Here is a 56837-nt window from a genome sequence, read left to right as displayed (position 1 = left end):
AGTTCCACGACGGTGATGTCCGACGGTGCGCCTATACGCACCGGCGGACCCCACGCCCCAGCTCCCCGGGTGACGTACAACTGGGTATCGCCGTACCGCTCCAGACCGGCGACCGTGGGATTCACAAGCCCTGCAAGGTAATTGCCCGGCCAGATCTGACCCCCGTGAGTATGGCCGGACAGCTGCAGATCGACACCGTGCGCTACCGCGTCATCGATGAGCACGGGCTGGTGTGCCAGCAAGACGGCGGTCCGCGAGCGGTCCCGGTCGCCGAGTGCCTTGCCGAAGTCGGGGCCATGCCCGGTACGTTCGCCTTGCAGGTCGTTCACGCCCGCCAGATCGAATCCGGGCAACTCCGTGCGGGCGTTCGCAAGCAGGTGCATCCCGAGCTCCTGAACGTGGTCGATCCACTGTTCGGCACCGGAGAAGTACTCATGGTTGCCGGTGACGAAGAACGTACCGTGGCGCGCGTGCAAGTCGGCCAGCGGCTCGACGGCGGACCGCAGGTGCTCGACACTGCCGTCCACCAGATCACCGACGACGGCGATGAGGTCCGGCTGAGTGTCGTTGACGGTGTGGACCACCCGCTCGGCGAAGCCGCGGCCAAGGATCGGGCCGAGATGGAGATCGCTGACCACCGCGATGCGGAACCCGTCCGCTCGGCGCGGCAGTTTCGCCAGAGGCACGGCCACGTGCTTGACGCTCGGTCCGTTGAGAACGCTGTAGGTCCCTGAGCCGACTGTCGTCGCCGCGACGGCCACGGCCGCCCCGCCCACGACGCGAGAGACGAAGACCCGGCGCGGCACCCGATCGACCGGGGCCTCAGGTTGCGACTGAACAGCATTGTCGGTCAACGCATGCGGCTCGGATGTGGAGTCCGCGAACACGACGGCGGCGACCGGTTCGGGCACCGATTTCTCGCCGAACCGCCGCAGTACGAGCCGCACCAGCTCGCCGACGAACAGCGCGAACAGTAGGTAGACGAACAGCGCGCCCCACAGGTAACCGGGCCAGGCGATGATGCGAACGAACGGCAATGGCGCCGAGACCAATTCGGCCACCACCGTGCCGACCAGCAGCAGCGGGCACGCCACCACGACGGCGGTGCCGACGCGCCGCGCGCGGGATCCGGCGGTGGTCGTATCCCGCACGAGACGCCGCCACACATACCAGTGCAGCACGCCGAACAACGCCAGGACGACGAGGCACAACGCCAGGACGACGATCCCGACCAGAACGATCACAACGACCACGGCTGCACTCTCTGTCAAACAATCCGGTTCCGCGGCACCAACTTACGTCACCGCATCGACAGTGCGTGCCGCGTCCGGTTCACTCCCGGCTCATGTCGTCCGCTCGATGACGCCACGCACGAAGGCGGCCTGACCCGCGTGCTGCAGATCGTCGGAGATCACACTGACCAGCCGTACGCCGAGCGTCACCGGCGGATCCCATCGGATGTCCACGATCCGTTCGAGGTCACTGTCGCCCAACTTCCGGACGAAGCGCAGCGTCTGCTCGTGCACCGCGTCGTAGTAGCCGACGAGCAGCTCGGCCGGGGCGCGAATGACAGCGACGTCGGCGGAACGGTCACCGTATCCGGTCGCCCTCGCATCGATAGACAGAGCGAACCGGTCGTACCAGCGCCGCGCCGTCCACACCTGCTCGACGTCGGCGACTTCGGAGATGTGGTCGTCTTGCACCCGGGTCAGATGCCAGATGAGCCACGCGATCGAGTTGGCGCCCTTGTCGATCCGGTGCGCCAGCTCGTCTTCGCCGAGCCCGTCCACCGCTTCGTGCACCACCTCCCGAATCCGTTCGAAAGCATCGGTCAGCACATCGGCACTCGTCATCGTTGTCGGCTCCTACATCGATGTCTGGTGCCGTCGACCGTACCCACCCACACGCCGACGCGCCGGAACATTCAGCCAACGCGGGACTCGATTCCCTTCGGCGCGATTCGAATCGACGGTCCGAGCATCGAATTCCCGTACGATTGCGCCATATTGAACGAGCCGTTATTTAACGGTACGATATAAACTGGCGAGGTTGGTTCTCTTGCCTCCTGAGGGAATTGATGTCGACCAGACCAGCCAGTTGGTCACCGACTGGACAGTACGTACCGAAGTGAGGAAGTACCGATGATCCAAGACGTCGACGCCGGACGTGCCCGGCGAGTGATCGCCCGAGTGGCGCTGGCTTCCGCGATCGCGCTGACGCCCGTCGCGGTCACGGCGGCACCCGCGCTGGCGCAGGGGCCCACGGTCGCGGTCGAGCAGACGAACCAGGGTGAGGAGATCCACGGCGGCTGGGGCCACGGCGGGCGGCACCGCCACGGCGGCTGGGATCGCGGGGGCTGGGGCGGCTACGGGGGCTGGGGCGGTTACGGCGCCTGGGGCAACCCCTTCGGCTACTGGGGCAGCCCGTTCGGCATCTGGCCGGGCCTCGGGTTCTTCCTGCCCGGCACCGGAAGCGCGTTCTGACCACGACGACGCACAGCTCAGGCGACAGGTGATTTCCGGCTCCGCGCACGCCGGTCCAGACAACCAGCACAGCGGAGCCGGAAATCCCTGGCGCCCAAGGAAATCAGTTTTCGGCAACGCCGACAGGCTCGCGCGCGGGCCGCATCGGTGAATCCGGCCGCGGGACCGGTCGCGACACTCCGCGCGTGCCGCGCAGGACAACCCTGATCGCATGTATTCCCGGCCCAGAACGATCCTCGTCGGGATCCAGCTCCCTCCGCCGACCGACGAGCACCACTCCCGCCCCTACCAGCACCGCCGCATAGGCGACGACGTAACCGTTCATCAGGATCGGCGCGATCGGCCACCACGGCGGATACAAGAACAGCCCGACACTCACGTAGGTCTCGCTCCACTGATAGGTCCACGCACCGATCGAGACGTACAGGGTGGCCGCACCGATCCACCACCCAGGACGGGTCAGCGCCTTATGTACGAGGTGGACCAGCAAGGGCACGAACCACACCCAGTGATGCCCCCAGGAGAACGGCGAGATCGCGCAGGCGGTGAGGCCGGCGAGCACGATCGCGAGCAGCCGTTCCCCGCGTGCGTGCAGCCGCGCCGCCACCACCAGGCTGGTTGCGGCCACAGCGCCCGCCACCGGCAGCCACAGCCACATCGGCGCGGGATGACCGGTCAGATGCGCGATGGCGCCGCGGAGGGATTGATTGGCGGGGTGGGTGTCCAGCGCGATGCGATCGGACTGGAGGAACGTCGAACTCCAGTATTGCCATGAGTCGGCGGGCAGGATGGCCCACGCGAGGCCTACCGACGCCACGAAGGTCGCCGACGCCGTCAGCGCCGCGCGCCACTGCCGCAACGCGATGAAATGCGCGACGAAATACAGCGGAACGAGCTTGATACCCGCGGCCACGCCGACACCGAGCCCGCGCAGCCCGCCGCGATCGCCGCGCGCGCAGTCCCACAGCACCAGCAGCATGAGGACCAAGTTGATCTGCCCGTAGTACAGCGTGGTGCGGACCGGCTCGATGAACGCACAGGTGATCGCCAGCAACGCGCAGGCGAAGGTCGACCGCACATCGAGCCGATACCCGAGGATGCGCCAGCTCAGCCGGATACAGCCGAACAAGACGACCAGATTTACCGCCAGCCACGTGTTGGTGACCCACCCCCACGGCAGCAGATCTATGGGGATGAAGACGAGGGTGGAGAACGGCGTGTAGGTGTAGAGCAACCCGAACACGCTGGGTTCGGTGTAGAGCGGATACCCGTGTAGGACGCGCCATGCGCCGTCGCGGTAGACGTGTGCGTCGAGACCGCCGACCAGAATGCCCGCCTTGTCGAGCCACGGATCGACCGTGGTGAAGACCAGCATCAGCGCGACAAGGGCGCTCCCCACCAAGACGTAAAGCGCTGGGCCCATCCGCGGAACCTCCAGCGACCGCGAATTGCGCACCCAAGCCTCATCGTTGATCGAGCTGTGTATTCGATATCACATCTGTTGCCGTGCAGCGGTTTTGCCGACGCTCAACCTACCCAACCACGTCACGGCGAGCATGCCCCGAAGATTTGGGTCGTTTCGTCGGGTTTCACCCGCTTCTCCCATGGTTATGCCCGGTCGCACAGATATCGAAACCTGCGCGCTCACGAGGAATCCGGTGGAGACCCCGACCCTGGGCACATGTCCCGGTACAGCACCTGCCACGCCCGCATCGTGGCCTGAACGCCGATGGCCTGCCTTCACGGACGGGGGCGAGCGTCGGCCGGGAATCCGCACCACGCCGGCAGCCTCGAATTGTGATGTGCACAAGGAGCACACGAGGAAATCGATCGCCGTGGCGCCAAGGCCTCAGTGCGGCGCACCGCGATACAGACTTCCAGCTTCGACACAGCACATGTCGTCGAACACTACCTCGCGGAATACCTTCCAGTAGTTTTCATTGAGGTACGCATCGAATAGGCTGACATGCCGGATAAACAGCACACCATCCGCTATTCGATTAACTCATTGGATGAGTCCGTCGAAGTGCAGACGGAATTCGCACGCGACATCACTGGCGACGCACCAACGTTTTCCGTCGAATTCGCAGAACGATTGCTTCGGGAAAGGCTGGTTCTGTGGCCGATCCGCGCTGATTCGCTATCAGGATGACGAACGTCGTGAGTCGCGGTCGCGAGGCTGCCGGTAGAGCAGAGCGAGTGCGTCGAACCGGGTTGGCGGCAGATCGGCGAGTATCGCGCGTGCGCGGCCGGTGCTGCATGTCAATGACGATGTGACGCGGAAGCATTGTGGTCGTCGCGACCCGGTGGCGTGGACGGTGCTCGATGCGCGGATGTCCGAGTCTGGATAAGGCAGCCGATCAGCGTCGTGCGCCGCCCCAGCGTGTCAGTCACGTGCCGACAGCCGTCGCCCTGTGAGCTTCCCCGCCAGAGCCACCGAACCGATCCGGCGGGGCCAGGAGGCCGGGGACGCGGCCCACCGCACTATGTGTATTCACTTATCGTGTTCGATGAGTTTGTGGCGCGCTAGGGCTGGCCAAGGTGTTCTGTCCTGCAGTTAGGCAGTTCACTCTTCATCGACGTTGCCACGACCTCCCGGGAGCAGCTTCGCGAAACTTGTCGCCTTGCGAGGTATTGACGTCCCCTCCAGAATGTGTGCACACTATCGCCATCTCGGATCCTCTGGCGGAAGAACCCATCCCGGGCCGCCAGAGAGGTCCGTGAAGCTGCCCCCGAACTCCCCTGACGCTGAATGTCGCCCCATTGCCCTGGCTCGCCGGGCGTCGCACAGCCCCCACCGCACCGCCCCACCGGCCGTGCACCCTTCCGTGTCCGCTCGGCGCCTCCACAGCGCCTCGTCGCAGCCGCCCGGCGCTTCGTCCCGCGCAATCGGAACAGAGGTCACGCGGCCCGTATCCCCAGGAGTTCACATGTCACACATCCCCGCAAAACCTGATCAATCCAGCGGGCTGACCACGCTCCGCCCGTCCGACCAGCCCGGACAGCTGACTGTGGCCGTGTTCGCCGGGGCCGGCTCGGTGCACCTGTACCACGCCCTCGACTCCGGGTACTTCGACCAGGCGGGCCTGGAGGTGAAGCTGATCGAGGTCTGCCGCCTCAGCACCTCGGAACTCCTGGCCTCTGGCGCCCGGGGCATCGAAGCGGCCCTGGCCCGGCACGGTTGGCCCCCGGCCATCGCCAGGGCCGCCGTCCCCGGCCTCCTAGGGCCCGCCGGTCTGTCAACCTCACCCGAGGTGGCCCTGCCCGGCTTGGAGGTGGTGGCCGACCTGCGCCGACGATTCGATCCTGCCTGGCGGCCCTCCTGCTCGCTCGGATCCCTGATGGGACCGGGGCAGGGGTCCTGACGACGGTCCCCCAGCCATCACGGATGCAGCATTCGACGTGCGAACAGGCTATATCCGCACGGCCACCCGAAGTTCGGTCGAAAGACGCCCTTCGCGGCGTCAGGCGTCCCAGTCCTGCGGTCCCACAGTCAATGCCACGCGCCCCACGTTGTTGTCGTCCTCCATGTAGCGGTGGGCGTCGGCGGCACGGGCGACGGGAAACGTGCGGTCGACGACGGCACGGAACCCGTGCTCCACCTGGGTCCACAGGGTTGCGACCGAGGCCGGGTTCCCGGTGCGTACGCCGATGATGCGGTGGCAGCTCGAGTACAGGCGAAGCAGATCGACCTGGACCTTGCCTCCCAGGAATGCACCGGAGGTGACCACGGTGCCGCCGCGGGCGAGGGAGGTGAGGGTGGCGTCCCACACGGTGGGGTCGCCGAGGTTGTCGACGGCGATGTCGACGCCATGGCCGTCGGTGGCCTCGCGCACCCGCTCGACGAAGTCAGGGGCGGTGGTGTCGAGTACGACGTCGGCGCCCGCCACGGCCAGCGCCTTGCGCTTCTCCGGTGAGCGGGAGGTAGCGATGATCCTCGCACCGAGGTACTGGGCGAGCGCGGCCGTGGTGGAGCCGAGCGCGGAGGCCGCGCCTTGGACGAGCACCCAGTGCCCGCGGTGGAGCCCCGCCTGAGCCAGCTGGTTGGCGGCCACCGGTCCGACGAGGGCCAGGGAGGCCGCCATGGCGGGTGGAATGTCGCCGGGGATCCGATGGACGTTGCGGGCGGGCGCCGCGCAGAACTGCGCGTAGGCGCCGGGACGGTGCGTGCCTATCAGGGAGAGACCGGCGCAGGCTTCTTCGCGGCCCTCCGCGCAGTGGGCACAGCTGCCGCACGCGACCGCGGGATACACAGCCACTCGGTCTCCGACCCGGACGGACTCCACCCCGTCTCCCAAGGCGGCAACGACGCCGGAGTGGTCTGCGCCGAGGACATGAGGCAGCTGGAAGTGGGCGTAGGGGTGGTGGCCCGCACGCGCCGTGAGGTCCAGCAACCGACCGATGCCGACTGCCGCGATCTGCACCAGGACTTCGCCGTGGCCGGGGCGAGGAGTGTCGATCGTAGCCTCTTCCAGGACGTCGGGCGGTCCGAAGCGGCGGAACACCATGGCGCGCATGGAGGCCGGCACGGGCATCGGCTCGGGCCAGCTATTCGTCGAAGCGGGCGCAGTGCCGTTCATGACGCGACCACCTTGTTCTCCAGGCGGCCGATCCGCTCGATCTCGACGACGACCTCGTCCCCGGCGGCGAGGAACTCCCCCCGCGGCACACCGCAGCCGGCCGGTGTTCCGGTGAGGATGACATCCCCTGGTTCAAGCCGGGTGAGGCGGCTGGCCGCAGCGATCACTTCGGGTATCGGCACCATCATCTGTGCTGTCGAGGAGTCCTGTTTCAGCACGCCGTTGACGCTGAGTCGGATGCGCAGATTCTGCGGGTCGGGGATCTGCCAGGCCGGCACGAGTCCGGGGCCGAGCGGGCAGAAGCCGTCCTGTCCCTTGTGGCCGAGCCAATCGTAAGCGAACGGTTCTGCTACCGGCATCGCCGAGGTGAGGCGGTCGCGAGCGGAGATGTCGTTCGCCGCCAGGTAGCCGGCTACGTGGTCGAGTGCCTGCGCGGGTGCGATGTCGCGACCGGCACGGCCGATGACGACGGCGAGTTCGGCCTCCCAGTCGACACGGGCGCCTGCGTAGCGGGGCAGCGCTACCGGGTCTCCCGGTCCCGTCACGGTCGTCGTCGGCGGTTTGAGGAAGAAGAACGGCTCGCCCAGCGCGTCAGGGCGCTCGATGCCCATCTCGGCGATGTGGTCCCAGTAGTTGGCGCCCGCGCAGAGCACCTTGCCCGGATACGTGAGCGGGGGAGCGATCCGGGCACCGACGACGGCTTCCGACACTGCCGGGGTCCAGTCGCGCAGCAGTGGCGCGAGTGAGTCCCAGTGGCCCAGCGCGCCCATCAGCGTGAGATCGGCGGTCTCCAGCGGTCCTTGAAGCACGGTGCCGTTGACGCTTATGCCGACGGTGACCTTCTCCGAGTCGTCGACCCGGTACTGCACCAGCGACCATTCAGGCGATTTCATGGCTCCTCCAATGAGCGGCTCTCTGAGGCAGCTGAACCATAGTGCATACACTTTTCGGTGGCAAGGGTAGGCTGCGACGGGTGTATCGATCGACGACCGGAGGCGGAGACCAATGACTCGGACAGGACCGCAGGAGTGACGGGGCCTTCTGTGGACGACACGGTCGACGGCATGCCGCGACCCATCATCTCGAATCCCAGGCGCACGAGCGTCGAGATCCATGATCATCTGCGTCGGCTCATCCTGGAGGGTCTGCTGCCGCCGGGCACGGAGCTGAAACAGGCCGAACTGGCCCGCGCCTTCGACGTCAGCCGCACCCCACTGCGCGAGGCGTTCCGGATGCTCCAGGAAGAGGGGCTGATCGACGCCGACATCAATCACCGCGGCCGGGTGACCTCCCTGGATGCCGCCGACCTCGACTGTCTCTACGCCGCGCGGATCTGCCTGGAAGGGATGGGGGTGCGCGTGACTGCCGGGCGCCTGACCCGCCAGGAAGTGCAGGAGGCGTCCGCTCAGCTGCACGACATGGACCGCGCGGAGCGGGGCGCGGATCTCGCGGCCTGGCACGAGGCTCACCGCGCTTTCCACCTGCTCCTGGTCGCGCGGTGCACGCCCGCCGTCCTGCGCACCATCGCCTCCTACGCCGAGCGAAGTGAGCGCTATGTCCGGACGGCGCAGGAGCGGCACCAGGATGAATCCGCGCAGCGCCGCCAGGAGCACTACGACCTGTTCGCCGCCGTAGTGGCCGGCGAGCCGCACCGGGCCACCCGGCTCATCGCGCGGCACCTGGCCCGTACTGCGCACTCGGTGATCGAGGACATAGCCCCAGGGCAGGAAGCACGCGATGTCCAGGAGGCGATGGACATGATCTGCGGTCCCGAACCCGAAAAGGCCGGAAATGGCCCCCCCTGAAGGCTGGACGTCCAACCAGCAAAGGTGTACACACTTAGGAAGGCGGAGTCCGCTGTCTACGACGCGGAGCCCCCAGAACCATGAGGAGTGCACATGTTGCGTGTCAAAGGTCTTCTGCACTACGGACTCCAAGTGCCGTCGCTGGATGCGGGTGAGAGCTTCTACAGCGCGTTCGGGCTGGAGACGGCGGAGCGTGGTAGCGCGGTGGTGATCCGTTGCGACGGCCGGGAGCAGGACCAGACGGTTCTGATGGAGGGGCCGGTCAAGCGGCTGCACCACGTGGCCTTCGCCGTCGAGCCCGGCTCCCTGCCCGAGTGGCAGCGCCACCTGGAAAGCCTCGGCCTGAAGCTGCTCGACTCGCCCGCCGACATTCCCGGCGGGCTGTGGCTGCGCGATCACGAGGGCAACCTGCTCAACCTCCGTGACGAGGGGATCGCCCCTTGGCGGGACTTCGGCACCACGGACGCACAGGATGCCAACCTCGGCGACCGTATTCGCCGTGTCGACCAGGCGCGCTGGCGGAACGCGAACGAGATACCCCACCCCCAGCGCCTCGGCCACATGCTGATCTTCAGCACCGATCTGGACGCCTCCGAAGCCTTCTACGCCCGCACCCTCGGGCTACGCCTGTCCGACCGCATCCGCGGGATCGCGACCTTCATGAACTCCGGGCCTGGTGACCACCACGTCTTCGGCTTCGTCCCTGGAACGCACCCTGGCCTGCACCACTCCAGCTGGATGGTGGCCGATATCGACCAGATCGCCATAGGTGCGCGGAACATGGCCGCCGCGGGCTACTCCAAGGGCTGGGGCCTGGGCCGCCACACCCTCGGCTCGAACCTCTTCCACTACATCCAGGACCCCTGGGGCAGCTGGATCGAGTATTCCGGCGACATGGACCGCATCACAGAGAACTGGACGCCGAACGACTGGGACTGCCCGGCCGCCGTGTGGAGCCCCGACATGCCGGCCGACTTCATCACCAACCAGGAACAGAAACTCGCCTGACGTCGTCGGCCTGTTGGGAGACGAGGGCGAACCAGGCGACCAGCCCGGGCGAGTGTTCGTCCAGCCCGCTCGGTCGTTCAGGCTGGTGGCTTGGCAGATGTCCAGCGCCCGAATACGGCAGCGGCGGTGCATCGAAAAGGCTGCCCCCGAATGCCGCCGCGGTGAGCAGCACACTCTTCACCCCACGGCAGTGGCACAGATAGCTGGTTTTCGGAAGTGGCGACACCGGGATCCGGCGCATGCTGGGGCCTCCTGATCGAACCTGGACTTGGAGGAAACAGTGGCTCTCGGCATGTGCGCGATCATCGGGGCGTTCTTTCTGGCGATGGGCGCCTATGCGCTGATCGCGCCGACCGCGCTGATCCGGCCGTTCGGCATTCAGCTCACCGCACCGAGCGCACGCTATGAGGTGCGCGCCGTCTACGGCGGCTTCGGCCTCGCGATGGCGGCCGTGCTCGCCGTAGCGGCACTCGATGTGGGATCACTGCGCGCCGGGATCATGGTCGCCGTCGGCGCTGCGCTCGCGGGCATGGCGGTGGGGCGGCTGCTGTCCGCGGCACTCGACGAACAAACGGCCTTCTACCCCAATTGGTTCTATTGCGCGGTGGAGGCGATAGCGGCCACCGCGCTGTTCCTCACGGCGTAGCGGTGGAGGCGGCATGCCCGCTCGCGACGAGAAGGCCGTCGGCCTCGTACCGTACCTGCCCCTTCCGTAGACCTAGCACTTGTAGCCGCACAACATCGAGATCACACGAGCCCAGCCAAGGCATGGTCCGATCACGCTCTCGGCGACCGGACCGCCCTCCGGCTAGTGGGACACGGAATCGGCTGCCGCGCTGAACTTTGCGAGCCTATTCAACGCAAGGTAGCCAGCCGACACCAGCACCGCCCACACCACGCCGACCACGATCGCCGTGCGCCCGCTCTCGGTGAAGAACAGCAGCACGACCACCAGACCGAGGAAGGCCAGCGCCAGCACGGTGGTGTAGGGCGCGGCGGGAAGTCGGTAGTCGCTCGCGGGGAGCTCACCGCGAGCGACCTTTGCGCGGTAGAGCAGGTGGCAAACCAGGATGATGCCCCAGACGAAGATGATGCCGATGGTCGACACCGAGGTGATGTAGGCGAACGCCTTGTCCGGGGAGATGATGTTGACGATCACGCCGATCACCATCGCAGCCGCCGACGCGGTGATCCCGGCGTAAGGCACCGCGTTCACGCTCAGCTTGTTCAGCCGGGCGGGCGCCTCGCCGTGCAGCGACAGAGTGCGCAGCATGCGGCCGGTCGAGTAGATCCCCGAGTTGCAGGACGACAGCGCCGCGGTGAGCAGGACGAAGTTGATGATGCCCGCCGCACCGGGAATGCCGATCTGCTCGAACACCTCCACGAACGGACTCTTGCCCGCGTGGAAGGTGCGCCAGCTGGACACCGACATGATCACCACGAGCGCACCGACGTAGAACAAGCCGATGCGCATCGGCAGCGTGTTGATCGCCTTGCGCAAGGTCTTGCGCGGTTCCCGGGCCTCCCCCGCCGTCACGCCGACCAACTCGACACCGACATAGGCGAACAGCACGATCTGCAGCACCAGCAGCGACTGTCCGATGCCGTTGGGGAACACGCCGCCCTCGGCCCACAGATTGGTGACGGTCGGGTCGGCGGCATGGCCGAAACCGAACAGCAGCACGCCGATGCCGAGCAAGATCATGCCGACGATCGCGGTGACCTTGATGGTGGAAAACCAGAATTCGCCCTCACCGAACAGCCGCACCGAGATCAGGTTCGCGCCGAACATCACCGCGAGCACGACCAGCGCGGTGATCCACGGTTCGATATCGAACCAATACTGCACATACTTGCCCGCGACGGTGATCTCGGCCATGCAGGTGGCGACCCACACGGCCCAATACGACCAGCCGGTCACGAATCCGGCGAAGCGGCCGAGGAATTCGTGCGCGTACTCGGCGAAGCTGCCCGAGACGGGGCGATAGGTCAGCAGCTCTCCGAGCGCCCGCATGATCACGAAGATGGCGACGCCCGCGGCCAGATAGGCCAAGATCAGGCCGGGTCCGGCCTGCTCGATCGCGCCTCCCGCACCGTAGAACAGGCCGGTGCCGATCGCGCCACCGATGGCGATCATCTGGATGGTGCGCGGGCTCAGCCCGCGGGCGTAGCCTTCCGAGTCGCCGGTGTCCGCCGGGCTCAGCGGCCCCGCCTCCTGGGCCTGACGGTCGGAGGCTGTCATAGTGCGGTCCTTCCCCTCTAGTCACAGCGGCACCGGGATCGTCGCTCGCTGCGCCGACCGCATAGCGTCGGATCATCGCCTGTTCGGCATCGATCAGCTCGTCACGCTACCGGCCCGCGGCGCCTCGCGCCCGCCGCTCCGGACCGACCGCTCGCCCCTTCGAAGCCTTTCCGCCCAACCGCCCGACATGCCATCATCGGTGTCAGCACTGATGATGGCGGCGAGGACGGGCTACAGCGAATGACCGGCACACTGGCGTGAACCATGCGACTCGAGCGCCGTCGATGACCGAACAGCCCACCAGGTGGCCGCGACTACGCCGCTACGCCCTCCGTACGGCTGTCACGTTCGTCGCGGTAGTCGCCGTCCTGATCGGCGCGGCGTTCGCGGCGACGACGGTGCTGCACATCCCCTCGCCACCGACACTGCTGCGGCTGATGACGACGCCACCTTCGAGCCAGGGCGAACTGTTCCCGAGCCGGACCGTGGCCGCCTCCCCCACCCCGCGCCCCCTGCCCGTCGCGACCGCGCCGCTGCCGGCCACGGTTCCGTGGCGCGGATCGCGAATTTCGGTCGCACAATTCCTCGACACCACGCACACCAACTCGTTCCTGGTTCTGCGCGGCGGTGCGCTGACCCACGAGTGGTACCGCGACGGCATCGAGGCGACTACACGCCATTCCTCATGGTCGGTGGCGAAGTCGGTCGTGTCACTGCTGACCGGCCGGGCCATCGACGCGGGGAAACTGCGCGAGGACGACCGGCTGGTGGACATCCTGCCCGAGCTGGCTACCGGCGGCGAATACGACACCGTCACCATCCGAGACCTGTTGGACATGACTTCCGGCGTCGACGTCGCGGAGAACTACAACAAGTACATGCCACTGACCGGGACCGCCCGGATGTATCTCACCGAAGATCTGGCCGGCTTCGTCCACTCACACCGCGGCCTCCGGTTCATCCCGGGGAGCGCGGGCGAGTATCGCAGTGTGGACACCCAACTGCTGGGCATGGCGCTGGCCAAGGTCGAGAGGCTACCGCTGGGCGAATTGTTGCAGCGCGACATCTGGGGTCCGATCGGCGCGCAGGACGACGCGCTGTGGAACCTCGACCACGCCGGCGGACAGGAGAAGGCGTTCTGCTGCCTCAACGCCACCGCCCGCGATTTCGCCAAGATCGGCAGGTTGGTGCTGGACGGGGGGCGGGCCGGCGACGCGCAGATCGTGCCGCCCGCATGGCTCGACCGCATCCGCATTCCGGCGCCGCACCAGGTCGGCGACTGGCGCTACGGGGCGCAGTGGTGGCACCCCACAGGCGGAAACGACCAGGAAATCTCAGCAGTCGGGGTGTATGGGCAGTACATCTACATAGACCCGCCGAGCGGCACGGTCATCGTGAAACTCAGTGATCACGGGACCACCCAGGACGAGCAGGAGACTGTCGACGTGTTCCGTGCGATCGCACGGCGCTGAGGCGGCACCCGAAATACGCCGGGCTCGGCGAGCGTTGGGACTGGCGATCGCACCTTGGAGGAGACCCATGATCGACGTCCCGCTGTCCGTACTGGATCTCGCGCCGGTGCAATCCGGCCGCACCGTCGGCGAGGGACTCGATGCGACCACCGAATTGGCGCGCCGCACCGAGGGGTTGGGCTATCACCGCTTCTGGGTCGCCGAACACCACAACATGCCGGGCATCGCCAGCTCGGCGCCGAGCGTACTGCTCGCCCACCTGGCGGCCGCCACCTCGACCATCCGGATGGGTTCCGGCGGGGTGATGCTGCCCAACCACGCGCCGCTGGTGGTCGCCGAACAGTTCGGCACCCTACACGCGCTGCATCCCGGACGGGTCGACCTGGGCATCGGGCGGGCGCCGGGCACCGACCAGGCGACCGCCCGTGCGCTGCGCCGGACCGAGGACGGATTGTCGGTGGAGTCGTTCCCCCAGGAACTGGCGGCGTTACTCGGCTACTTCCGCGGCTCCGATCCCGGTGGCATCGCCGCGACGCCGGGCCGTGGCGAGGAGCCGGAGGTCTGGCTGCTCGGCTCCAGCGGCTACAGCGCCCAGGTCGCCGCGGTGCTCGGCCTGCCGTTCGCCTTCGCCCACCACATCAGCCCGGCCAACACCGAGTCCGCGCTGGCGCTCTACCGCGAGTACTTCCGGCCGTCGGCACACCTGGAACGCCCGTACGCGATGGTCGCGGTGGCCGCGATCTGCGCCGACACCGACGAGCGCGCCGAAACCCTCGCCGTGCCCCGCGACCTCGCCTTCCTGAACCTGGTGAGCGGCAGGCCGCAGGCGCTGGCGAACCCGGAGCAGGCGGCCGCGTTCCGGCCTTCCGAGCGCGAGCGCGCATTCATCGAGCAGCGCAGGGCCGGACAATTGCTCGGATCGCCGGAGACCGTGCGCGCTCAGCTGGAAGACCTGCTGCGGCGCACCGAGGCAGACGAGTTGATGATCAACACGCTGGTCTACGACATCGACGACCGCGTCCGCTCTTTCGAATTGATCAAGGAGAAGGTCGCGGCCTGACCACCTCACCTCAGTCGGATAGCGGCGCACCGAGCGAGGCTCGTGCAGCACCCGCAAGGCCGGGTTCCCTTGGGCGGGTTCGACCAGTTCTGAGTCGCGGTAGCGCTGCTGCACGGCTCGCGTCGGGGTCAGCGCGGTCTGCGTCGTAGTCGTCATCCTCCCGCGGCGCTCGGCTCGCCGTCCGCAGCCTGAGCCGAAACGCAGGTAGCCTGAGTAAGGTAATCCTAATAACGCCGACAATTGGAGGTTCCCTATGGCACGACCCCGCACCACCCTCACGGTGCAACGCACCGAATGGCTGACCCCGCACCTGATCCGCGTCCACCTCGGCGGGCCTGGTTTCGCCACGTTCCGGCCCAGCGAGTTCACCGACTCCTACGTGAAGTTCATCTTCCCGCGTGACGGGAGCGAGGTGGTGCGCACTTACACCGTCCGCTCAGTGGATCAGACCGCCGGGGAGATCGCCGCGGACTTCGTCTTCCACGGCGCGGAGGGAATCGCGGGACCGTGGGCGGCCTCGGTACAGCCGGGCGAGACCATCGACCTCTACGGCCCCGGCGGCGCCTACACCCCGCGCTCGGACGCCGACTGGCACCTGTTGGCCGGCGACGAGGCAGCGCTGCCCGCCATCGCGACCGCGCTGGAGGCGATGGACACCGACGCGACCGGGCTCGCGTTCGTCGAGGTCGCGGGCCCCGACGACGAGCTGCCGCTGAAGAAGCCGGACGGCGTCGAGCTCACCTGGCTGCACCGCGGCGTCCGCCCGCCGGGCGAACTGCTCGCACAGACCGTCCGCCAGGCGCCGTGGGCGCCGGGGCAGGTCCAGGTCTTCATCCACGGCGAGGCGCAGACCGTCATGCACGAGCTGCGCCGCTACGTGCGCCGAGAACGCGGCGTGCCCGCCGAATGGGCCGCGTCGATCTCCGGCTATTGGCGCCTCGGTCGCACCGAGGAGGGCTTCCGGCAGTGGAAGGCCGAACTCGACACGACAGAGGCCGCGGTGGCCGCCTCGGCCAACAGCTGAGCTGCGCGACCCGCGGCGCCGGGGGTGGTATCCACCTGAAGGCATTGCTGCCCAAGGTTATTCAACGATCAATCCTTCCAGCCGCTCGACGCAAGGATGGCATCCCAGGTGAGCGAGGGTAGTTCGGGGTGGCGTTGACGCACGAGCTCACCGGCCAAGCTCCCGGGTGACGCCTTGCGCCGATCAGCCAGCGCCTGAGCTTCGATGACGTCGGCCAGGGCACGGCTGCCACCGAGTCGTGGAAGGCACCGTGCACCAGCTCGCCGTACCCGGGCGGCAGGTCGGTCGGCGTGCCAGCGACCTCGATGCCGATACCGTCCACGGCGGTCCAGGTCTCCGGCGGTCGGCGCCTGCGGTATACCGGCGAGTCGGTGAAAACCCGAGGTGTGGGCGGCGATCGCGTCCCAGATCATGTCCACCTCCTGTCGGTGACACCGTTGTCCTCCACGAACTGTGCGACGAAGTCGGCGCCGTCGAACTCGAATCTCTGGTCGCCGCGCGCGATGTCGGCCAGGCCGATGTCGTGCAGTGCGCAGATGAGATACCTGGGCTCCTCGTCGTAGTCGAACGTCATCGCTCGCCTCCATGAGCCCGGTCTCGGGCCCACCCGGCAGGTCGGCAAGGACACGTCTCCCACAGATCCGGACAGGCCGGATGCCGGCTCGCCCTCGGCGGCGATGATCAGGGCCTCGCGGCGGCGAGCCACCGGAGGGCAGTAGTGGCCCTCCGGCGGCTCGCCGGATATCCGAGACGAACTAGTGCTACTGCTGGGGCACGCGCAACGCGTCCTCCACGAACTTCGTGGTGTACGTCTCGGACAGGTCGATGCGATCGCGCACGGGCTGCACGTTCTTCGAGTACTTGCCGAGAATATCCAAAACGTTTTGCGCGCCTTCGCGTTTCATCAGCCCATCGCCGTTGAACATGCCGATCGAGTCGCGGATCGACTGGACGTAGAGGTCCTTGCCCGCGCTGGCATACTGCGACGGCATCTTCGCCGCGATCTCCTCCGGCGTGTGCGCCTTGATCCACTGCAATGTCTGCACGAACGCCGCGGCGAGCTTTCGCACGATGTCCGGATGGGCATCGATCGTCGCGCAGTTCATGTACAGCGAGGACGCCGGATACAACCCGCCGAGCGCCGCCCTGGTGCCTGCTTCGGTGCGCATGTCGACCAGGACTCGCGCCTCGCCGGAGTTCACCATCTGTGCGACGGTCGGGTCGGTGGTCATGCCCGCGTCGATGCCGTCGTGATTCATGCCTGCGATGAAGGTCTGGCCGGCGCCGACTTTCACCCGCGTGTAGTCGGCGGTGGACATGCCCTCCTGACCTGTCAGCGCCTGGGTGAGGAAGTCGGTCGAGGAACCGAGCGATGTCACGCCCAGATTCTTGCCGCGCAGATCGGCAGGCGAGGTGATGGACGCCGCGTCCGCCGCCGACACCAACTCGACCTCACCCGGTACGTCGGACAACTGCACCACCGAGCGGATGCACTGATCCTTGGCCTGCAGATCGATGGTGTGGTCGTAGAACCCGACCACGGCCTGCACGTCGCCGGTGAGCAGCGCGGTTTCCGCGGTGGCGCCGGACTGCTCGCCGAGCAGCTTCACGTCGATGTCGTTGCGTTCGAAAAAGCCGAGCTGCTGGGTGAGCATGGCGGGCAGATAGATCACCTTCTCCAGCCCGCCGACCATGATGGAGATCTGCGGTCGGCCGTCGGACATCGGAATACTTCGGGAATCCCGGCATCCCGTGGCCAGCAGCAGTGCCGCGACCGCGACGACGACAAACGTCAGATGCTTGCGGTGGCTCATGGTCAGATCCCGTGGTTCGAGGTCGCCTGCGACGGACGCCATTTCAGCAGCCGATTCTCCGCCATGCCGATCGCCCACTCGGCGATCAGCGCGATCACCGTGATGATGATCATGCCTGCGTAGATGCCCGCCGAGTCGAAGGTGCCCTGGGCGTTGCTGATCAGCAGGCCCAAACCCTTGCTGGCTCCCGCGTATTCGCCCACGACCGCGCCGATCAGGGCGAAGCCGAAGGCGGTGTGCAGGCTGGACAGAATCCAGGTGGTGGCACTCGGCAATACGATGGACACCAGCACCTGCCGACGGCTCGCACCGAGGATGCGGGCGTTGTTGATGACATTGCCGTCCACCTCGCGTGCACCGGTGAACGCGTTGAAGAACACCGCGAAGAACACCAGCACCACGACGGTCGCGACCTTCGAGCTCAACCCGAGACCGAACCAGATGATGAACAGCGACGCGAGCACGATGCGCGGAACCGCATTGAGCGCCTTGATGAACGGCGCGAGTACGTCGGCCCAGTACCGGCTGCGGCCTAGTAGCACACCGAGCACGATGCCCGCCACCGTGCCGATCGCGAAGCCGAGCACCGCCTCCTGCACGGTGGTGTAGATCTGCAGCCAGACCGAGCCGAACTGGGTTCCGTCAGTAAACCATTCGACCAGACGCGCCCAGATCAGCGAGGGCTTGGAGTAGAAGAACGGATCGATCCATACCGACGCGGTGAGCTCCCACGCCCCGAGCCACAGCGCCACCAGCACAGCGCGTAGGCCCCAGGTCCGGACGCGGGCACGCCGGGCACTGGTGCGCACCCTGGCGAGGATCTGCTCCTCGGTCTCGTTCTCCACCACCGGCGTGGCGGCGCCGTTCTTGTCCAGCACGTCATGCGACACGGGAGGCTCCCTTCGCTCGAGCCGCCTCGACCTGGTCGCGCAGCGTTTCCCAGATTTCTTTGTAGATGTCGCGGAACTCGGTGGTGAGCCGCACGTCCTCGACACTGCGCGGCCGCTCGAGCCCCACGGTGAAGTCGCCGCAGATGGTGGCCGGGCTCGCGGTCATGACGACAACCCGGTCGGCGAGCACGATCGCCTCCTCCAGGTCGTGGGTGACGAAGATAACCGCGGCGCGGTGTCCATTGCGGCGTTCGCGGGCCCCTCCGTGGTTACGCAGGCTGCCGCCTTCGGGCCCGTCGCTCACGCCGGCGCCCGCCCAGACCCGCAGAAGTTCGTCCTGCATGAGCTGGCGGGTCTGCACATCCAGCGCGCTGAACGGCTCGTCCATCAGCAGGATTTCCGGTCCGTTGACCAGTGTCTGCGCCAGCGCGACGCGCTTACGCATGCCGCCGGACAGCTGGTGCGGGTAGTAGCCCTCGAACCCCGCCAAGCCCACCTTGCGCACCCACGCCGACGCCTTCGCCCGCGCCTCGGATTTCGACGCGCCACACAGGCGCGGGCCGAGCGCTACGTTGTCCAACACGCTCTTCCACGGCAGCACCGCGTCCTGCTGGAACATGTAGCCGATGCCGTCGGGGATGCCGTGCACGACCTTGCCATGCACCAGTGTCTGTCCGGCCGAGGCCGGTTCCAGGCCGGACACCAGGGAGAGCGTGGTGGACTTGCCGCACCCGGTGGGGCCGACGACGGCGACGAATTCGCCGGGGCGCACCTTCAGGTTCAGGTTACGCACAGCGGTGTGGATGCCGCCGCCGCTGCCGGGGAAGCGCTTCGTCGCGCTCCGCAGCTCGATCAGTGGTTCAATCATTGCTTCCTACTCCTGCGAGATCGGGATAGGGCGAACGTACGTGTCCCGAGTCACACCTCGGAGCTTGTGCGCACAACCGCCACAAACACGGGATTCGCAGGTTTTGCGCATTCTGCTCACGGTGCGGGGAGTGGTCTGACAACTTCGCCCGCCCTCAGACCGCGCCGGGTCGAGCGGAGCCGAGACAGCCGCATAACAGGCGCAGCCGGACGAAGTCCGCCCTCAGACCGCGCCGGGTCGAGCGGAGGCGAGACAGCCGCATAACAGGCGCAGCCGGACGAAGTCCGCCCTCAGACCGCGCCGGGTCGAGCGGAGGCGAGACAGCCGCCTATGCTGCGGCCATGGCCACTGAGCGCGTACGGGCCGTGCGGTTGCGAACCCAGGTTCTGCTTTTGCAGATCGTGGTCGTCACGCTGACGCTCGGGGTCGCGTTCGCGGTGTTCGGCTACCTCACCGAGCAGCGGCTGCGCGACGCATACGGGCAGCGTGCGCTGGCCATCGCCCGCACCGTCGCGGCCGACCCGGTGGTGCGCGGCGAGGTGAGCGGGTACGCGCCTGGTGTGGTTACCGCCGACCCGGAACTGCACAGGGAGCTCGCCGCGGGGCCGCTGGAGCGGATCGCGGTCGACGCGACGCAGCGGAACGAGGCACTGTTCGTGGTGATCACCGACGATGCGGGCATCCGCCTCGCGCATCCGGACCAGAACCGGCTCACCGAGCACGTCAGCACCGACCCGTCCGAAGCGCTCGCGGGCCGGGAGGTGATCGACGAGGAACGCGGCACGCTCGGCGACTCGGTGCGGGCGAAAGTTCCTGTGCTGGAACCAGATTCGTTGCGTGTCGTGGGCGCGGTGAGTGTCGGCATCGCTACCGACGCGGTGCACGATCAGCTGCTGGACGATCTGCGCACCGCGGGCATGCTGGTCGGTGCCGCGCTGCTGGTCGGCATCGCCGGTTCGATCCTGCTCGCCCGGCGCTGGCGCGGGCTGACGCTCGGGCTCGAGCCCGGCGAACTCGCCGAACTCGTGCGCGGTCAAGCCGCGGTGCTGCACGGCATCGGCCGCGGGGTGCTCGCCGTGGATTCGTCCTGGCGTACGACGTTCGTCAACGACGAGGCGCGCAGGCTGCTCGGCATCGGACCGGACATCGGGCGACCGGTGGACGAGGTCGGCTTGACCCCTCGCGTCTTGGAAGTGTTTCACGGCCTGGACGAACAACCCGCCTCCGCGACGGTCGGTTCGCATATAGTCATCGTCTCCGCGCGGCGGGTCAGCCGCGACGGGCGCGATCTCGGCGCGGTGCTCACCGTGCGCGACCGCACCGACGTGGAGTCGCTGACCAGGCAACTCGACGCTGTGCAGTCGATGAGCACGGTGCTGCGCGCGCAGCGGCACGAATTCTCCAACAAGATGCATTTGATCAGCGGCCTGCTGCACAGCGGACGCGTCGAGGAGGCGTCGCGATCGATCGACGAGTTGATCGGCGCGGGACCGCTCGGCGCCGCGACACCGGGAATCGACGCCATTCACGACGCCTACCTCCAGGCGTTCCTGGCCGCCAAGGCCGCGCACGCCAGGGAGAGCGGCGTCGAACTCGTGCTCGGTCCGAACACCTGGGTGGAGGGCAGCCTCGCCGACCCCGTGGACGTGACGACGGTCCTGGGCAACCTACTCGACAACGCGATAGAGGCAGTCCGCGCCTCCGGCCGTTCACTGCCGCAGGTGGAAGTCGAATTGGTGCAAGAGGATTCGACATTGCACATCACCGTCGCCGACAGCGGTGACGGTGTCGCGCCCGAGCTGGTCGATTCACTCTTCACCGAGGGGACTTCGACCAGGGAGGACCACGGCGTCCCTGGCGGACGGGGGGTCGGCCTGGCCCTGATCCGCCAGATCGCGCGTGCCCACGGCGGCGACGTGCGTCTGTCCAGCGCTGGTGGCGGCGAACCACCGCTCACCGGCGCCGAATTCATCGCCCGCATGCCCGGAGTGCTTGTCGACAGCGAGGTGCCATGGCCGCAGCAGATCTGAATGTTCTCGTCGTCGACGATGACTTCCGGGTCGCGAATCTGCATGCCGGAATAGTCGACTCCATCGCCGGTTTCACCATAGCGGGTACCGCCAACACCCTCGCGACCGCGCGGGAACGCGTCGCAGCAGAGCCGATCGATCTCGCGCTGGTCGACGTCTACCTCCCGGACGGTTCCGGCATCGACTTCGTCCGCGAGATCTTGTGCGACGCCATGATTCTCACCGCGTCCGCCGAGAGCGACACCGTGCGGGCGGCCATCGCCTCGGGCGCGCTGGCCTACCTCGTGAAGCCGTTCCCGCATACCGAGCTGGCCGCCCGGCTGGCCGCGTACGCCCGCTACCGCCGCATCCTTGCCGTACCGCAGGTCGACAACGCTCGGGTGTCGGCCGCGCTCCATGCCCTGCGGCCTGCGGCAGCCGCCAGTACCCCCGCCGTGGTCGGCTCCCCCACCAAAGACCTCGTCCTGCAATCGATTGTCGAGGCGGGTGCACCCTTGTCCGCGGGCGAGGTCGCCACCGCCATCGGCATCTCGCGCGCCACCGCGCAGCGCTATCTGGCCACCCTCGTCACCAGCGGCGCGGTGCGCATGGGCCTGCGCTACGGCAGCACCGGCCGCCCCGAACAGGAGTACTCCGCCGCGCCCCAGCGGTGAGTCACCACGCACCGTTCACCAGCGATCGACGACCGACGGGAACCGCCGTGCGCACGGCTCGTCCGGGGTGTGCACCGCGCTCACCACGTCGCTGATCAGCCGATATAGGTGCGGGTGCAGCGCTGGACCATTGACACGGGGGCCCCGCGACACTTGCCCCTTCGATACTGATGATGACGGCCGACAGCGTGGCGCACGGATCGAAGTTTCCGGCGAACCCGCCCCGGATCGGCGGCCCACCGCGTCCTCGTCGCCGGAGCCGCATTTCGAACAGTCTGCGCCCGAGCGGTCTGCGCTGCCGAACCGGTGTTGTCAGGGCGAAGAAGCCGCCATATCTCGACGGGCGCGGCGGATCCTGGCGCGGTAGCGTCAGCGCATGCGCAGCCTCGAAGTCGCCATTATCGGGTATGGCTTGGCCGGGTCGATTTTCCATGCCCCATTCATCGCCGCCGAGCCTCGGATGCGGGTGGCTGCTGTGGTCACGTCGTCGGCGGAGCGTGCCGCACAGGCGCGGCGCGAACACCCGGGCGTGCGTGTCGTGTCGCACGCCGACGATCTGTTCACCGAACCAGCGGGGCTCGACCTCGTCGTGGTCGCCACGCCCAACCGCTCGCACGCGCCGTTGGCCGCGCAGGCGCTCGACGCGGGACTGCCGGTGGTGGTCGACAAGCCGTTCGCAGTCTCGGTGACCGACGCGGAGTCCGTGGTCGCGCAAGCCGAGCAGTCCGGCCTCGCGCTGTCGGTCTTCCAGAACCGGCGCTGGGATGGTGACTTCCAGACCGTGCGCGAACTCGTCGAGACCGGAAAGCTCGGCCGGGTACGACGGTTCGAGTCGCGGTTCGAACGCTGGCGGCCGGTGCCGAAGGGCGGCTGGCGGGAGATCGGCTCCGACGAGGACGGCGCGGGTATCCTCCTCGATCTCGGCAGTCATCTGGTCGACCAAGCCGTGACGCTGTTCGGACCGGTGCTCTCGGTGTACTGCGAACTGGACCAGCGGCGCGAGGGCGTGCGCAGCGACGACGATGCCTTCGTCGCGCTCACCCATACTTCCGGCGTGCGCTCGCACCTGTGGATGAGCGCCGTGGCGCCCCAACTCGGTCCGCGTTTCCGAGTTCTGGGCTCCGAGTCCGGGTTCGTAAGCTATGGACTCGACCCGCAGGAGGAGGCACTGCGGTCCGGCCGCCGTCCCGGCGACGGCGCCCCATGGGGCACAGTCGAACCCGAGCACTGGGGGCTGCTGGGCGCCGAACCGGACACCGTGCCGATACCGACCGCTCCGGGCGACTACCTCGCGTTCTACTCCGCGATGGCCGCGGCGCTGCTCGACGGCGCGCCCGTACCGGTCGACCCGCGCGACGCCGTCACCACGCTGCGTCTGCTGGCCAAGGCGCGGGAATCGGCGGACACGGGTGTGACCGTGACCGCCTGATCTGGTCACCTCCACTGCTACTCGATAACGTCGGCACCTGGTGTCGACGGCATCGCGTCGACCACTCGGTGGAGAGGACATCCGAATGGGTTCAACGATTTTCGCGGTACTTCTACCGCTGGCCCTCGCCTTGGTGATGTTCGGGCTCGGATTGACGCTGACACCGGATGATTTCGCGCGGGTGCTGCGGTTTCCGAAGGCCGCGGTGATCGCGCTGGTGTGCCAGATGGTCGTGTTGCCCGCGATCTGCCTCGGCTTGATCTACCTGTTCGGCCTGGACGGCGCGCTGGCGGTCGGCATGATGCTGCTCGCCGCGTCGCCGGGCGGACCATCGGCCAACCTGTTCAGCCATATCGCCGGGGGCAATGTGGCGCTGAACATCACGCTCACCGCGATCAATTCGGTGCTCGCGGTGCTCACCATGCCGCTGGTCGTCGCCCTGTCCTACACGTTGTTCCTGGACGACGAGGGATCACTCGGGCTGCGACCGGACAAGTTCGCCCAGGTCTTCGCCATCGTGCTGGTGCCGGTCGCGATCGGGATGTGGGTGCACCGGCGGTTCACGTCGTGGTCGGAGCGGATGCGCGGCACCGTGAAGATTTTGTCCATCGTGGTGCTCGCGCTGGTGGTTGCCGCCGCGGTGGGCAAGAACTTCGACACGCTCACCGAGAACATCGGCACGCTGGCCTCGATCTGTTTGCTGTTCGCGGTCGCGAGTCTGACCATCGGCTACTTCACACCCCGGTTGTTCGAGGTGGATGCCGACCAGGCGATCGCCTCGGCGATGGAGATCGGCGTCCACAACGGGGCGATCGCGATCGCCGTCGCCGCATCGGTACTCGGCAACGACACCATGGCCGTGCCGGGAGCGGTGTACGGCGTGCTGATGAACATCCCCGCGGCCATCGCGGCATATCTGCTGGCCAGGCGGGCGCGCCGGCGCCTGCCCACGCCGGTGCCGAGCGAGGCGGGCTAGCCGCAGGTCAGCGGCGACTACGGGCGATTCGGACACGAACCGGCCCGGTGAGTAGCCTTTCGGAAGTTCGACCCCATTCGAAGGGAGCCAGCTGCGCGATGCAACCGCTCGGTGCGAACGATCCGACGTGGATCGGGGACTACCGGCTGCTCGGCCTGCTCGGCGCGGGCGGCATGGGCCGGGTCTATCTGGGGCGGAACGCGGGCGGGCGCACGGTCGCGGTCAAGGTCATCCGCCCGGACATGATCGATGCCGAATTCCGCGAGCGCTTCCGACGCGAGGTCACCGCGGCACGCCGGGTCGGCGGACGGTTCACCGCGCCGGTGCTCGATGCCGACGTGGACGCCGATCCGCCGTGGCTGGCCACGGGTTATGTGGCCGGGTTCTCGCTGGCCGACGCGGTCGACAAATACGGTCCGTTCACCGAGACCTCGATACTCGTGCTGGCGCACGGGCTGGTCGAGGCACTGGTGGCGGTGCATGGGGCAGGCGTGGTGCACCGCGACCTCAAACCCTCGAATGTTCTCCTCGCCCTCGACGGTCCCCAGGTGATCGATTTCGGCATCGCCCGCGCTGTCGATGACAGCGCGCTCACCACCACCGGAAAGGTCATCGGCTCACCGGGATTCATGTGTCCGGAGCAGGTGACCGGCGATCCGGTGGGCCCGCCGGCAGACATCTTCGCGCTTGGCGGGGTGTTGGTGTTCGCCGCGACGGGCCACGGGCCGTTCGGCGTCGGCGAAACCGTGCAGCTGCTCTGGCGGGTGGTGTACGAGAAGCCGCAGCTCGACGACGTACCGGAACGGCTGCGGCCGCTGCTGGCAGCTTGCCTGACCAAGGATGTCACGGCACGCCCGACCCTGGACCAGCTGCTCGCCGAGCTGACGGCACTAGGAATTCCCGATCGGGGCGGCTGGCTCCCGGCCCCTGCGCTCGAGGAGGTCAGCAGGCGCGCGGTAGAGCTGCTCGACCTGGACTCCGGCCCTGTCGACCGGTCGAAGCCCCCGAAACCCGGGCCGCCGGATCCCGCGCGAACCGCCGATACCGTGGTCCGCTCGACGCCACCACCGCACCAGCAGCAGTATCCGCGGGGTAGCGACTCCGGACGGTCGGCGCCGACGCAGGGATGGCGCGGAGGGTCTGCCACACCACGCCGCCCCGCCCGCGCCGTGTTGATCGCGGGGGCGCTCGTAGTCGGCATCGCGGTCGCGGCTGCCTCGTTCGTGGTCGGCGCCCAGCTGCGGAACAAGGACTCGAACGGCTCCGACGCGATGACCGATGGCCGCTCCCCGTCGGCCGTAGCGGATTCCGCGGGCACCCGGACGGTCAGCGGTTCTCCCTCCTCGAAGGTGCCAAAAGCCTTAGTCGGCGAATGGAGAGGGGTTGCCCGCGACAACTTCGCGTCGTTCGACATCGTGCTGACCATCCGGGACGGAAAAGTCGGCGAAGAAGTCGCGGCGTCGTCGAACACCGGCAAGGTGTCCGGTAGCCGCTGTGAACGCGCCGAAACCCTGACCAGCGCAACCAAGACCGAGATCGCCTTGGTCGCGCGGCTTTCCGGCGGCGCGGCCGACTGCCTGGATAACGGGTCCGCCTCCACCGTCAAGCTGCTGCCGGACGGTTCGGTGTCTTACAGCACCTCCGGCTTCATCGGCAACATCGAAGGCGTGCTGCGCAAGGGTTAGTGCGCCGGCGCCCATCCCCGAGAACCTCGTACGCAGGCGGGTAGCGCCACACGCGATGCTCCAGCGCGAGTGAGAACCAGAGCCGGGGCGCATGCACGCTGGAGACCGGGCTTGCCTCCCCCTCATGGAGCGTGCCGTCGCTGGCATGAGGAGGGGAGCTGGGACGACTCAATCCACCCGAGGCGGCCTACTCAGGCCGTTTCGTGCCGACGACGCCGTCGTGGCTGGTGGTCGCCGCCCGGAAGGCACGCCGTGAGCGCGGCTGTCCGATGGCGGTTAAGGTGCGGCGGTGGATAGAGCCGAATTTGTCGAGCGCGGTGCCTCCATCGCCGACCGTCTGACGACAACCCAAGCACAGCCGCCGTGGTGGCTGGTCGCCGCCGCCGCGGTGGCCGCGCTCGTGCTGGTGGGGTACACCCCGATCTGGCGGTTGACTCGCAATATCGTCACCCTCGCGCACGAAGGTGGTCACGCCCTGGTCGCGCTGCTGACCGGCCGCAGGCTCAACAGCATCAGATTGCATTCGGACACTTCGGGTCTCACGGTGTCGAGCGGAAAACCGTACGGCCTCGGGATGATCCTTACCACGATGGCGGGCTATCCGGCACCGCCGCTGCTCGGTTTAGGGTTCGCGGCGCTACTCGGCGCGAGCCGGATCACGTTGATGCTCTGGACCGCCATAGCGCTGCTCGCCGCGCTGCTGATCAAGATCAGGAACATCTATGGCGGCATTACCGTGCTCGGTCTCGGAGCGGTCGTCTTCGTCGTGTCGTGGTTCGGAACCGACACGCTGCAAGCCGGTTTCGCCTATCTGGGCGCCTGGTTCCTGCTGTTCGCCGGGGCGCGACCGGTGGTCGAACTCCAGCGCGGGCGCTCCCGGCAGCAGCGATCCCGGCACCACGACGTCGACTCCGACGCCGACCAGCTCGCCCGGCTCACCCATCTGCCCGGCCTGCTGTGGGTGGTGGTGTTCGTCGCGATCGCGGTGGGAGCGCTGCTGCTCGGGGCGGGGCTGCTCGTCTCCGACATCGCCGAACTCTGCCTTCCGCAGTTGTCCTCCGGCGCCTGCCCCACGCGCTGACCGACGCGGCTACCGCCTTCATCCCGCTCGGTGGCGTCATAGCCACCGCGACCAGCCTCCGGGTCATGATCGGATTCGCCGCCGTGACACTGCTCGCCAGCTGCCTAATGCTTCCATGGCGACCGTATGGTCTGTAAGTGCCGCTATCCCAGCGCTGCTACCGCATCCGTGACCAGATCCTCTGGTGTGCGGGTTGCGTCGATCGTGACGCCGTTCTCGTCGGCGGCCAACGGCTCCAACGCCGCCAGCTGCGAATCGAGCAGGCTCGGCGGCATGAAGTGCCCGCGGCGCCCGGTCATGCGGCGCGCGAGTTCAGTTCGCGGCGCGGCCAGATGCACGAAGAACGCCTCGAAAACCCCCGCCCGCAACTGGTCGCGGTAGCCGCGTTTGAGCGCCGAGCAGCTGACCACGCCGCCCTGCTCGGTGTGCTCAGCCAGCCAAGCGGCCACCGCGTCCAGCCAGGGCGCCCGGTCCGCGTCGTCCAGCGGCGTCCCGGCCGCCATCTTCGCGACGTTCGCCGCCGGATGGAAGTCGTCCCCTTCGGCGTACTCGACGCCCAGCACGTCGGCCAGCCGGGCGCCGACCGTCGACTTCCCGGACCCCGACACTCCCATCACCACGATCACCGGTGCGCCTTCCCGTGCCGGCATGTCGAACTCCTCCGCTGGCGTCTCGAACCAGACCGATCCAGTGATCGGCCCGGCATATCGGACACCGACACTATCGGCGGAGATCTGGGCAACCGACGCAGCGCACCCCCCACCGACGGCGTGCGCCCCACCCGCGGCTCGGCGCGCCGTTCTCGGGCACGATGTCCCCGATGTCGGGGCACCATGCCGGTCGAACTCGCTCGAACCATCGCGCGGTTCCATTGTGCCTCGCGCAAGACGATCGAATCGCGGCGCCGGTCGCCGCGTCCTGCCCGACGTGGGCGCCATAAGGCCCACCGTCCTGGCATCGGCGCTGCCCAGGCTGATCCGGAACCCGCGAGGCAGGGTCTCGGGCTCGGATGACGAGCGCGGCTTCCGCCTCGTCACTTCTCCGGACATGTCGAATCAGGCTTTGACGGCGCCGACTCGAGTTGCTCGGGGTGGTCCAGGCCGCGGCGATTGCCGAAGGCGCAGCGATCAGCCTGTGGCTATCGGCCTCCGTGACGCACCATTTAGTGCGGTTCTCCCACGCGAGGCGGCCGGAGGCTGGACCATAGATCGTGCAGTCAGATGGGGGCCGCGTTCTTTTCTGTTGTGTTCAGCGATCCGTATCCGCCACTCAGGAGGAAAAGATCCATGATGACTACTCGGAACTGTCAGCGCTCTGCCCGCACTGCGGCTGTCTTCGTAACGATGGGTGCCGCCCTGGTGTTGGCCGCTGCTCCCGCTCTCGCCGACAACGTTGTCGACATCGCTGGTGTCGAACCGAGCAACGTCGGAGTCAACTACAGCTGTGATGCCTCCGCCGGGGTGACACGCCTGCAGGCGATGGCGGGGGAACCCACCGCGGAACAGCCTGCAGCCGCCGGCAACCAGAACGACCTCATCTGTGACGGCGCCCAACACGTCGCCACCGTCCCCTTGGCGGGAGCCAACGGCGAGGCGCCACTGCAGTCGGGCAAGGTTGTGCAGGTGCGAGTTGCCTTGACCGGTCAGGACGATGTCGTCATATCCGGGCAGACGAAAGTGCTCACTCTGGGGTGAGCCCTGTCGTTGACTCGAAGGACGCCGCGGGGCACCGACCCGGCATAGGGTTGGGCACATGACGCCGCTGCAGCGCTATATCGCAGAAGAGATCGCCACCGACCACGCCGACGGCATCCTCACCCGGCGGGAAGCGTTGCGCCGGTTGGCTCTGCTCGGCTTCGGGGTCACCGCCGCGGGTGCGCTGCTCGCCGCCTGTACCGGCGGTGACAACGGAATCACCGATTCGGCGCCTTCGCCTGCGACACCCTCGCCGCCGCCCACATCCCCGTCGGCTCCGCCGGGCTCAGCCACCGCGGCCACCACGACTGCCATCACGTTCGGCGGATCCGACGGGAAGCAGCTACAAGCCGCGTGGGCGGCGGCACCGCAGCCGCGCGGCGGGGTGCTGGTCATCCACGAGAACAAGGGCCTCACCGACCACATCCGCTCGGTGACCGGGCGATTCGCGGGTGCCGGATACTCCGCGCTCGCGGTCGACCTGCTTTCCGCACAGGGCGGCACCGCCGCGTTCACTGATCCGGCCGCGGCGACCGCCGAACTGAGCCGCATTCCGCAGGAACAGTTCGTGGCCGACCTGCGGTCCGGGCTCGACGAACTGCAGCGGCGGGTCGAGGGAAAGAAACTCGGCACGACCGGCTTCTGCTTCGGCGGCGGCCTGGCGTGGTTGCTGCTGGCCTCCGGGCCGTCGCCGCTTTCCGCCGCGACGCCCTTCTACGGACCGTTCCCGGACAACGGTGATCTGTCCGCGTCCAAGGCCGCCGTGCTTGCCATCTACGCGGCGGCCGACACCCGGGTGAACGCCTCCCGCCCGGCCGCCGAGGCGGCGCTGGCTCGTGCGGGCGATCCGCACGAGATCTTCATCGCCCCGGACGCCGACCACGCATTCTTCAACGACACCGGCCCGCGCTACAACGCCACGGCGGCCACCGAAGCCTGGCGCCGCGTACTGGACTGGTACGGCACCTACCTCGGCTGACCCGCTTCCGCCCACTGTGCAGGGGTCACAAGCGCCGCGGCACGGCTGCGCGGTCGGCAATAGCGCGAACGGGCGGAGGTGCGTCACAGTGAACTGGGTCCTCGAAATGAAGCCGCGTTCGCGCGAACAGGACCGGCCCAGGCCGAAGCCGCGGCGGATCGGCCATGGTCGATGACAACGGACGATTCGACGTCCACAGACCATCGAAGGTGGACACGCATGAGACAGGTGAACGCCCGCGATCGAGGCCCGTGCGCGGCGATCGCCGCACTTGTTGTCGTGGGCGCGGTCGCGGCGTGCGCCGGCGACACCACACCCGCACCGACCCATCTTCCCAGCTCGGCAGGCGTCGGCACTACCGCGGCGAGCACCCCAGCGGGTCGACCCGATCTCGACGCTGCCGAGGAGGTGGCAGGCTACGTCGACGTCCCGTGGGGCCTGGCGTTTCTCCCCGGGGGCAGCGCGCTGGTGGCCGAGCGAAACACCGGACGGATCCTGCGGCTGGCACCCGGCCTGGCGCCGGAACAGGTGTACCAGCTACCCGGCGTCGCCGCACGCGGCGAGGGCGGGCTGCTCGGGCTCGCCGTCCCACCGGACTATGCCGAAAAGCGTTATGTCTACGCCTATTTCACCGCCGACACGGACAACCGGATCGTGCGATTCCGGCTCGACGGGCCGCCGGAGGTGCTCGTCACCGGTATTGCGAAAGCAGGCAACCACGATGGCGGGCGGATCGCGTTCGGGCCGGACGGCATGCTCTACGCCGGAACCGGTGACGCCGGGCAGCGCGCCCGGTCGCAGGACCCGGCAAGCCTCAACGGCAAGATCCTGCGCATGACCCCTGAAGGCCGCGCCGCGCCGGGCAACCCGACGCCTGGTTCGCCGGTATACAGTCGCGGCCACCGCAATGTACAGGGGCTCGCGTGGGATCGCTCGGGCCGGTTGTTCACGTCCGAGTTCGGCCAGGATCGGTTCGACGAGATCAACCTGATCGAACCGGGACGCAACTACGGCTGGCCCGCCGTCGAGGGCGCGGCCGGCGTAGACCGCGGCTACACCGATCCGCTCGTCACCTGGGCCACCGCGGAAGCCTCCCCCTCGGGCATCGCGATCGCCGGAGACACCCTCTACGTCGCCGCGCTGCGCGGCCGGCGGCTCTGGACGGTGCCGCTCCAGGACGGCGGCCTTGGCGAGCCACGGGCGGAATTGCGCGATCGCTACGGTCGATTGCGCACCGTGGCCGTGGCGCCGGACGGTGCGCTGTGGCTTACCACCTCCAACACCGATGGCCGGGGCGAAGTCGGCAGTGGCGACGACCGCGTCCTCCGGTTCCCGGCCCGCTGAGCGGACTCGGGTCGTTGCCGTCCGCCGTAACCGTGCGTGTCGGCCACGATCGCCGATCTGGTCAGCCGAAAGTCGGCTGCGGCGGCACTCGCCTGCCGAAACGCCACACAGCCGGAGTCAGCGGCACTCCTGGGCGGTAGGCCAGATGGGCGACGGACGGAGCGTCCAGCACCTGCAGATCCGCACGGGCGCCGACCCGGATCGAGCCGACATCGTCCCTACGCAGCGCTGCTGCCCCGCCCGCGGTCGCGGCGTACACCGCCTCCGCCACCGACAGACCCATCTGCAGAACAGCGGTCGCCACGCAGAAGGCCATCGAGGTGGTGTAGGAGCTGCCGGGATTGGCGTTGGTGGCCAAGGCGACTGTGGCGCCGGCGTCCAGCAGGGTGCGAGCGGGCGCAAGGGGCTGCCGGGTGGACAGGTCGCAGGCGGGCAGGAGGGTAGCGACGGTGTTCGACGCGGCCAACGCCTCGATGTCGTCGGTGGCGAGATAGGTGCAATGGTCCACACTCGCCGCGCCCAGACGCACCGCTAGTTGAACGCCGGGGCCGTGGCCGAGCTGATTGCCGTGTACCCGCAAGCCGAGCCCGCGAGCAGCGGCGGCGCGGAGCACCCGTTCGGCCTGATGCTCGTCGAAAGCGCCTGTCTCACAAAATACATCGGCCCAGCGCACATACGGCGCCACCGCGTCGAGCATCGGACCGCACACCAGGTCCACGTACGACTCCGGGTCCGTGCCTGTCGGTACCAGATGCGCGCCGAGATAGGTCACCTCGTCGGCGGAAGCCGCGGCGATGCGGGCGGAGCGCAGTTCGTCCTCGACACGGAGGCCGTAGCCGGTCTTGGTTTCCAGGCAGGTGGTGCCCTGGCGCCTTGCCTCGGCGAGATGGCGAGCGAGGTTGGCGACCAGATCGTCGTCGGTGGCCTCGCGGGTCGCGGCGACGGTGGTGGCGATGCCACCGGCCCGGTAGGGGCGCCCGGCCATCCTGGCTTCGAATTCGTCGGTCCGGTCTCCGGCGAAGACCAGGTGGCTGTGGCTGTCCACCCAGCCGGGCAGCGCGGCGCGGCCGCCGACGTCGACCTTCTCGTCAGCGGCGGGGGCCGCGGCGGCCGACCCGACAAAGGCGAAACGGCCCCCCTCGAGCACGACCGCGGCGTTGCGCACCGGGCCGTCCTCGGCGTTGGTCGTGAGCTCGCTGATGCCGGTGATCAACATCGCCATAGCGCCTCGATTTCCTCGCACAGCAAATTTTCCGGGCGAGGCAACAGCAGGTGGTGGTGGTCGGAGACGACGGGACGTCCGGCGACCAGCACCTCACGCACGTCGCCGGCGGTGGCGGCGAAGAGCGCGGCGGCGGGGGCGGTTCCTGCGGTGCGAATCGAGTCGAGGTCGACGGTGACAAGGTCGGCGGCGGCACCCGGTGCGATCCGGCCGCACTCGGGCCAGCCGATCGCAGCGTGATCCGTTGCCGCGCAATATAATTGCGCAGCGGTGAAGCGGCCGCGCGTGTGGCTCACCAGCCGCTCGTGAAGCTCGAGCGCCCGCCACTCCTCGAACGCGTCCACGGTGGCGTGACTGTCACTGCCCAGGCACAGTCCCACACCCGCGTCGAACAGGGCCCGGGCGGGCCCGATGCCGTCACCCAGGTCGCGCTCGGTGGTCGGGCAGAAGCACACACGCGCACCGGTTTCTGCGAGCACACGAATGTCGGTGGCGGAGAGGTGGGTGGCGTGCACGGCGACCGCACGCGCACCGAGCACGCCCGCCGCGGCCAGCAACTCTGTCGGGGTGCGACCGTAAAAGGCCAGACAATAGCGGTTTTCGGCAGGCTGTTCGGATAGGTGCACGTGGACCGGGCGCCCGGCTGCCTGCTCCGCGACCACGCCGAGTGCGGCGCGCGGCACGGTGCGCACCGAATGCGCGGCTACGCCGGTCCGCACCAAGCCCGGTTCAGGCGTGAATGCGGCGGCCCGCTCGGCCCAGGCGCCCACGTCGCCGTCACCGAACCGAAGCTGATGTTCACCGAGCGGCATCCCGAATTCCCCAGTCAGATAACATGTGTCGAGCACAGTGAGCCGAATGCCGGCATCGTCTGCGGCTGCGACGAGGGCCGCGCTCATCACGTTCGGGTCCGTGTAGCGTCTGCCTCCGGGTGCGTGGTGCAGATAATGGAATTCGCCGACGCTGGTATACCCGGCCAGCACCATCTCGGCGTACACCGCACGGGCGAGCCGGTAGCAGGAGTCGGGATCCAGCGATGCGGCGACGACATACATCCGGTCCCGCCAAGTCCAGAAGGAGCCGCGCTCGTGCTGCGTGCGACCGCGCAGTGCACGGTGGAAGGCGTGCGAGTGCGCGTTGGCGAACCCGGGAATCGTCAATCCGTGCAGGACTTTTCCGCGCCGGTCCGCACCACTGGCCACCGAACGGATCGTCGGTCCATCGACCTCGATGGTGACATCCGCGGCGAGCCCGTCCGGGAGCCAGGCGTACTGGGCCCAGTACACGTTCGTCGCGCTGCCCGCGGGCACGCGATCCGCACCGCCCGCGTCCTTGCCGGTCACGCGTTCTCCCGCATCGGAATTCGCACGCCACGCTGTACGGCGATGTCGCTGGCACTCACGTAGCCGGCGTCCACGTGACGGATTACTCCGGTGCCTGGATCGTTGGTCAGCACCCGCTCGAGCTTCTGCGCCGCCAGTGGCGTTCCGTCGGCCACACACACCTGTCCCGCGTGCAGCGAGCGACCCATCCCGACGCCGCCGCCGTGGTGGATGGACACCCAGCTCGCCCCGGAAGCCGTGTTGAGCAGCGCGTTCAACAGGGGCCAGTCGGCGATCGGATCCGAGCCGTCGGCCATCGACTCGGTCTCTCGGTAGGGCGAGGCGACGCTCCCGGAGTCCAGGTGGTCCCGCCCGATCACGACCGGCGCCCGGAGTTCGCCCGAGGCCACCATCTCGTTGAAGCGCAGTCCGGCCAGGTGCCGCTCGCCGTAGCCGAGCCAGCAGATTCGCGCGGGCAGCCCTTGGAAGGCCACGCACGCACCGGCCATCTCGATCCAGCGGCGCAGAGATTCGTTCTGGGGGAACAGTTCCAGGACAGCACGGTCGGTGGCCGCGATGTCGGCCGGGTCTCCGGACAACGCAACCCAGCGGAACGGTCCCTTGCCCGCGCAGAACAGCGGACGGATGTAGGCGGGAACGAACCCCGGATAGTCGAACGCCCGGTCGCACCCGCCGAGCGCGGCCTCGCCACGCAGTGAGTTGCCGTAGTCGAACACCTCCGCGCCCGCGTCGAGGAAGCCGAGCATGGCGCCGACGTGGTCGGCCATGGACTCCCGTGCGCGGTCGGTGAATTCGTCGGACTTGTTCGCCGCGTAGTCCGACCAGTCCTCGACCGCGACACCACGCGGCAGATAGGACAGCGGGTCGTGCGCCGAGGTCTGGTCGGTGACGATGTCCGGGTCGAACCCACGGCTGAGCAGCTCCGGCAAAACGTCGGCGGCATTGCCGATCAGACCGACGGACAACGCCTTTCGTCGGCCGCGGGCGGCGCGAACCCTGGCCACCGCATCATCGATGTCGGTAGCGATCTCGTCCAGGTAGCGGTCCCGCAGGCGTCGTCCCGCGCGCACCGGGTCGCAGTCGACAACCAGCGCCACACCGCCGTTCATGGTGACCGCCAGCGGTTGCGCGCCGCCCATGCCGCCGAGTCCCGCGGTCAGGGTCAGCGTTCCCGCGAGGCTCCCGCCGAAGCGCTTGTCGGCGATAGCGGCGAATGTCTCGTAGGTGCCCTGCAGGATGCCCTGGGTACCGATGTAGATCCATGAGCCCGCCGTCATCTGGCCGTACATGGTCAGCCCGAGCGCCTCGAGTCTGCGGAACTCCGGCCAGTTGGCCCAGTCCCCGACGAGATTCGAGTTGGCGATCAGCACGCGCGGCGCCCACTCGTGCGTGCGGAACACGCCGACCGGCTTACCCGACTGCACCAGCAGCGTTTCGTCATCCGCCAGAGTCGTGAGACAGCGCGTGATCGCATCGAAACTGGCCCAATCCCGCGCGGCCTTCCCGGTTCCGCCGTACACGACCAGATCCTGCGGACGTTCCGCGACATCGGGATCGAGATTGTTGTGCAACATGCGCAGTGCGGCCTCGGTCTGCCAGTTCCTGGCCGTGCGTCCAGTGCCCCGAGCCGCCCGCACCACCCTGGGTGCCGACCGCGACGGGGGCCCAATCGACGATCTGTCGCGCGAAGATGTGTCGCTCGGCGGTGTCCGGGGCGGCGTGGTCATGGTGGTCCTCCGCATCAGGTGAGGTCGGGCGTGACGGTTCGGGTGAAAGCTCCGGTGCGCAAGAGGAATTCGGCGGCGGCGATTTCGGGAGCGAGATGACGGTCGGGGCCGAGGCCGTCGACTCGAGTGCGCAGCAGGGCCACGGCCGCGGCGGTGACAGGAGCCGGCCGCAGCGGAGCACGGCAGTCCAGGGCCCGCGCCGCGGTGAGGTATTCGATCGCTAGCACCGTGGTCAGCCCATCGATCGCCGTGCGTAGCTTGCGGGCCGCCGACCACCCCATCGAAACGTGGTCCTCCTGCATCGCACTGCTCGGGATCGAGTCCACGGACGCGGGCACAGCGAGGCGTTTGAGCTCGGAAACCACGGCCGCCTGGGTGTACTGGGCGATCATGTGGCCGGAGTCGACGCCAGGATCGGCGGCGAGGAAGGCAGGGAGGCCGTGCGAGCGCGCGACATCCAGCATGCGGTCGGTGCGGCGCTCGGCCATGCTCGCCACGTCGGCGACCGGGATCGCGAGGAAATCGAGCACATAGGCCAGGGGTGCACCGTGGAAGTTGCCGTTGGACTCCAGCCGTCCGCCGCCGAGCACCACCGGATTGTCGATGGCCGAGGCGAGTTCACGATCGGCGACCGTTTCGGCGTGGGCCACCGTGTCGCGCGCGGCGCCGTGCACCTGTGGGGCGCAGCGCAGCGAATAGGCGTCCTGCACCCGGTGGCATTCGGGGCCACGATGGCTCGCGACGATCTCCGATCCGGCCAGGGCGGCGCGCATCCGTGCCGCCGAGTGCGCCTGGCCGGGATGTGGGCGCAGCGCCTGCAGGTCCGCGGCGAACACGCGATCGGTGCCGAGCAGGGCTTCGACGCTCATCGCGGCGGTAATGTCCGCGACGTCCAGCAGAGTGCGCAGGTCGTCCAGGGCGAGCACCAGCATGCCGAGCATGCCGTCGGTGCCGTTGGTCAGCGCCAGGCCCTCCTTCTCGGCCAGGGTGACCGGCCCGATTCCGTTGGTCCGCAACGCATTACCAGCATCCACTAGCACGCCGGTGTCGTCGGTCACGGTGCCCTCGCCCATGAGCGTCAGCGCTACCGCGGCCAGCGGCGCGAGATCGCCGGAGCATCCGAGCGAGCCGTACTCGTGCACCACCGGCGTGAGGCCCGCGTTGAGCAAGGCGGCCAGCGCCTCCGCCGTCGCGGGCCGCGCACCGGTGTGGCCGGTGGCGAGCGTACGCAGGCGCAGCACCATCAGCGCGCGCACCACCTCGCGCTCCACGGCCGCGCCCGCCCCGGCCGCGTGCGAGCGGATCAGCGACCGCTGCAACGCGGTGCGCCGCTGCGGCGGGATGTAGCGAATCGCCAACGCACCGAATCCGGTGGAGACCCCGTAGGTCGGGAGGGAGCCCGCCGCGAGCGCATCGACATGGTCGCGCGCGGCGGCCAGCCGCCGCAGCGCCGCCGGGCTCAGACGCACCTTCGCACCGTGCCGCGCGACCGCGACGACTCCATCCCGGGTGAGCGGCCCGTCGAGGTCCACGATCGGTTGTTGCGCAGTGTCCGGCATGAGTCCATTCCACCGCCGCGACAGTCGGTGCAGAATGAGGCTGCGGCCGATTTCGTCTGAGATCCCAGACATACCGAGGAGAGAGTGTGGGAACGAGCAGCGACGTCCCGGCGTTGCGCCGCGGACTCGCCGTGCTGCAGCTACTGGCGAGCCGAGCCGGGCCGATTTCCGCCACGGCCATCGCCCGCGAACTCGGCCTCCCACGCTCCACCACCTACCACCTGCTCGCTGAGTTGGAAACGGCCCGGTTCGTCACCCGGCTGCCCACCGAGCGCCGTTACGGCCTCGGCATCGCCGCCTTCGAGCTCGGTTCCGCCTATCTGCGCCACGATCCGTTGGAGCGCCTTGCCCACCCACTGCTACGCAGTCTGGTGGAGCGTGTCGGCCACACCGCCCACCTAGGCGTTCTGCACGGCAACGAGTTGCTGTATCTGATGAAGGAGCAGCCCGGACGTCCGGAGACACTGGTCACCGGTGTCGGCGTCCGGCTGCCCGCGCACCTGACCGCCTCCGGCCGCGCAATCCTGGCCCATTTGCCTGCCGCCCAGGTCCGCGCTCTGTTCCCGTCCGCGGCGGCGTTCGTGCACCGGACCGACCGCGGTCCGATCACCCTCGCCGCATTGCGGACGACGCTCGCCACCGACCGCCGCCGCGGCTGGGCCTGCGAAGATGGCCACGTCACCCCCGGCTTCGCGTCCGTCGCCCATCCCGTTTTCGACCACAATCACCGCCCGATCGCCGCGATCAGCGTCACCTTCCGCCACCACTGCGCATCCAGGCCGTGCTCCGCCGACTGGACGCCGCTCGCCACCCAGGTCCGGGCCACCGCGACCACCCTCACGCACCGCATCGGCGGGTTGCCGGACGGGAATTGACGCTGACGGTGCGCGCCATGTGGCCAGCGCCACAGATTTATCTATTGTGCACAATATAGTTGTCCACTACGTTTATCGACATGGCCGATCACCTCACCCTCGACGAGCAGCTTTGCTTCCCGCTCTACGCGGCGTCCCGGGCGATGACCGCGGTCTACCGCCCGAAGCTGGAACGGCTCGGGCTCACGTACCCGCAGTACCTTGTGATGCTGGCACTGTGGGAACGCGACGGACGCAGTGTCGGCGAGGTCTGCCATGCACTCGCCCTGGATTCCGGCACGCTCTCCCCGCTGCTCAAGCGGCTGGAGGGAGCAGGACTGGTCGAGCGGCACCGGTCGGCGGCCGACGAACGTCGCGTGGATATCCAGCTCACCGAACGCGGGCGCGCGCTGCGGGCCGAGGCGGGCGACATCCCGACCCAGATGGCCGAGGCCGTGGGCTTGTCCCCGGACGAGTTCCTCGCGCTGCGCGAAACATTGCGACGACTGACGCATTCGCTGATGTCCCAGCTGAACGAAAGAGAGTAGACATGCAGATCCTGTACACCGCCGAGGCCTTGGCGACCGGCGACGGCCGCAACGGGCACGCCCGCACCACAGACGGCAAGGTCGACGTAGACCTGTCTGCCCCTAAGGAGCTGGGCGGCAACGGCGAAGGCACCAACCCCGAGCAGCTGTTCGCAGCCGGCTACGCGGCCTGTTTCCATTCGGCGCTGCGCCTGGTCGGCAAACAGGCCGAGGCGAATATCGACGACTCCGCGGTCGGCGCCAAGGTCGGCATCGGCCCCAACGATGCGGGCGGGTTCGGGCTCACGGTCACCCTCGAGGTCTCGCTCCCCCATTTGTCCAGGCAGGACGCACAGGCACTCGCGAACAAGGCGCACCAGGTGTGCCCGTACTCGAATGCGACCCGCGGCAACATCGACGTCGAAGTCCTCGTCGCCGAGGACTGACCGGGAAGGGAGCGACCATGCGTGCCGTAGTCATCGAACGATTCGGCGAACCGAAGGACGTACTCACCACCGAAGAGCGGCCGGTGCCCGAACCGGGTCCCGGCGAAGTCCGTCTCCAGCTGATCCTCGCGCCGATCCACAATCACGACCTGGCCATTGTGCGCGGCGTGTACGGCTACCGGCCGCCGCTGCCCGCGATTCCGGGCACCGAGGCCGTCGGGCGCGTCGACGCGGTGGGGCCGGACGTCACCGGTCTCGTCGTCGGACAACGCGTCACGGTGTCCGGGGCACAGAACGTGTGGGCGGAGTGCTTCGTTGTCCCGGCCGGACAGGTGGTTCCGGTGCCGGACGCAGTGTCCGACGAAACCGCGGCCCAGCTGCTCGCCATGCCGCTGAGCGCGCTGATGCTGGTGGAAGACCTCGCACTGCAGCCGGGCGAATGGCTGGTGATCAACGCCGCCAACGGCGCGGTCGGCAGGCTGGTCAACGTCTTCGGCCGGCAACGCGGTCTGCACGTGCTCAACCTGGTGCGGGGCCCGGCTTCGGTCGCGGCGCTGCGTGAGCTCGACTACGAGCCGGTGCTCGACACCGAAAGCGCGGACTGGCGCGCGCAGGTCGAGACCGTCACCTCGGGCGCGCCCATCGCGCGTGCCGTCGACCAGGTAGGCGGTCGCGCCGGCGCCGACGAGCTGGCGCTACTCGCGCCGAACGGGCACCTGATCTCCTTCGGCGCGCTGTCGGGCAAGCCGCTGTCGCTCGATTCCGGCAGCCTCATCTTCAAACAGGCTGTGGTCAAAGGCTTTTGGGGTGCCAAGCGGATCGAGCAGATCGGCGCCGAGCATCGAGGGCGGCTGATCGGCGAGCTGATCGACCTCGCGGCCCGCGGTGAGCTGCGGTTGAACATCGAGACCGCCTACCCGCTGGAGTCCGCGGCCGACGCCGCGGTCGCCACCGAAACGCCGGGGCGCACTGCCAAGATCGCGTTGTCGGCTCAGCGGGCCTGATCGACGTCGAGCACGGCCATCGCGGCGTTATGCCCCGGAATGCCGCTGACCCCGCCGCCGCGGATAGCCCCAGCACCGCAGAGGAAGACGTTGCGATGGCTGGTCGACACACCCCACCGGGCGGCGGGGTCAGCCGGATCGGCCTCCTCCGGTAGGTAAGGGAAGGCCAGATCCCGGTGGAAGATGTGACCACCAGGCAGGCCGACCTCACGCTCCAGCTCGAGCGGGGTCTTCGCCTCCAGACACGGCTCGCCGTCCCGGTCCGTCGCCAAGCAGTCGGCGATCGGTTCGGCCAGCACCGAATCCAATTGCGCAAGCGTAGCTTTCACCACCTTCGCCTTTGCCCCCTCCGGATCGGCGGCGAACAGTCTCGCCGGTGTGTGCAGACCGAACAACGTGAGGGTGTGCATGCCTTGCGCGGTCAGATCCGCGGAAAGGACCGACGGGTCGGTCAATGTGTGACAGTAGATCTCCGCGGGCGGCGCAGACGGTATGCGGCCGATCGCCGCCTCGCCGTATGCCTGGTCGAGTCGCGCGTACGACTCGCCGATGTGAAAAGTTCCCGCAAACGCCTCGCGCGAATCGGTTTCGGTGTCACGCAATCGTGGCAACCGGCGCAACAGCATGTTCATCTTGAGCTGCGCGCCTTGTGGTTTCGGCGGTAGTGGCGTACCGAGCAACTCCGCGAGCGTGTACGGTGCGGCGTTGACGAGCACGTGACGCGCGCCGACCGTTCCGTCCAGATAGCTGACTTCGGCTGTGCTGCCATCAGTTTCGAGGTCGGTCACCTCGCATTCGGTGACGATCTCGGCGCCCGCCGAGCACGCCGCCTCGGCCAGCGCGTCGGTGAGCGCGCCCATACCCCCGACGGGCACGTCCCAGTCGCCGGTGCCGCCGCCGATCACGTGGTAAAGGAAGCAGCGGTTCTGCCGCAGCGACGGATCCTGCGCATGGGTGAACGTACCGATCAACGCGTCGGTAAGCACCACGCCGCGCACGATATCGTCGCGGAACGTCGACTCGATCGCCTCCCCCAGCGGACGCTCGAACAGCGCCTCCCAAGTCGCAGCGTCGTCCACGGCAGCCCGCAGCGCGGCCCTGGACGGCAGCGGCTGCGTCAACGTCGGGAATATGCGTTGCGCCAGCCGCCCCGTGGTGCCGTAGAAACGCCGCCACGCAAGGAAATCCCGATCCGACCCGGTGAGCAGCCTGAAACTCGCCCTGGTCCGCTCCGGCGACCCGGAAACGAGCAGCCCACCGTCGCCGACCGGCGTATACGACGAGATATGTCTGCGCCGTGTCGTGAACCGCAGCCCCAGCTCGTCCACGATCTGTCGCGGCAGCAGGCTCACCAGATACGAGTACCGCGACAGCCGCGCGTCGACGCCCGCGAACACCCGCTCCGACACTGCGGCGCCACCGGTGTGCGGCAGACGCTCGAGCAGCAGCACCGACCGCCCGGCCCGCGCCAGGTACGCGGCGGCCACCAACCCGTTATGGCCGCCGCCGACGATCACGACATCGTAGAACGACCGTGTCGGCTTCATCCGTCCTCGATAGCACGGATAGCCCCTCCGCCGACAGGGGCCCTGGTCCGAGGCATGGTGGTCAGTGTTCTGTCGGCAACGCAACTACCGCGGCCGCGCGAAAATGGTTGCCAGCCCAGTTACGACCCCTCTCCGCCCTGCCCGCGAGGCCCAGCCGCGCCCTCGTCCGCCTCACCACCAAGAGCGCACGCCTCTTCAACTCCATGACCGTCGAGGACTACCCGCCATTGCCCGCCACATCAGGAGGCCGAGTCGGTCCCGCGGGCGACCCCGGAGGCGGCCTCGTGTCGTCAGACCGCGTACGGGTAGGTCTCGACGTCATCCCGATCCCAGGGCACGGCCCGATCCAGCGGACGCAGTGCGGTGGTCTGCTCGATATGGATCAGGGCGTCGAACTGGTCGGCCGGACGCGCAAAGAAATAGTGACTGCGACGCTCGGTCTGCGGACGATAGACCACCCCGATAGCCCGCTCGAGTAGCGGGCTCCGGAGCCGGTCCGCCACCGGCGACTCGGAGTCCAAGCGCACCAGGAAAGACTCGGCGCCGACTTGATGCAACATGTGCTCCACGCTGCCGTACAACGCCGGATTCACCCGCATCCGACGCGCCGGTCCGCCCCAATCCTCGGCCGCGGTGACCGATCCGGTGTAGGTGGTGAAGCCGAGCAGCCGGGCGGAATCGGGGCTGTCCGCACGCACCAGTTGCCCGAGATTCAGTTCACCGGAGTCGCTCATTTCCGTCGCCCGTGCGTCGCCGAGGTGTGAATTATGTGCCCACACAATAATTTTCGACTGTGCTCCGAGGTGCTCGCGCAACGCGATCAGCGTGCTGAACATGTGCCGATCGCGAAGATTCCAGGATGTTACCCGGCCCCCGAACATGGAGCGGTAGTACTCTTCGGCCGCCAGCACCGAGCAGGCGTTCTGTTCGGCGTAGAACAGTTCGTCGCGATCGGTCACGCCGTCGAGCCGTACCTCATCGGCAATCCGCCGCTGCAGTTCGGTCAATTGCGCGACCACCTGGTCGTGACACGACTGCCCGGCGCCGAACGCCGCCGCGAAGCCGTACTCGTCGGCGTGGTGTTCGAGACAGCTGTAGCGTTCCCTGGCCCGCTGGGCGGCGGCTGGGTCGATACGGTCGAGGTAGGCGATCACCTCCTCCGCCGAACGGTGCATGCTGTACAGATCCAAACCGTAGAAGCCGACCTGGTCCTCGGCGGCGCATCGGGAATTGTGCCCGCGCAGCCATTCGGCGAAGTCGCGCACCACCGTGTTGCGCCACATCCACGCCGGGAATCGCCGGAACCCACGCAACGCCTGCTCGGCGGTCCGGTCGGTGCCCTGCCCGCGGACGTACCGGTTGACGCGGTAGGCATCGGGCCAGTCCGCCTCGACCGCGACACCGCGAAATCCCTTCTCCTCGACCAGTCGTCGCGTCATGGCGGCACGCGCGGTATAGAACTCGTCGGTGCCGTGTGACGCCTCACCGATGAGCACCAGACGTGCGTCGCCGACCAGGTCGAACAAGATGTCGTCTGGTGGCGTCCCGCCCGGAGCCGGAATACGCGCGCGCCGAAGCAGGTCCCCATCGTCGGGCTCGGTGTCCGTCTCCGCGGGCGCTCGCGCGAGCAGGTCGCGGACTTCGGCGTCGGTGGTCTGTTCGAAGTCCCAGTACGAGTTGCCGACCGCGATGAACGGCGCCGGCGTCGAGGCACAGATCACCTCGTCGACGAGTTCGCGTAGTTCGACGCAGGTCGACTCCGGTGCGGCGGGCACGGCGACAACCACTCGTGCCGGATGCAGCCTGTGCAGCGCCTCGATCGCGGCGTTCATCGTCGCACCGGTGGCCAGCCCGTCGTCGACCACGATCACCGTCCGCCCGGTGACGTCGAGCATCGCACGGTCACCGCGGTAGACACGTTCGCGACGAGCGAGTTCCTGTCCTTCGGTGAGGATGATCTGCTCCAGCGCCTCGGGCGCGACGGCTTGGGCACGAAGCACATCGTCATTGGTGACCAGGACGCCGCCGCTGGCAATGGCTCCAACGGCCAGCTCCGGTTGTTCAGGCGCACCGAGCTTGCGGACCACGAGCACGTCCAACGGCGCGCCGAGCACCGCCGCAACCTCATAGCCGACCGGTACCCCGCCGCGCGGCAACGCCAAAACGACGGTGTCGGCGGAATCCTGGTAGTGCTCGAGCAGCCTCGCGAGCACGCGGCCCGCCTCACGTCGATTCCTGAAGACACTCCGCACCATGTCGGGGCCCTACCCGCCGCCGCGCCCGACAAACGTCGCTTCTCGAGCAGATCGGGTCAGGCAGATGGGCCCGGCGGGCGGGTGTGCGGTCGGCGCTGCAGCGCGAGCTGGATCTCGAGCAACAGGCGATCTGCGTGGTCGCCGAGATCCATGCCGAGAATGTCCTCGACGCGGCGGATGCGGTAGCGAAGCGTGTTCGGATGTACTTGCAGCGCGGCCGCGGCGTTGCGCACGTCGCCGTGCTCGCGCAGATAGGTCTCCACGCTGTCGCGCAGGCTCGCCGAATGCTTGCGGTCGTAGTCGAACAGAGCGCGTAGCCGAGGATCGTGCAGTTCGGCGCGCGAACCGACGAGATCGAGCAGCTCGCCGAGCAGCACGGCGGTGCGGGATTCGGACAGCGTGGTCACCCGCCCCTTCGGGTAGGTGGCGACGGTGCTGTCCAGTACGCGATCGACCTCGGCCCGCGCGGCACCCACCGCGCCGAGATCGGCGACGGGACAGGCGATCGCGGCCCGCAACGCCAGCGACCGTGTCGCCTCGAGCTGTTCGACCAGTTGCCGCGTCCACGACGTCACCGCGTGCGCGGACCGGTAGCCCGGCAACAGCACGTAGACGCGGTCGCCGAGCGTCGTGGTCACCGAGTCGACCCGAAAGGAGCTGGCGCGCAATCGCAGGATGCTGCCGAGTGCCGCGGGCTCGGTGGCAGTGGCCTCCCCGGTGGCGGTGAGCGCGAACGCCACCACCGCGGCGGGACCGGCCTGCGATAGGTTGAGCGCGGTCGCCACCGTTTCTATCTCTACCGCGGTCCCTCCCGCGCCGAACAACCGCTGGATCAGCAGCGCCTCGGTAGACGGTGCGTCGAGACTACGGGAGATCAGACGGCCTGCGATGGCCGAGGCACCACGCAGGATCTCCGCCGCGTCCGATTTGAACGGCTGATCACCCTGCTGTAGCCAGATCGCACCGAGTACCCGCGGCGCCCGCGCGGTCGCGTCCGCGGGATGCCGGATACCGACCACCAGCCTGCGCTTGATGTTCAGTTCTTCGTGCGCGGGCACGTCGATGACCTCGTCGGTGTTGCGCAAGCGATCGAATACACCCCACTTCCGCAGCACGGTCAGGTAGTCTCGCGGGCCTTCCCGGCCCAGGATGGACAGCACGCGCAACTGGTCGGCGGTCTGGTCGGACGCCGAGTACGCCAGCACGTGGGAGTGCGGGTCCTCGATGGACACCATCCCGCCCGCGTTGTGGGCGACCATCTGCGCCAAGCCGAACAGATCCATGTCCGCGGCGGCCGACTCGCTCTCCCCGGCCACGTTCCCGTCCTTCGGCCAACTCGACAACGCACTCATCCCATCTTTGTCCGACTGGCTCATTCTCCAGGCAGTTTTCCGGTGTTGACTTCGGCTTACCGCAAAATCGCCTACCCAGCAGGAGGAACCATGGACGCCATCGTGTCCACACCCCAGCCGGTCAACGAGCCGGTCGGCACATTCGCCCCGGGCAGTGCGGAACGCGAACGGTTGCAGGCGAAGCTCACCGAGCTCGGCGCGACGCCGACCGAGGTCCATCATGTCATCGGCGGCGAACACCGGCGCGGTTCCGGCGAGCAGGTCCGGGTGGTGCAGCCGCACCGGCACGCCACCGTGCTCGGCACGCTCACCACCGCCGAACCGCGCGACGTGGCGGACGCCATCACGGCCGCCACCGCCGCGGCGCCGGGCTGGCGGGCGCTTGCCTTCGAGGACCGTGCCGCTGTCTTCCTCCGCGCCGCGGACTTGCTGGCCGGACCGTGGCGGGAAACAATCGCCGCCGCAACGATGTTGGGCCAATCCAAGACCGCGTACCAGGCCGAGATAGACACCCCGTGCGAGCTGGTCGACTTCTGGCGCTTCAACGTCCACTTCGCCCGCCGAATCCTGCAGGACCAGCCGATCTCGACACCAGGCGTGTGGAACAAGGTGGAATACCGTCCGCTCGAGGGTTTCGTCTACGCGATCACCCCGTTCAACTTCTCCGCGATCGCGGGCAATCTCCCTACCGCGCCCGCGCTGATGGGCAATACCGTCGTGTGGAAGCCCGCCGTGACCCAGTCGGTCGCGGCGTACTGGACGATGAAGCTGCTGGAGGCGGCGGGGCTGCCGCCCGGCGTGATCAACATGGTGCACGGCGCCGGTCCCACGGTGTCTGACGTGGCGCTCACCGATCGCCGCCTGGCCGGCATCCACTTCACCGGATCGACCGCGACGTTTCAGCACCTGTGGCGCACGGTCGCGACGAATATCGCCGATTACGACAGCTATCCACGCCTGGTCGGCGAGACCGGCGGCAAGGACTTCGTCGTGGCACACAGCTCCGCCGATCCCGACGTCCTGACCACGGCACTGATCCGCGGCGCCTTCGACTACCAGGGCCAGAAGTGCTCAGCCGCCTCCCGCGCGTTCATCCCGAGGTCGGTGTGGGCCAGGATGGGCCGCGAGTTCGTCGACAAGGTCGCCGCCCTCAGCTACGGCGATGTCACCGACTTCACCCACTTCGGCGGCGCGCTCATCGACAAGCGCGCCTTCGACAAGAACGCCGACGCCGTGGCACGCGCCAAGGCGACTCCGAGCCTGACGATCGCCGTGGGCGGCCACGCCGACGACAGCGTCGGCTACTTTGTCGAGCCCACCATCCTGCTCGGTGACGATCCTGCCGACGAGGCGTTCCGCACCGAGTACTTCGGCCCGATCCTGGCCGTGCACGTCTACGACGACTCCGCCGCCGGATCGTTCGAGTCCACGCTCGACCTGATCGACAAGGGTTCGCGCTACGGCCTGACCGGGGCGGTCGTCGCCGACGACCGCACGGCCATCGCCACCGCCACCGAACGGCTGCGGTTCGCGGCGGGCAATTTCTACGTCAACGACAAGCCCACCGGCGCGGTCGTCGGACAACAGCCCTTCGGCGGGTCGCGCGCGTCCGGCACCAACGACAAGGCAGGGTCGGCGCAGAACCTGCTGCGCTGGACCTCCGCTCGCACGATCAAAGAATCGTTCGTCCCAGCGACCGACCACCGCTACCCGCACCAGGAGCTCTGATGGCATTCTCCGGGCTGCTCCGTCCCGCCGTGCTGGCGGCCGCACGCTCCCCACGCATGGAGCGCACGATCAGCCGCATGCCGTCCACCAAGAAGCTGGTGGACCGTTTCGTCGCGGGCGAGACCGAGGAGCAGGCGGTGGCCACGACCGCCGCTCTCCTCGAATCCGACCGCCGCGTGACCATCGACTATCTCGGCGAGGACACCACCGACCTCGACCAAGCCCGTATCACCGTCGCGCACTACCTTCGTCTCTTGTCGGCGTTGACCGAACTCCCCGCCGCGGCGGCGGGGACCGCGCTACCGCTGGAGGTGTCACTCAAACTGTCCGCGCTGGGCCAGGCGCTCCCCCACGATGGACACGCTATAGCTCGTGAGCACGCTCATCAGATCTGCACCGCCGCGACAGTCGCGGGGGTCTGGGTCACCATCGACGCGGAGGACCACACCACCACCGACTCGACGCTCTCGATCGTGCGCGAGCTGCGCACGGATTTCCCGTGGTTGGGCGCAGTATTGCAGGCCTACTTGAAACGCACCGAGGACGACTGTCGGGAGTTCGCCGGCCCCGGCTCGCGAATCCGGTTGTGCAAGGGGGCCTATCGCGAACCCGCGGCGGTGGCCTATCAGGGTCGTTCCGCCGTCGACGACGCGTATCTGCGCTGCTTGCGCATTCTGATGGACGGTGACGGCTACCCGATGGTCGCCACGCACGACCCGGCGCTGATCGATGCGGCGCTGCGCCGCGTCCACGAAACCGGGCGCGCGCATGACGATTTCGAGTTTCAGATGTTGCACGGCATCCGGGACGCCGAACAGCGGCGCCTGGTCGGTGCGGGACACCTGTTGCGCGTCTACGTCCCCTACGGCGACCAGTGGTACGGCTACTTCATGCGCAGGCTGGCCGAGCGTCCGGCAAATGTCGCGTTCTTCCTGCGCTCGTTCGGCCGCGACCGCTGAGCCGGGCACATCCGAGCCGCGCCGTCCGGTTGGCCGAGGCCGTTGAAAATTATTTGTCCAACTGACCGATCACAGCGTCGTGTGATCGTATTCAACTAGTCACAGCTCGAAATGTGGTCTGCGTTACGGCACCGCCGGGTACCGCAGAGGACGAAAGGATACACATGTCCATCGCGGAGTTGCGCAGCCAAATGTTGCGTCGCAAACCCCTCGGCGAGGTCGAGGACGAATCCGCCCCTGCCGACGAACAGCTGTCCCGATCGCTCGGCTTGTGGCAGCTCACCGCGATCGGCGTCGGCGGGATCATCGGCGCGGGCATCTTCACGCTGGCCGGTTCGGTCGCGCACTCCGTGACTGGACCCTCGGTGCTCATCTCGTTCCTCATCGCCGGCGTCGCCAGCGCTGCGGCCGCACTGTGTTACGCCGAGTTCGCCGGGATGGTCCCCAAGGCCGGGTCCGCTTACACCTACGGCTACGTGTCGCTCGGAGAGCTCGCGGGCTGGTTCATCGGCTGGGATCTGCTGCTGGAATACATCGCGGTCGCCGCGGTGGTCGCCATCGGTGTGTCCGGATACTTCCGGTTCCTGCTCGGGCAGGTCGACATCGCCCTGCCGGACTGGATGATGGGGGCATCCGGCACAGGCGAGGGCCACGTGGTCGACGTATTCGCCATGCTGTTCTGTCTCGGCACGGCTTGGCTGCTGTCGCGTGGCATCAGGAGCGTCGGCCGGTTCGAGACCGTCGCGGTCGGCATCAAGGTCGCGTTGGTCGTGCTCATCATCGTGATGGGCGTCTTTCACATCGACAGCTCCAACTACACGCCGTACTTCCCGTTCGGCGCGGGCGCGGTGTGGACCGGTGCGGCCACCGTCTTCTTCGCCGTTTTCGGCTATGACGCGATGAGCACCGCCGCCGAGGAATCCACCGACGGCAAGAAGCACCTGCCCAAGGCGATCATCTACTCGCTGGCCATCGCCATGGTGCTCTACGTGCTGGCCACCCTGGTACTGACCGGCATGCAGAAGTACACCGAGATCAGCCCGACCAGCGGTTTCTCCACCGCGTTCGAGTCGGTCGGTCAGCCCGGCGTCGCGAACATCATCGCGATCGGCGCGATCGTCGGCATCGTCACCGTGGTGCTCACCTTCATGCTCGGCGTCACCCGCGTCTGGTTCGCCATGAGCCGCGACGGGCTGCTGCCGGAATGGTTCGCCAAGACCCATCCGGTCCGGAAGGTGCCCACCCGCGTGACCTGGATCGTCGGCATCGGAGCGGCGCTGATGGCCGGGTTGCTGGACATCACGGTCGTCGCGGAGTTGACCAACATCGGCATTTTGATGGCCTTCATCGTCGTGTCCGTCGCGGTGATCGTCCTGCGGCGCACCCGGCCCGACGAGCCGCGAGAGTTCCGGCTGCCGTTCATGCCGGTCGTCCCGCTGGTAGGCATCGGCTTCTCGGTGTATCTGATCTGGTCGTTGCCGTGGCAGACGTGGGCGCGCTTTGTGGTCTGGCTGGTCGTCGGCTTGATCGTCTACTTCACCTACTCGCGCACTCACTCCAAGCTCGCAGGTACCGACTCCGCCGCGACGGCAGGTCTGCCGCACCCCGAGCTGCCCTGACGACGGCTCCGCGACCAGATCGGTCTCGGGTTACTCGAGGATTGAACCAACTCGGCGTTCACGGAGTAGTCATTGCAAAACGATCGCTCGACTACATAGGGTCGAAGTGTGGGCATCGGCAGACGACGCCTCTGCCACGGCGGCTCGTAATCGGGCCGAGAGGAGTGGTAGCAAATGGATCTCCGGGACGTCGTCGCATCGGGCGTACTCGAACAGCGTGAGCTGTTGGAGCAGGGGGTCCTCTCGGCACAGCTGCTCGTCGAGGCGACGCTGAACGAGATCGATGCCGCCGCGGATCTCGGCGCCTTCACCCGCGTGCTCCGCGACGAAGCCAGAGCCGAGGCGATCGAGCGTGACCGGGAACGCGCGGCAGGCGGCGCGGTGGGCCCGCTGCATGGAATCCCGATCGCGATCAAGGACGAGTTCGACGTGGCCGGCGTGGTCACCACGTTCGGCACCAGAGCGAACTCGAACCCTGCCGCGGCGGACGCGGAGGTGGTGCGCAGGTTGCGCGCGGCGGGGGCGGTGATCGTCGGCAAGACCGCGATGCCGGAGTTCGGGCAATGGCCGTTCACCGAGTCCAGCACCTTCGGTGTGACCCGCAATCCGTGGGATACGACGCGCTCCACCGGCGGGTCCAGCGGCGGGTCCGCCGCAGCGGTGGCGGCCGGCCTCGTTCCCGTGGCGCTCGGCGGCGACGGCGGCGGCTCGATCCGCATCCCGGCCGCGTGCTGCGGGTTGTTCGGCCTGAAACCGCAACGTGGGCGGGTGCCGAACGCACCGAACGAGCACCTGTGGTGGGCATTGGGTGTCGCGGGACCGCTGACTCGCAGCGTGCTCGATGCCGCGATCGTCTACGACGTTCTTCGCGGCAATGCGCCGAGCGATCGATTCCAGGCCTCCGAACCGGTGATGTCGTTCGAGGCGGCGGCCCGCAAGGCGGCGCAACCGCTGCGGATCGGCTACAGCATGAAACCTCCCACGCCGCCGCTGGTGAAAACGGATCCGCTCAATGTCCGCGCGGTTCGCGACACCGCGAAGCTCCTTGCGGGACTGGGGCATATGGTGGTCGAGATCGACCCTGATTACCCGAATTCGACGAGCGCCTTCTTCCCCCAGTTCTTCGGCGGCGTCCGTGCCGAGGCAGCCGAAGTGGATCATCCGGGACGGCTCGAACGCCGGACCAAGCAAACGGTCGCGCTCGGCGCATGGGCGCGGCGACCCGTCGTCGAATGGGCGATTCGGCAAGGAGAATCCTTGGGGCGAAAGGTCGATCGGATCTTCACCGAGTGCGATTTGCTGCTCACCCCGACCATCGCGATCCGCCCACCCCCGCTCGGCGTCCTCGATGGAGCGAACACGATAGGCGCCCAGCTCGCCTCCCTCCCGATGGTCGCCTACACCGCCCTGTGGAACGTCACCGGCAATCCTGCGGCCGCCCTGCCCGCCGGCGTCGGTGACGACGGGCTTCCCCTGTCGGTCCAACTCGTCGGACCCCCGAACGGCGAGACGACCATCCTCACGGTTGCGGCGCAGGTGGAGCAGGCGCGTCCGCATCCGCGTTCAGGCAGCGCGACACGCTTCCCGAGGCACGAGCAACCCGATCGCCGTTCGTAGCCGAAGAACCTCCATCGAGACCCGATGCGCGGCGAACCCTATTCGGTACCGTCGGGTCATGCGCAAGACCGACTCAGCACGCAGCCCGGTCGCGCCCGGCCACCCGCCGTCGGGCGCCCCGATCGACGACATCGACCGGATTCTGCTCGACCAGCTGGCGCGGGACGGGCGCATGACGAACAACGCGCTCGCCGCGGCCGCCGGCATCGCACCCTCCACCTGCCTCGGGCGGGTGCGAGCGCTGGTGGAGCGCGGCGTCATTCGCGGATTCCACGCCGACATCGACCCGGCAGCGCTCGGCCGCAACCTGCAAGCCATGGTCGCGGTGCGGCTGCACGCGAGCGCGCGCAGGCAGCTCGCCGAGTTCGGGCAGCGCATGTCGGCGCTCGATGAGGTGCTCAACGTGTATTTCATCGCGGGCGCCGACGACTACCTCATTCATGTCGCCACCGCCAACACCGACGAGCTGCGGGTGTTCGTCCTGAATCACCTCAGCGCCCATCCGGCGGTCGCCTCGACCGAAACGATCCTCATCTTCGAGCACATGCGCCCGCGGTCGGGATCTTCGTGACGGGCGCACCGCCGGCGAACCGTTACGCGGCCAGGCTTTCCGTCACGTAACCGTGCGCCTGCGCCACCGACTCCGACAACAGCGCTCCGCGATGGGTGCTCAGCCCTGCGGCGAGGCCTGGGTCGGCCGCCACCGCATCACGCCACCCGCGTTCGGCGAGCGAGACCACATACGGCAGCGTGGCATTGGTGAGCGCGACGGTCGAGGTGTTGGGCACCGCGCCGGGCATATTGGCGACACAGTAGAACACCGACTCGTGCACCGAGTATGTCGGTTCCGCGTGCGTGGTCGGCCGCGAGTCCGCGAAGCACCCGCCCTGGTCGATCGCGATATCGACCAGCACCGAGCCGGGCTTCATTTGCAGGACGAGGTCGTGGGACACCAGGGTGGGCGCTTTGGCTCCCGGCACCAGCACCGCGCCGATCACCAGGTCCGCCTCGCGAACCGCGGTATCGACCTCGAGCTTGTTCGACATGATGGTCCGCACCTGACCGCGGTACTGCGCGTCGATCTCGCGCAGGCGCGTGATGTTCAGATCCAGCACGGTGACATCGGCGCGCATGCCGTGCGCTACGGCGATCGCGTTCCCGCCCGCGACGCCCGCGCCGAGCACGGCGACCTTCGCGGGCCTGGTGCCGGGCACGCCGCCCATCAGCACGCCGCGCCCGCCGCCGCTGCGCATCAGGTGGTAGGCGCCGGCCTGTGCGGCCAACCGGCCCGCGACCTCGCTCATCGGCGCGAGCAGCGGCAGGGAGCCATCGCGTCCGGTCACGGTTTCGTAGGCGATCGCGGTGCTGCCGGAGGTCAGCAGAGCGTCGGTGCACTCCTTGGACGCGGCCAGGTGCAGGTAGGTGAACAGCACCTGGTTCTCGCGCAGCCGCCCATACTCCTCGGTCACTGGTTCCTTCACCTTGAGGACCAGATCAGCGGTTCCCCAGACTTCGTCGGCGGTGTCCAGCACCCGCGCGCCCGCGACGGTGTACGACTCGTCCTCGAAGGTCGAGCCGCGCCCGGCGCCCGCCTCCAGGTACACCTCGTGCCCGCGCGACACCAGCTCGTGCACGCCGGCCGGCGTGCACGCCACGCGATACTCGTGATTCTTGACCTCGGCGGGAATTCCGATTTTCACCTGCACTCCTGATCGTCGATGGACGCTGCCGATGATCCGCACGAATGGAATCACCGCTCGTCAGAAGTATGAATATTCTGCATCATTTCGGCTAGTCCAATGAAAATAATTCGATACGCAAGTTTCAAAGTATTCAAATACTCGGCCTATACCCACTTTTGTCTCCGCTGTCCGCAACATCTTCGGCAGCCGTCGCGCAAACGAGCTGACGAGGGTCGATCAGGGCAACCAGCCCGGCTACTACGATTCGCTGGGCGAACGCTGGCAGCGGATGAACAGCGGCGCACTATGCCGCGATCGGGTCGACATCGCTGAGACATCACACAGCACGCGGTTCGCGGACCCGATCGAAGCGGCCGACCCGGACGGCTTCGACCACGCGCCGGCTGGGCATCTGTCCGGCGTCCACCAGCTGCCACCACCACCGCGCGCCGCGGCACGGCCGTCTCGACACGGTGGCGGGACGTCGCCCGCCATGATGTTCGCGACTACACGCGTCGCGTCAGTTCTTCGGCGTCAGGAGGACAAGCGGGATTTCTCGCGTGGTCTTCGTCTGATAGTCGGCATACACCGGCTGCGCCTCGACAACCCTGGGCCACAACGACGCTCGTTTCTCGGCTGTCGCCACCTGGGCCGTCATCGGCACCTGCGGGCCGCTCTGCACGGAGACCACGACGTCCGAGTTGTCGCGCAAGTTCAGAAACCATGCCGGGTGCACAGGATCGCCGCCACGCGACGCGACGACGACGTAGGTGTCGCCATCGACGACCGGCGCGGTGAGCATGACCGCGTGCGGCCGACCCGATTTACGACCCGTGGTCGTGAGCTCGAGAGACGGCATACCCCCGACCTCGTTCCCCAGCTTTCCGAAACTCGCCTTCAGCAGGGCACGATGCGCCGCATTCATCGCCTTGAGGGCGAAATTCGAGGGCATGGGATCCTCACAATCCAGTCAGCAAGTGGCTCGGCGCCCCAGGGAACGCACCGCGGCGAGTCGGACTGTACCGGATAGCACCTTGTCTGGGGCCGGCACCGAATGTTCAGTGCGCCCGCCATCCAGACCATCGCGCGACATCGATGGCGATCACCGGTCCTGGCGGTGGCTGGGCGGTGTAGTCCGGATAGCGTGCGGCCAATCGCCGTTTCGCCACCTCCGCCTCGGCCGGGTCCGCGATGCGTGCGTCGCCATCGGCGCGGGCCCACCACAGTTGGGTCCAGTCGTCGCTGTAGAAGTCCACGAGCGCGGTGACCGCCGGGTTGGCCTCGATATTCGCGAGCCGTCGCAGCATCATCGTCGTCTTCGGCTTGGCGTCGATGCTGGTGTAGATGACGTCTCCGACCACGACGAACACGATCGGGACCACATGCGGGCGCACCGAGGCCGAGACTGTTGCCAGCCGCGCGACGGGACTACGCGCGAACCGCCCGCGCGCCTCGTCGGAGCTCAGTCGCACTCGCCCTCCTCGAATTCGCTGGGTCGGCCCGCCGGCCACCAGGTCGACGCTCGAACTCCGACTGACCTGGAACTCCCGACACGGGTGACGTCTCCCACGCCAGTGGGTTCAGCATCCGAACCAGGCAATCAGAATGCCCCTGATCTGCGTGCCGACACGCCGTTGCGCGACGGTATGCCGACCGCGACGCCGCCGTCTCGTCGCCGCCGTGTCCCCGAACATCTGACGCAGCCCATGATTTCGACTGCCGCAATCCCGACAGAACCGGGACGCGAGTACGTTACGCTCCCAAGTTAACCGGACATTTGCCATGAAATCACGGCGACCGAAGTCTCCCACGCTACGGTCGAGTCAATGTTCGACCCGTCAACAGGCGATACCGCCAGAAGGTGAGGCGCTCGTGGACATCGATGTCACCACCCGATTGAATCTCGCATTCGAGATGTGGGAGCGCGCGCACGGGCGCCCGCTGGCCGACGAGACGGTCGCGGGATGGATGACCGCCGCCGGCTACGACATATCCCCCGGCTACCTGGCGCGCCTCCGCCGCGGGCAGGCCACCGCGATACCGGAGCGAACCCGCACGGGACTCGCCCACGTATTCGGCCTCGATCCCGGCTATTTCGGCTGTGACCCCGGCCTCGACCAGGCTGACGACGCAGAAGTGATTGCGCACCTGGACAACTCGTCCCTGCGGCGCCTCGGCCAAGCCGTGTCGGGAACCTCGATGCGTACCCTGCTCTACTTGGAGTCTGTCGCCGACGTCCTACGCCGCGCCGACGGTCTACCTCCGTGCGAACACACCGCTCAACTCTGATCGAACAGCCCGTCGGGCCTCCTCCGGCCCCAGGACGGGCACCGACGTCCGAACAACCCCGCGGTCAGGCGCGCGCACCGTGCTGAGACCGCCAGGCCGCGACGGCGGGGCCACGGAGAACATCACCGTGGCCGACGCAGATCGTCTCGACATCCAGCGCGGCAAACCGGAGCACAGCGCGCTCTACGGCGGCGCTGTCGACGTTGAAGACTCCCGGCATGGTGGCACCGCGAACGTTAGCCAGTGTGTCGCCCGTGAACAGCATCCGGTGCTCCGGCAGATGCAGGGCTATACTGCCCGCGGTATGCCCCGGAACGGCGATCACATCGGCGCCCCCGCCGAAGGCTATCCGGTCGGCATCGTCGAGTTCGTGGTCAACCCGTGCCGCCTCCGGCGTCGGGATCGGTGGCAGCGCCTCGGCGATGGCGAGTTCCCATTCCCGCAGCTTCGGCTCCGGCGGCGCGTGTCGGCCGCGGACCACATCCGCATCCGCATGGTGCACCAGCACGTCGGCGCCCCAGTCGCCGATCTCGCGGGCAGCACCGATGTGGTCGGGATGCGCGTGCGTGATGATCAATCGCCGAACATCGGCACGCCGGAAGCCGATCTCCACGAGTCCGCGGCCGATCTCCGCGGCCGAACCCGGCATTCCGCTGTCGACCAGCGTCACCTGAGACTCGTCGTTCCACACGAAGACGTTCAGATCGTTCACCTCGGGGAACTGGAGCACATGCAACTGGGGGTGGACTTCGAGGATTCTCATCGCCATAACGCTAGAGACCGCGGACCGCATCGACCCAGCGATTCCCCTGCGGGCGAAAATGTTGTGGTGGCGCGTGCCGTCGCGTTCGCGCGCACTCGCCAGCTCCTCGGCGTGTCACCATGGCGGGCGCGCAACCGCGATCGCTTCCGGCGAATTCGGTGCAGCCGCCCGTTGTTACCGTGACGTATGACCATCGAATCCCCCGCGGTGACACGAAGTCGCCGTGAGCAGCTCCGCGACTTCCTCCGTACCCGTCGGGCGCGGCTGACGCCCAGCGACGTCGGTATAGCGGCGGTGGGTAGGCGCCGCACGCCGGGCCTGCGGCGTGAGGAGGTCGCCACGCTCGCCGGGGTCGGCGTCTCCTGGTACACCTGGCTCGAGCAGGGGCGGAACATCAATGTCTCGACAGAGGTACTCGACGCGATCGGTGCGGCGCTGCGCCTGACCGAACCCGAGCGGTCGCATCTGTATCTTTTGGCCGGTCTCAATCCGCCGCCGCCGGACGGGGCGCGTGACACAGACGTCCCGGCGGAGCTGCGGCACCTCCTCGACGCGTGGCGGCCGGGGCCTGCTGTGCTGCGGGACCGGTACTGGAATCTACTCGCGATCAACGAGACGGCGCAGACGGTATTCGGGTTCGGCGATGCCGACCACAACTGCCTGATCTCGTTCTTCACGAACGCCAGGTACCGCGGCATGCACATGCACTGGAACTCGGTCGCACCCGCTGTCGTCGCCGCCTTCCGCGCCGACGCGGCCCACTTCCCCGGCGATCCGGAGTTCGGCAGAGTGGTCGACGATCTGAGCACCGCCAGCCCCGAGTTCGCGGAACTGTGGGCCCGCCACGAGGTGGGCGCCGCTGTCCAGGCGGTGAAGGCGGTGCGCCATCCCGAGGCGGGCGAGCTGTTTTTCGACACGACGACCCTGGCGGTGGCCGATCGCCCGGATTGGTTTCTGGTGCTTTACAACCCGCAACCTGGTACCGAGACCGCAGATCGGGTCGACCGACTGTCGCGGAGCCGCCTCACCGCCCCGGCTTGATCCATCCGCGGAACCTGGTGGTGCCACACCTATGTCAACTACGCACTGTTCGGATCGCGGCCCTATCGGCACCCTGGCCTTATGACGCACAGCATTTCTCGATTCGACGGCAAGGTCGCGCTCATCACCGGCGGCTCGAGCGGCATGGGACTGGCCACCGCCCACCGACTGCTCACCGAAGGCGCA

At 68.0% G+C, this 56837-nt stretch carries 51 protein-coding genes and 1 pseudogene (1 of these 52 running past the window's edge); 29 read left to right on the top strand and 23 right to left on the bottom strand.

Translation table 11 applies throughout. From position 1 onward, the window contains the following. Both AB0H00_RS24250 and AB0H00_RS24245 read right to left on the bottom strand, forming a co-directional pair. Positions 1-1253, bottom strand: the 5' portion of a protein-coding gene (locus AB0H00_RS24250) for a metallophosphoesterase (RefSeq protein ID WP_357270197.1). 19 nt of this gene lie to the left of the window's left edge; only the first 1253 of its 1272 coding nucleotides appear in the window; the start codon lies at positions 1251-1253; its stop codon lies beyond the left edge, outside the window. A 90-nt stretch (positions 1254-1343) separates the two neighbouring features. Continuing rightward, positions 1344-1853, bottom strand: coding sequence for a DUF664 domain-containing protein (locus tag AB0H00_RS24245; protein ID WP_357270194.1), 510 nt, complete (start codon positions 1851-1853; stop codon positions 1344-1346). A 288-nt stretch (positions 1854-2141) separates the two neighbouring features. Here AB0H00_RS24245 and AB0H00_RS24240 point away from each other — a divergent pair, with 288 nt between their 5' ends. Next, positions 2142-2483 carry a hypothetical protein gene (locus AB0H00_RS24240; RefSeq protein WP_357270191.1) on the top strand — a complete coding sequence of 114 codons (342 nt, stop codon included), beginning with the start codon at positions 2142-2144 and terminating at the stop codon, positions 2481-2483. A 103-nt stretch (positions 2484-2586) separates the two neighbouring features. On the opposite strand, the gene AB0H00_RS24235 is transcribed toward AB0H00_RS24240, so the two are convergent. Continuing rightward, a complete protein-coding gene (locus AB0H00_RS24235) occupies positions 2587-3906 on the bottom strand; it encodes a glycosyltransferase 87 family protein (protein ID WP_357270188.1) in 1320 nt (439 codons plus the stop codon). A 1507-nt stretch (positions 3907-5413) separates the two neighbouring features. Between AB0H00_RS24235 and AB0H00_RS24230 the strand changes: the two genes are divergently transcribed. Further along, entirely contained in the window at positions 5414-5848 is a 435-nt protein-coding gene (locus AB0H00_RS24230; RefSeq protein WP_357270185.1) for a hypothetical protein, read from the top strand. A 99-nt stretch (positions 5849-5947) separates the two neighbouring features. On the opposite strand, the gene AB0H00_RS24225 is transcribed toward AB0H00_RS24230, so the two are convergent. Next, positions 5948-7063 carry a zinc-binding dehydrogenase gene (locus AB0H00_RS24225; RefSeq protein ID WP_357270182.1) on the bottom strand — a complete coding sequence of 372 codons (1116 nt, stop codon included), beginning with the start codon at positions 7061-7063 and terminating at the stop codon, positions 5948-5950. Beyond that, positions 7060-7956: a fumarylacetoacetate hydrolase family protein gene (locus tag AB0H00_RS24220; protein WP_357270179.1), complete on the bottom strand. Its 897-nt coding sequence runs from the start codon at positions 7954-7956 to the stop codon at positions 7060-7062. The genes AB0H00_RS24225 and AB0H00_RS24220 overlap by 4 nt, the downstream gene beginning before the upstream one ends. Positions 7957-8127: 171 nt before the next feature. On the opposite strand from AB0H00_RS24220, the gene AB0H00_RS24215 reads away from it, so the two are divergent. From AB0H00_RS24215 to AB0H00_RS24205, 3 genes are all read left to right on the top strand, one after another. Continuing rightward, positions 8128-8868 carry a GntR family transcriptional regulator gene (locus AB0H00_RS24215; RefSeq protein WP_357270176.1) on the top strand — a complete coding sequence of 247 codons (741 nt, stop codon included), beginning with the start codon at positions 8128-8130 and terminating at the stop codon, positions 8866-8868. A 93-nt stretch (positions 8869-8961) separates the two neighbouring features. Then, on the top strand, positions 8962-9876 hold the full coding sequence (locus tag AB0H00_RS24210) for a VOC family protein (RefSeq protein WP_357270172.1): 915 nt from the start codon (positions 8962-8964) through the stop codon (positions 9874-9876). Positions 9877-10168: 292 nt separating this feature from the next. Further along, positions 10169-10522, top strand: a complete 354-nt coding sequence (locus AB0H00_RS24205) for a DUF4345 family protein (RefSeq protein WP_357270340.1) — start codon at positions 10169-10171, stop codon at positions 10520-10522. A 162-nt stretch (positions 10523-10684) separates the two neighbouring features. On the opposite strand, the gene AB0H00_RS24200 is transcribed toward AB0H00_RS24205, so the two are convergent. After that, positions 10685-12118 (bottom strand): amino acid permease, encoded by a 1434-nt coding sequence (locus AB0H00_RS24200; protein WP_357270169.1) that lies wholly within the window; start codon positions 12116-12118, stop codon positions 10685-10687. 284 nt (positions 12119-12402) lie between these two features. Between AB0H00_RS24200 and AB0H00_RS24195 the strand changes: the two genes are divergently transcribed. The 3 genes from AB0H00_RS24195 (at position 12403) to AB0H00_RS24185 (ending at position 15674) form a co-directional block, all read left to right on the top strand. Then, positions 12403-13590 carry a serine hydrolase gene (locus AB0H00_RS24195; protein WP_357270165.1) on the top strand — a complete coding sequence of 396 codons (1188 nt, stop codon included), beginning with the start codon at positions 12403-12405 and terminating at the stop codon, positions 13588-13590. A 67-nt stretch (positions 13591-13657) separates the two neighbouring features. After that, positions 13658-14650 carry an LLM class flavin-dependent oxidoreductase gene (locus AB0H00_RS24190; RefSeq protein WP_357270162.1) on the top strand — a complete coding sequence of 331 codons (993 nt, stop codon included), beginning with the start codon at positions 13658-13660 and terminating at the stop codon, positions 14648-14650. A gap of 253 nt (positions 14651-14903) precedes the next feature. Continuing rightward, positions 14904-15674: a siderophore-interacting protein gene (locus AB0H00_RS24185; RefSeq protein ID WP_357270159.1), complete on the top strand. Its 771-nt coding sequence runs from the start codon at positions 14904-14906 to the stop codon at positions 15672-15674. Between the two features lie 68 nt (positions 15675-15742). On the opposite strand, the gene AB0H00_RS24180 is transcribed toward AB0H00_RS24185, so the two are convergent. The 5 genes from AB0H00_RS24180 to AB0H00_RS24160 form a co-directional block, all read right to left on the bottom strand. Beyond that, positions 15743-16087, bottom strand: a complete 345-nt coding sequence (locus AB0H00_RS24180) for a hypothetical protein (protein WP_357270156.1) — start codon at positions 16085-16087, stop codon at positions 15743-15745. Continuing rightward, positions 16084-16248, bottom strand: a complete 165-nt coding sequence (locus tag AB0H00_RS24175) for a hypothetical protein (protein WP_357270153.1) — start codon at positions 16246-16248, stop codon at positions 16084-16086. Before AB0H00_RS24175 ends, AB0H00_RS24180 begins: the two co-directional genes overlap by 4 nt. Before the next feature lie 187 nt (positions 16249-16435). Continuing rightward, positions 16436-17530, bottom strand: a complete 1095-nt coding sequence (locus AB0H00_RS24170; RefSeq protein WP_357270150.1) for an ABC transporter substrate-binding protein — start codon at positions 17528-17530, stop codon at positions 16436-16438. Continuing rightward, positions 17491-18378 carry an ABC transporter permease gene (locus AB0H00_RS24165; protein WP_357270147.1) on the bottom strand — a complete coding sequence of 296 codons (888 nt, stop codon included), beginning with the start codon at positions 18376-18378 and terminating at the stop codon, positions 17491-17493. Before AB0H00_RS24165 ends, AB0H00_RS24170 begins: the two co-directional genes overlap by 40 nt. Further along, positions 18368-19246, bottom strand: a complete 879-nt coding sequence (locus tag AB0H00_RS24160; RefSeq protein ID WP_357270144.1) for an ABC transporter ATP-binding protein — start codon at positions 19244-19246, stop codon at positions 18368-18370. The genes AB0H00_RS24165 and AB0H00_RS24160 overlap by 11 nt, the downstream gene beginning before the upstream one ends. A 341-nt stretch (positions 19247-19587) precedes the next feature. On the opposite strand from AB0H00_RS24160, the gene AB0H00_RS24155 reads away from it, so the two are divergent. The 6 genes from AB0H00_RS24155 to AB0H00_RS24130 all read left to right on the top strand — a co-directional run bounded on the left by AB0H00_RS24155 (position 19588) and on the right by AB0H00_RS24130 (position 27100). Continuing rightward, entirely contained in the window at positions 19588-21276 is a 1689-nt protein-coding gene (locus tag AB0H00_RS24155; RefSeq protein ID WP_357270141.1) for a sensor histidine kinase, read from the top strand. Next, on the top strand, positions 21258-21929 hold the full coding sequence (locus AB0H00_RS24150) for a response regulator (protein WP_357270138.1): 672 nt from the start codon (positions 21258-21260) through the stop codon (positions 21927-21929). The genes AB0H00_RS24155 and AB0H00_RS24150 overlap by 19 nt, the downstream gene beginning before the upstream one ends. A 376-nt stretch (positions 21930-22305) precedes the next feature. Continuing rightward, positions 22306-23358, top strand: coding sequence for a Gfo/Idh/MocA family oxidoreductase (locus tag AB0H00_RS24145; protein WP_357270135.1), 1053 nt, complete (start codon positions 22306-22308; stop codon positions 23356-23358). A gap of 85 nt (positions 23359-23443) precedes the next feature. Beyond that, entirely contained in the window at positions 23444-24334 is an 891-nt protein-coding gene (locus AB0H00_RS24140; RefSeq protein WP_357270133.1) for a bile acid:sodium symporter family protein, read from the top strand. A gap of 98 nt (positions 24335-24432) precedes the next feature. Next, complete coding sequence (locus AB0H00_RS24135; protein WP_357270130.1) at positions 24433-26019, top strand: serine/threonine-protein kinase; 1587 nt, start codon at positions 24433-24435, stop codon at positions 26017-26019. 289 nt (positions 26020-26308) lie between these two features. Then, positions 26309-27100 carry a M50 family metallopeptidase gene (locus AB0H00_RS24130; RefSeq protein WP_357270127.1) on the top strand — a complete coding sequence of 264 codons (792 nt, stop codon included), beginning with the start codon at positions 26309-26311 and terminating at the stop codon, positions 27098-27100. Positions 27101-27243: 143 nt separating this feature from the next. On the opposite strand, the gene AB0H00_RS24125 is transcribed toward AB0H00_RS24130, so the two are convergent. After that, a complete protein-coding gene (locus AB0H00_RS24125; protein WP_357270124.1) occupies positions 27244-27750 on the bottom strand; it encodes a gluconokinase in 507 nt (168 codons plus the stop codon). 636 nt (positions 27751-28386) lie between these two features. Here AB0H00_RS24125 and AB0H00_RS24120 point away from each other — a divergent pair. The 3 genes from AB0H00_RS24120 (at position 28387) to AB0H00_RS24110 (ending at position 31117) form a co-directional block, all read left to right on the top strand. After that, positions 28387-28794 carry a hypothetical protein gene (locus tag AB0H00_RS24120; RefSeq protein ID WP_357270121.1) on the top strand — a complete coding sequence of 136 codons (408 nt, stop codon included), beginning with the start codon at positions 28387-28389 and terminating at the stop codon, positions 28792-28794. Positions 28795-28852: 58 nt separating this feature from the next. Further along, positions 28853-29773, top strand: a complete 921-nt coding sequence (locus AB0H00_RS24115; protein ID WP_357270118.1) for a dienelactone hydrolase family protein — start codon at positions 28853-28855, stop codon at positions 29771-29773. A 219-nt stretch (positions 29774-29992) separates the two neighbouring features. Continuing rightward, a complete protein-coding gene (locus tag AB0H00_RS24110; protein ID WP_357270115.1) occupies positions 29993-31117 on the top strand; it encodes a PQQ-dependent sugar dehydrogenase in 1125 nt (374 codons plus the stop codon). A 61-nt stretch (positions 31118-31178) separates the two neighbouring features. Here AB0H00_RS24110 and hutI read toward each other — a convergent pair whose 3' ends face one another. The 4 genes from hutI to hutH form a co-directional block, all read right to left on the bottom strand. Continuing rightward, positions 31179-32339 (bottom strand): imidazolonepropionase, encoded by a 1161-nt coding sequence (gene hutI, locus AB0H00_RS24105; protein WP_357270112.1) that lies wholly within the window; start codon positions 32337-32339, stop codon positions 31179-31181. Beyond that, positions 32327-33682: a formimidoylglutamate deiminase gene (locus AB0H00_RS24100; RefSeq protein ID WP_357270109.1), complete on the bottom strand. Its 1356-nt coding sequence runs from the start codon at positions 33680-33682 to the stop codon at positions 32327-32329. Before AB0H00_RS24100 ends, hutI begins: the two co-directional genes overlap by 13 nt. After that, positions 33679-35352, bottom strand: coding sequence for a urocanate hydratase (hutU, locus tag AB0H00_RS24095; protein WP_357270337.1), 1674 nt, complete (start codon positions 35350-35352; stop codon positions 33679-33681). Before hutU ends, AB0H00_RS24100 begins: the two co-directional genes overlap by 4 nt. A gap of 71 nt (positions 35353-35423) precedes the next feature. Then, positions 35424-36968, bottom strand: coding sequence for a histidine ammonia-lyase (gene hutH / locus AB0H00_RS24090; RefSeq protein ID WP_357270106.1), 1545 nt, complete (start codon positions 36966-36968; stop codon positions 35424-35426). Positions 36969-37054: 86 nt separating this feature from the next. Here hutH and AB0H00_RS24085 point away from each other — a divergent pair, with 86 nt between their 5' ends. The 4 genes from AB0H00_RS24085 (at position 37055) to AB0H00_RS24070 (ending at position 39799) form a co-directional block, all read left to right on the top strand. Beyond that, positions 37055-37843 carry an IclR family transcriptional regulator gene (locus AB0H00_RS24085; RefSeq protein ID WP_357270103.1) on the top strand — a complete coding sequence of 263 codons (789 nt, stop codon included), beginning with the start codon at positions 37055-37057 and terminating at the stop codon, positions 37841-37843. A gap of 80 nt (positions 37844-37923) precedes the next feature. Then, on the top strand, positions 37924-38370 hold the full coding sequence (locus AB0H00_RS24080; RefSeq protein WP_357270100.1) for a MarR family transcriptional regulator: 447 nt from the start codon (positions 37924-37926) through the stop codon (positions 38368-38370). Positions 38371-38372: 2 nt separating this feature from the next. Further along, the gene (locus tag AB0H00_RS24075; RefSeq protein ID WP_357270096.1) at positions 38373-38795 is read left to right on the top strand and encodes an organic hydroperoxide resistance protein; all 423 of its coding nucleotides are present in this window, start codon (positions 38373-38375) and stop codon (positions 38793-38795) included. Between the two features lie 17 nt (positions 38796-38812). Continuing rightward, positions 38813-39799, top strand: a complete 987-nt coding sequence (locus AB0H00_RS24070; protein WP_357270093.1) for a zinc-binding dehydrogenase — start codon at positions 38813-38815, stop codon at positions 39797-39799. On the opposite strand, the gene AB0H00_RS24065 is transcribed toward AB0H00_RS24070, so the two are convergent. The 3 genes from AB0H00_RS24065 to AB0H00_RS24055 form a co-directional block, all read right to left on the bottom strand. Next, positions 39787-41346, bottom strand: coding sequence for an NAD(P)/FAD-dependent oxidoreductase (locus AB0H00_RS24065; RefSeq protein WP_357270090.1), 1560 nt, complete (start codon positions 41344-41346; stop codon positions 39787-39789). The two genes, AB0H00_RS24070 and AB0H00_RS24065, sit on opposite strands and share 13 nt — an antisense overlap. A 290-nt stretch (positions 41347-41636) precedes the next feature. After that, a complete protein-coding gene (locus AB0H00_RS24060; protein WP_357270087.1) occupies positions 41637-43601 on the bottom strand; it encodes an erythromycin esterase family protein in 1965 nt (654 codons plus the stop codon). A 56-nt stretch (positions 43602-43657) separates the two neighbouring features. Continuing rightward, a complete protein-coding gene (locus tag AB0H00_RS24055; RefSeq protein ID WP_357270084.1) occupies positions 43658-44953 on the bottom strand; it encodes a helix-turn-helix domain-containing protein in 1296 nt (431 codons plus the stop codon). A gap of 90 nt (positions 44954-45043) precedes the next feature. Between AB0H00_RS24055 and pruA the strand changes: the two genes are divergently transcribed. The 5 genes from pruA (at position 45044) to AB0H00_RS24030 (ending at position 51447) form a co-directional block, all read left to right on the top strand. Further along, positions 45044-46681 (top strand): L-glutamate gamma-semialdehyde dehydrogenase, encoded by a 1638-nt coding sequence (pruA, locus tag AB0H00_RS24050; protein ID WP_357270082.1) that lies wholly within the window; start codon positions 45044-45046, stop codon positions 46679-46681. Continuing rightward, positions 46681-47640: a proline dehydrogenase family protein gene (locus AB0H00_RS24045; protein WP_357270079.1), complete on the top strand. Its 960-nt coding sequence runs from the start codon at positions 46681-46683 to the stop codon at positions 47638-47640. The genes pruA and AB0H00_RS24045 overlap by 1 nt, the downstream gene beginning before the upstream one ends. 164 nt (positions 47641-47804) lie before the next feature. Then, entirely contained in the window at positions 47805-49259 is a 1455-nt protein-coding gene (locus AB0H00_RS24040) for an amino acid permease (protein WP_357270076.1), read from the top strand. Between the two features lie 174 nt (positions 49260-49433). After that, the gene (locus AB0H00_RS24035; protein ID WP_357270073.1) at positions 49434-50876 is read left to right on the top strand and encodes an amidase; all 1443 of its coding nucleotides are present in this window, start codon (positions 49434-49436) and stop codon (positions 50874-50876) included. Between the two features lie 58 nt (positions 50877-50934). After that, entirely contained in the window at positions 50935-51447 is a 513-nt protein-coding gene (locus AB0H00_RS24030) for an Lrp/AsnC family transcriptional regulator (RefSeq protein ID WP_357270070.1), read from the top strand. A 22-nt stretch (positions 51448-51469) separates the two neighbouring features. Here AB0H00_RS24030 and ald read toward each other — a convergent pair whose 3' ends face one another. From ald to AB0H00_RS24015, 3 genes are all read right to left on the bottom strand, one after another. Continuing rightward, positions 51470-52576, bottom strand: a complete 1107-nt coding sequence (gene ald, locus AB0H00_RS24025; RefSeq protein ID WP_357270067.1) for an alanine dehydrogenase — start codon at positions 52574-52576, stop codon at positions 51470-51472. 502 nt (positions 52577-53078) lie between these two features. Then, on the bottom strand, positions 53079-53510 hold the full coding sequence (locus AB0H00_RS24020; RefSeq protein ID WP_357270064.1) for a nitroreductase/quinone reductase family protein: 432 nt from the start codon (positions 53508-53510) through the stop codon (positions 53079-53081). A 106-nt stretch (positions 53511-53616) separates the two neighbouring features. Beyond that, positions 53617-54024, bottom strand: a complete 408-nt coding sequence (locus AB0H00_RS24015) for a TIGR03668 family PPOX class F420-dependent oxidoreductase (protein WP_357270334.1) — start codon at positions 54022-54024, stop codon at positions 53617-53619. A gap of 406 nt (positions 54025-54430) precedes the next feature. Here AB0H00_RS24015 and AB0H00_RS24010 point away from each other — a divergent pair, with 406 nt between their 5' ends. Then, the gene (locus AB0H00_RS24010) at positions 54431-54847 is read left to right on the top strand and encodes a hypothetical protein (RefSeq protein WP_357270061.1); all 417 of its coding nucleotides are present in this window, start codon (positions 54431-54433) and stop codon (positions 54845-54847) included. 64 nt (positions 54848-54911) lie between these two features. Here AB0H00_RS24010 and AB0H00_RS24005 read toward each other — a convergent pair whose 3' ends face one another. Beyond that, entirely contained in the window at positions 54912-55610 is a 699-nt protein-coding gene (locus tag AB0H00_RS24005; protein ID WP_357270058.1) for an MBL fold metallo-hydrolase, read from the bottom strand. Between the two features lie 186 nt (positions 55611-55796). On the opposite strand from AB0H00_RS24005, the gene AB0H00_RS24000 reads away from it, so the two are divergent. Together AB0H00_RS24000 and AB0H00_RS23995 are read left to right on the top strand one after the other, a co-directional pair. Continuing rightward, a complete protein-coding gene (locus AB0H00_RS24000; RefSeq protein ID WP_357270054.1) occupies positions 55797-56651 on the top strand; it encodes a helix-turn-helix transcriptional regulator in 855 nt (284 codons plus the stop codon). Between the two features lie 81 nt (positions 56652-56732). Continuing rightward, positions 56733-56837 (top strand): annotated as a pseudogene (locus tag AB0H00_RS23995) (oxidoreductase); the annotation flags it as partial.

This window comes from Nocardia sp. NPDC023852, assembly GCF_040639505.1.
In the GTDB taxonomy this organism is placed as follows: domain Bacteria; phylum Actinomycetota; class Actinomycetes; order Mycobacteriales; family Mycobacteriaceae; genus Nocardia.
The sequence above is the reverse complement of the archived record's forward strand: the minus strand, read 5'-3'. Positions and strand labels throughout refer to the sequence as shown.

Excerpts from the sequence above, each read along its gene's own strand:
- AB0H00_RS24245 (WP_357270194.1), bottom strand. The coding sequence starts at position 1,853 with ATGACGAGTGCCGATGTGCTGACCGATGCTTTCGAACGGATTCGGGAG.
- AB0H00_RS24240 (WP_357270191.1), top strand. The coding sequence starts at position 2,142 with ATGATCCAAGACGTCGACGCCGGACGTGCCCGGCGAGTGATCGCCCGA.
- AB0H00_RS24235 (WP_357270188.1), bottom strand. The coding sequence starts at position 3,906 with ATGGGCCCAGCGCTTTACGTCTTGGTGGGGAGCGCCCTTGTCGCGCTG.
- AB0H00_RS24230 (WP_357270185.1), top strand. The coding sequence starts at position 5,414 with ATGTCACACATCCCCGCAAAACCTGATCAATCCAGCGGGCTGACCACG.
- AB0H00_RS24225 (WP_357270182.1), bottom strand. The coding sequence starts at position 7,063 with ATGAACGGCACTGCGCCCGCTTCGACGAATAGCTGGCCCGAGCCGATG.
- AB0H00_RS24220 (WP_357270179.1), bottom strand. The coding sequence starts at position 7,956 with ATGAAATCGCCTGAATGGTCGCTGGTGCAGTACCGGGTCGACGACTCG.
- AB0H00_RS24215 (WP_357270176.1), top strand. The coding sequence starts at position 8,128 with ATGCCGCGACCCATCATCTCGAATCCCAGGCGCACGAGCGTCGAGATC.
- AB0H00_RS24210 (WP_357270172.1), top strand. The coding sequence starts at position 8,962 with ATGTTGCGTGTCAAAGGTCTTCTGCACTACGGACTCCAAGTGCCGTCG.
- AB0H00_RS24205 (WP_357270340.1), top strand. The coding sequence starts at position 10,169 with ATGTGCGCGATCATCGGGGCGTTCTTTCTGGCGATGGGCGCCTATGCG.
- AB0H00_RS24200 (WP_357270169.1), bottom strand. The coding sequence starts at position 12,118 with ATGACAGCCTCCGACCGTCAGGCCCAGGAGGCGGGGCCGCTGAGCCCG.
- AB0H00_RS24195 (WP_357270165.1), top strand. The coding sequence starts at position 12,403 with ATGACCGAACAGCCCACCAGGTGGCCGCGACTACGCCGCTACGCCCTC.
- AB0H00_RS24190 (WP_357270162.1), top strand. The coding sequence starts at position 13,658 with ATGATCGACGTCCCGCTGTCCGTACTGGATCTCGCGCCGGTGCAATCC.
- AB0H00_RS24185 (WP_357270159.1), top strand. The coding sequence starts at position 14,904 with ATGGCACGACCCCGCACCACCCTCACGGTGCAACGCACCGAATGGCTG.
- AB0H00_RS24180 (WP_357270156.1), bottom strand. The coding sequence starts at position 16,087 with ATGATCTGGGACGCGATCGCCGCCCACACCTCGGGTTTTCACCGACTC.
- AB0H00_RS24175 (WP_357270153.1), bottom strand. The coding sequence starts at position 16,248 with ATGACGTTCGACTACGACGAGGAGCCCAGGTATCTCATCTGCGCACTG.
- AB0H00_RS24170 (WP_357270150.1), bottom strand. The coding sequence starts at position 17,530 with ATGGCGTCCGTCGCAGGCGACCTCGAACCACGGGATCTGACCATGAGC.
- AB0H00_RS24160 (WP_357270144.1), bottom strand. The coding sequence starts at position 19,246 with ATGATTGAACCACTGATCGAGCTGCGGAGCGCGACGAAGCGCTTCCCC.
- AB0H00_RS24155 (WP_357270141.1), top strand. The coding sequence starts at position 19,588 with ATGGCCACTGAGCGCGTACGGGCCGTGCGGTTGCGAACCCAGGTTCTG.
- AB0H00_RS24150 (WP_357270138.1), top strand. The coding sequence starts at position 21,258 with ATGGCCGCAGCAGATCTGAATGTTCTCGTCGTCGACGATGACTTCCGG.
- AB0H00_RS24145 (WP_357270135.1), top strand. The coding sequence starts at position 22,306 with ATGCGCAGCCTCGAAGTCGCCATTATCGGGTATGGCTTGGCCGGGTCG.
- AB0H00_RS24140 (WP_357270133.1), top strand. The coding sequence starts at position 23,444 with ATGGGTTCAACGATTTTCGCGGTACTTCTACCGCTGGCCCTCGCCTTG.
- AB0H00_RS24135 (WP_357270130.1), top strand. The coding sequence starts at position 24,433 with ATGCAACCGCTCGGTGCGAACGATCCGACGTGGATCGGGGACTACCGG.
- AB0H00_RS24125 (WP_357270124.1), bottom strand. The coding sequence starts at position 27,750 with ATGCCGGCACGGGAAGGCGCACCGGTGATCGTGGTGATGGGAGTGTCG.
- AB0H00_RS24120 (WP_357270121.1), top strand. The coding sequence starts at position 28,387 with ATGATGACTACTCGGAACTGTCAGCGCTCTGCCCGCACTGCGGCTGTC.
- AB0H00_RS24115 (WP_357270118.1), top strand. The coding sequence starts at position 28,853 with ATGACGCCGCTGCAGCGCTATATCGCAGAAGAGATCGCCACCGACCAC.
- AB0H00_RS24110 (WP_357270115.1), top strand. The coding sequence starts at position 29,993 with ATGAGACAGGTGAACGCCCGCGATCGAGGCCCGTGCGCGGCGATCGCC.
- hutI (WP_357270112.1), bottom strand. The coding sequence starts at position 32,339 with ATGGCGATGTTGATCACCGGCATCAGCGAGCTCACGACCAACGCCGAG.
- hutH (WP_357270106.1), bottom strand. The coding sequence starts at position 36,968 with ATGCCGGACACTGCGCAACAACCGATCGTGGACCTCGACGGGCCGCTC.
- AB0H00_RS24080 (WP_357270100.1), top strand. The coding sequence starts at position 37,924 with ATGGCCGATCACCTCACCCTCGACGAGCAGCTTTGCTTCCCGCTCTAC.
- AB0H00_RS24075 (WP_357270096.1), top strand. The coding sequence starts at position 38,373 with ATGCAGATCCTGTACACCGCCGAGGCCTTGGCGACCGGCGACGGCCGC.
- AB0H00_RS24070 (WP_357270093.1), top strand. The coding sequence starts at position 38,813 with ATGCGTGCCGTAGTCATCGAACGATTCGGCGAACCGAAGGACGTACTC.
- AB0H00_RS24065 (WP_357270090.1), bottom strand. The coding sequence starts at position 41,346 with ATGAAGCCGACACGGTCGTTCTACGATGTCGTGATCGTCGGCGGCGGC.
- AB0H00_RS24060 (WP_357270087.1), bottom strand. The coding sequence starts at position 43,601 with ATGGTGCGGAGTGTCTTCAGGAATCGACGTGAGGCGGGCCGCGTGCTC.
- AB0H00_RS24055 (WP_357270084.1), bottom strand. The coding sequence starts at position 44,953 with ATGAGTGCGTTGTCGAGTTGGCCGAAGGACGGGAACGTGGCCGGGGAG.
- pruA (WP_357270082.1), top strand. The coding sequence starts at position 45,044 with ATGGACGCCATCGTGTCCACACCCCAGCCGGTCAACGAGCCGGTCGGC.
- AB0H00_RS24045 (WP_357270079.1), top strand. The coding sequence starts at position 46,681 with ATGGCATTCTCCGGGCTGCTCCGTCCCGCCGTGCTGGCGGCCGCACGC.
- AB0H00_RS24040 (WP_357270076.1), top strand. The coding sequence starts at position 47,805 with ATGTCCATCGCGGAGTTGCGCAGCCAAATGTTGCGTCGCAAACCCCTC.
- AB0H00_RS24035 (WP_357270073.1), top strand. The coding sequence starts at position 49,434 with ATGGATCTCCGGGACGTCGTCGCATCGGGCGTACTCGAACAGCGTGAG.
- AB0H00_RS24030 (WP_357270070.1), top strand. The coding sequence starts at position 50,935 with ATGCGCAAGACCGACTCAGCACGCAGCCCGGTCGCGCCCGGCCACCCG.
- AB0H00_RS24020 (WP_357270064.1), bottom strand. The coding sequence starts at position 53,510 with ATGCCCTCGAATTTCGCCCTCAAGGCGATGAATGCGGCGCATCGTGCC.
- AB0H00_RS24005 (WP_357270058.1), bottom strand. The coding sequence starts at position 55,610 with ATGAGAATCCTCGAAGTCCACCCCCAGTTGCATGTGCTCCAGTTCCCC.
- AB0H00_RS24000 (WP_357270054.1), top strand. The coding sequence starts at position 55,797 with ATGACCATCGAATCCCCCGCGGTGACACGAAGTCGCCGTGAGCAGCTC.